The 57,543-nt window shown below is 59.8% G+C and carries 49 protein-coding genes and 1 riboswitch (1 of these 50 only partly in view); of the genes, 23 read left to right on the top strand and 26 right to left on the bottom strand.

Going from position 1 to position 57,543, the window contains the following annotated elements; translation table 11 throughout:
* Window positions 1-184 carry the 3' portion of an SDR family NAD(P)-dependent oxidoreductase gene (locus tag I2F59_RS05010; protein ID WP_195503454.1) on the top strand. Its footprint begins 497 nt before the window's first position, so only the last 184 of its 681 coding nucleotides appear in the window; its start codon lies beyond the left edge, outside the window; the stop codon is at window positions 182-184.
* A 50-nt stretch (window positions 185-234) separates the two neighbouring features.
* Here I2F59_RS05010 and I2F59_RS05005 read toward each other — a convergent pair whose 3' ends face one another.
* Both I2F59_RS05005 and I2F59_RS05000 read right to left on the bottom strand, forming a co-directional pair.
* The gene (locus tag I2F59_RS05005; protein WP_195503453.1) at window positions 235-960 is read right to left on the bottom strand and encodes a uracil-DNA glycosylase; all 726 of its coding nucleotides are present in this window, start codon (window positions 958-960) and stop codon (window positions 235-237) included.
* A gap of 88 nt (window positions 961-1,048) precedes the next feature.
* Entirely contained in the window at window positions 1,049-1,951 is a 903-nt protein-coding gene (locus I2F59_RS05000; RefSeq protein ID WP_195503452.1) for a DMT family transporter, read from the bottom strand.
* 158 nt (window positions 1,952-2,109) lie between these two features.
* On the opposite strand from I2F59_RS05000, the gene I2F59_RS04995 reads away from it, so the two are divergent.
* On the top strand, window positions 2,110-2,976 hold the full coding sequence (locus I2F59_RS04995) for a LysR family transcriptional regulator (RefSeq protein WP_195503451.1): 867 nt from the start codon (window positions 2,110-2,112) through the stop codon (window positions 2,974-2,976).
* A gap of 27 nt (window positions 2,977-3,003) precedes the next feature.
* Here I2F59_RS04995 and I2F59_RS04990 read toward each other — a convergent pair whose 3' ends face one another.
* Window positions 3,004-4,386: an MATE family efflux transporter gene (locus I2F59_RS04990; RefSeq protein WP_195363954.1), complete on the bottom strand. Its 1,383-nt coding sequence runs from the start codon at window positions 4,384-4,386 to the stop codon at window positions 3,004-3,006.
* A gap of 178 nt (window positions 4,387-4,564) precedes the next feature.
* Here I2F59_RS04990 and I2F59_RS04985 point away from each other — a divergent pair, with 178 nt between their 5' ends.
* Window positions 4,565-5,380 carry a putative RNA methyltransferase gene (locus tag I2F59_RS04985; protein ID WP_195503450.1) on the top strand — a complete coding sequence of 272 codons (816 nt, stop codon included), beginning with the start codon at window positions 4,565-4,567 and terminating at the stop codon, window positions 5,378-5,380.
* Window positions 5,381-5,505: 125 nt separating this feature from the next.
* On the opposite strand, the gene I2F59_RS04980 is transcribed toward I2F59_RS04985, so the two are convergent.
* The gene (locus tag I2F59_RS04980; RefSeq protein WP_117820863.1) at window positions 5,506-5,907 is read right to left on the bottom strand and encodes a hypothetical protein; all 402 of its coding nucleotides are present in this window, start codon (window positions 5,905-5,907) and stop codon (window positions 5,506-5,508) included.
* Window positions 5,908-6,343: 436 nt separating this feature from the next.
* Between I2F59_RS04980 and I2F59_RS04975 the strand changes: the two genes are divergently transcribed.
* Window positions 6,344-7,048, top strand: coding sequence for a class I SAM-dependent methyltransferase (locus I2F59_RS04975; protein ID WP_195503449.1), 705 nt, complete (start codon window positions 6,344-6,346; stop codon window positions 7,046-7,048).
* A gap of 48 nt (window positions 7,049-7,096) precedes the next feature.
* Here the strand turns inward: I2F59_RS04975 and I2F59_RS04970 are convergent, their stop codons facing one another.
* Window positions 7,097-7,393, bottom strand: a complete 297-nt coding sequence (locus tag I2F59_RS04970) for a hypothetical protein (protein WP_055310006.1) — start codon at window positions 7,391-7,393, stop codon at window positions 7,097-7,099.
* Between the two features lie 77 nt (window positions 7,394-7,470).
* Between I2F59_RS04970 and I2F59_RS04965 the strand changes: the two genes are divergently transcribed.
* The 4 genes from I2F59_RS04965 to I2F59_RS04950 all read left to right on the top strand — a co-directional run bounded on the left by I2F59_RS04965 (window position 7,471) and on the right by I2F59_RS04950 (window position 13,936).
* On the top strand, window positions 7,471-7,959 hold the full coding sequence (locus I2F59_RS04965) for a GNAT family N-acetyltransferase (protein WP_195503448.1): 489 nt from the start codon (window positions 7,471-7,473) through the stop codon (window positions 7,957-7,959).
* A 255-nt stretch (window positions 7,960-8,214) separates the two neighbouring features.
* Window positions 8,215-10,218 carry a GTP-binding protein gene (locus tag I2F59_RS04960; protein WP_195503447.1) on the top strand — a complete coding sequence of 668 codons (2,004 nt, stop codon included), beginning with the start codon at window positions 8,215-8,217 and terminating at the stop codon, window positions 10,216-10,218.
* Between the two features lie 93 nt (window positions 10,219-10,311).
* The gene (locus I2F59_RS04955) at window positions 10,312-11,430 is read left to right on the top strand and encodes an AAA family ATPase (RefSeq protein ID WP_195503446.1); all 1,119 of its coding nucleotides are present in this window, start codon (window positions 10,312-10,314) and stop codon (window positions 11,428-11,430) included.
* Window positions 11,423-13,936 (top strand): excinuclease ABC subunit UvrA, encoded by a 2,514-nt coding sequence (locus I2F59_RS04950; protein WP_195503445.1) that lies wholly within the window; start codon window positions 11,423-11,425, stop codon window positions 13,934-13,936. Before I2F59_RS04955 ends, I2F59_RS04950 begins: the two co-directional genes overlap by 8 nt.
* Window positions 13,937-13,976: 40 nt before the next feature.
* Here I2F59_RS04950 and I2F59_RS04945 read toward each other — a convergent pair whose 3' ends face one another.
* From I2F59_RS04945 to I2F59_RS04915, 7 genes are all read right to left on the bottom strand, one after another.
* Window positions 13,977-15,077: an ATP-binding protein gene (locus I2F59_RS04945; RefSeq protein ID WP_271755748.1), complete on the bottom strand. Its 1,101-nt coding sequence runs from the start codon at window positions 15,075-15,077 to the stop codon at window positions 13,977-13,979.
* Between the two features lie 142 nt (window positions 15,078-15,219).
* Window positions 15,220-15,819: a tRNA (cytidine(34)-2'-O)-methyltransferase gene (locus tag I2F59_RS04940; protein WP_195503444.1), complete on the bottom strand. Its 600-nt coding sequence runs from the start codon at window positions 15,817-15,819 to the stop codon at window positions 15,220-15,222.
* Between the two features lie 101 nt (window positions 15,820-15,920).
* Entirely contained in the window at window positions 15,921-17,051 is a 1,131-nt protein-coding gene (locus I2F59_RS04935) for a GTP-binding protein (protein WP_195503443.1), read from the bottom strand.
* Between the two features lie 86 nt (window positions 17,052-17,137).
* Entirely contained in the window at window positions 17,138-17,479 is a 342-nt protein-coding gene (locus I2F59_RS04930) for an arsenate reductase family protein (RefSeq protein WP_117769844.1), read from the bottom strand.
* Window positions 17,480-17,490: 11 nt separating this feature from the next.
* Window positions 17,491-18,114, bottom strand: a complete 624-nt coding sequence (locus I2F59_RS04925) for a flavodoxin family protein (RefSeq protein ID WP_195503442.1) — start codon at window positions 18,112-18,114, stop codon at window positions 17,491-17,493.
* A gap of 74 nt (window positions 18,115-18,188) precedes the next feature.
* Entirely contained in the window at window positions 18,189-19,718 is a 1,530-nt protein-coding gene (locus tag I2F59_RS04920; protein ID WP_195503441.1) for a diguanylate cyclase domain-containing protein, read from the bottom strand.
* A 127-nt stretch (window positions 19,719-19,845) separates the two neighbouring features.
* The gene (locus I2F59_RS04915; protein WP_195503440.1) at window positions 19,846-22,563 is read right to left on the bottom strand and encodes a bifunctional diguanylate cyclase/phosphodiesterase; all 2,718 of its coding nucleotides are present in this window, start codon (window positions 22,561-22,563) and stop codon (window positions 19,846-19,848) included.
* A 324-nt stretch (window positions 22,564-22,887) separates the two neighbouring features.
* On the opposite strand from I2F59_RS04915, the gene I2F59_RS04910 reads away from it, so the two are divergent.
* Entirely contained in the window at window positions 22,888-23,757 is an 870-nt protein-coding gene (locus I2F59_RS04910; protein ID WP_195503439.1) for a patatin-like phospholipase family protein, read from the top strand.
* A 100-nt stretch (window positions 23,758-23,857) separates the two neighbouring features.
* Here the strand turns inward: I2F59_RS04910 and I2F59_RS04905 are convergent, their stop codons facing one another.
* Genes I2F59_RS04905 through thiM form a run of 3 tightly spaced genes read right to left on the bottom strand, consistent with a single transcriptional unit; the run spans window position 23,858 to window position 25,734 of the window.
* Window positions 23,858-24,553 (bottom strand): thiamine phosphate synthase, encoded by a 696-nt coding sequence (locus I2F59_RS04905; RefSeq protein WP_006234517.1) that lies wholly within the window; start codon window positions 24,551-24,553, stop codon window positions 23,858-23,860.
* A complete protein-coding gene (locus I2F59_RS04900) occupies window positions 24,550-24,891 on the bottom strand; it encodes a thiamine-binding protein (RefSeq protein WP_225093307.1) in 342 nt (113 codons plus the stop codon). Before I2F59_RS04900 ends, I2F59_RS04905 begins: the two co-directional genes overlap by 4 nt.
* Window positions 24,892-24,894: 3 nt before the next feature.
* Window positions 24,895-25,734: a hydroxyethylthiazole kinase gene (thiM, locus tag I2F59_RS04895; RefSeq protein WP_195503438.1), complete on the bottom strand. Its 840-nt coding sequence runs from the start codon at window positions 25,732-25,734 to the stop codon at window positions 24,895-24,897.
* Between the two features lie 51 nt (window positions 25,735-25,785).
* A riboswitch (TPP riboswitch) is annotated at window positions 25,786-25,896 on the bottom strand.
* 161 nt (window positions 25,897-26,057) lie between these two features.
* Here thiM and I2F59_RS04890 point away from each other — a divergent pair.
* The 4 genes from I2F59_RS04890 (at window position 26,058) to I2F59_RS04875 (ending at window position 30,619) form a co-directional block, all read left to right on the top strand.
* A complete protein-coding gene (locus I2F59_RS04890; RefSeq protein WP_195503437.1) occupies window positions 26,058-26,966 on the top strand; it encodes an HAD-IIB family hydrolase in 909 nt (302 codons plus the stop codon).
* Window positions 26,967-26,976: 10 nt separating this feature from the next.
* Window positions 26,977-27,873 carry a LysR family transcriptional regulator gene (locus I2F59_RS04885; RefSeq protein WP_195503436.1) on the top strand — a complete coding sequence of 299 codons (897 nt, stop codon included), beginning with the start codon at window positions 26,977-26,979 and terminating at the stop codon, window positions 27,871-27,873.
* Between the two features lie 154 nt (window positions 27,874-28,027).
* Window positions 28,028-29,161: a 5-methyltetrahydropteroyltriglutamate--homocysteine S-methyltransferase gene (locus tag I2F59_RS04880; protein WP_229065345.1), complete on the top strand. Its 1,134-nt coding sequence runs from the start codon at window positions 28,028-28,030 to the stop codon at window positions 29,159-29,161.
* Between the two features lie 123 nt (window positions 29,162-29,284).
* Window positions 29,285-30,619, top strand: a complete 1,335-nt coding sequence (locus I2F59_RS04875) for a uracil-xanthine permease family protein (RefSeq protein WP_195503434.1) — start codon at window positions 29,285-29,287, stop codon at window positions 30,617-30,619.
* A gap of 61 nt (window positions 30,620-30,680) precedes the next feature.
* On the opposite strand, the gene I2F59_RS04870 is transcribed toward I2F59_RS04875, so the two are convergent.
* The 4 genes from I2F59_RS04870 to I2F59_RS04855 form a co-directional block, all read right to left on the bottom strand.
* The gene (locus I2F59_RS04870; protein ID WP_117716506.1) at window positions 30,681-31,346 is read right to left on the bottom strand and encodes an alpha/beta hydrolase; all 666 of its coding nucleotides are present in this window, start codon (window positions 31,344-31,346) and stop codon (window positions 30,681-30,683) included.
* 207 nt (window positions 31,347-31,553) lie between these two features.
* Complete coding sequence (locus I2F59_RS04865) at window positions 31,554-33,338, bottom strand: carbohydrate-binding domain-containing protein (protein ID WP_195503433.1); 1,785 nt, start codon at window positions 33,336-33,338, stop codon at window positions 31,554-31,556.
* Window positions 33,339-33,611: 273 nt separating this feature from the next.
* Window positions 33,612-35,384, bottom strand: coding sequence for a carbohydrate-binding domain-containing protein (locus tag I2F59_RS04860; RefSeq protein ID WP_195503432.1), 1,773 nt, complete (start codon window positions 35,382-35,384; stop codon window positions 33,612-33,614).
* Window positions 35,385-35,592: 208 nt separating this feature from the next.
* Window positions 35,593-36,903 (bottom strand): NCS2 family permease, encoded by a 1,311-nt coding sequence (locus tag I2F59_RS04855; protein WP_195503431.1) that lies wholly within the window; start codon window positions 36,901-36,903, stop codon window positions 35,593-35,595.
* Between the two features lie 193 nt (window positions 36,904-37,096).
* Here I2F59_RS04855 and I2F59_RS04850 point away from each other — a divergent pair, with 193 nt between their 5' ends.
* On the top strand, window positions 37,097-37,516 hold the full coding sequence (locus tag I2F59_RS04850; RefSeq protein ID WP_117746174.1) for a peptide deformylase: 420 nt from the start codon (window positions 37,097-37,099) through the stop codon (window positions 37,514-37,516).
* A 244-nt stretch (window positions 37,517-37,760) separates the two neighbouring features.
* A complete protein-coding gene (gene bsh / locus I2F59_RS04845) occupies window positions 37,761-38,726 on the top strand; it encodes a choloylglycine hydrolase (protein WP_195503430.1) in 966 nt (321 codons plus the stop codon).
* A gap of 79 nt (window positions 38,727-38,805) precedes the next feature.
* On the opposite strand, the gene I2F59_RS04840 is transcribed toward bsh, so the two are convergent.
* Both I2F59_RS04840 and I2F59_RS04835 read right to left on the bottom strand, forming a co-directional pair.
* Window positions 38,806-41,052, bottom strand: a complete 2,247-nt coding sequence (locus I2F59_RS04840; RefSeq protein ID WP_195503429.1) for a KUP/HAK/KT family potassium transporter — start codon at window positions 41,050-41,052, stop codon at window positions 38,806-38,808.
* A gap of 139 nt (window positions 41,053-41,191) precedes the next feature.
* Complete coding sequence (locus tag I2F59_RS04835) at window positions 41,192-42,103, bottom strand: DMT family transporter (protein ID WP_195503428.1); 912 nt, start codon at window positions 42,101-42,103, stop codon at window positions 41,192-41,194.
* Between the two features lie 118 nt (window positions 42,104-42,221).
* Between I2F59_RS04835 and I2F59_RS04830 the strand changes: the two genes are divergently transcribed.
* Window positions 42,222-43,079 (top strand): LysR family transcriptional regulator, encoded by an 858-nt coding sequence (locus I2F59_RS04830; RefSeq protein WP_271755747.1) that lies wholly within the window; start codon window positions 42,222-42,224, stop codon window positions 43,077-43,079.
* Window positions 43,080-43,280: 201 nt separating this feature from the next.
* On the top strand, window positions 43,281-44,762 hold the full coding sequence (locus I2F59_RS04825) for an aminotransferase class I/II-fold pyridoxal phosphate-dependent enzyme (protein WP_271755751.1): 1,482 nt from the start codon (window positions 43,281-43,283) through the stop codon (window positions 44,760-44,762).
* A gap of 74 nt (window positions 44,763-44,836) precedes the next feature.
* Here the strand turns inward: I2F59_RS04825 and I2F59_RS04820 are convergent, their stop codons facing one another.
* On the bottom strand, window positions 44,837-45,247 hold the full coding sequence (locus I2F59_RS04820) for a peptide deformylase (protein ID WP_195503426.1): 411 nt from the start codon (window positions 45,245-45,247) through the stop codon (window positions 44,837-44,839).
* A 205-nt stretch (window positions 45,248-45,452) separates the two neighbouring features.
* On the opposite strand from I2F59_RS04820, the gene I2F59_RS04815 reads away from it, so the two are divergent.
* Window positions 45,453-46,868: an MFS transporter gene (locus I2F59_RS04815; RefSeq protein ID WP_195503425.1), complete on the top strand. Its 1,416-nt coding sequence runs from the start codon at window positions 45,453-45,455 to the stop codon at window positions 46,866-46,868.
* A gap of 152 nt (window positions 46,869-47,020) precedes the next feature.
* Window positions 47,021-47,932: a hypothetical protein gene (locus I2F59_RS04810; RefSeq protein WP_035137032.1), complete on the top strand. Its 912-nt coding sequence runs from the start codon at window positions 47,021-47,023 to the stop codon at window positions 47,930-47,932.
* Between the two features lie 319 nt (window positions 47,933-48,251).
* Here I2F59_RS04810 and pdxT read toward each other — a convergent pair whose 3' ends face one another.
* Complete coding sequence (gene pdxT, locus I2F59_RS04805) at window positions 48,252-48,839, bottom strand: pyridoxal 5'-phosphate synthase glutaminase subunit PdxT (protein WP_195503424.1); 588 nt, start codon at window positions 48,837-48,839, stop codon at window positions 48,252-48,254.
* A 20-nt stretch (window positions 48,840-48,859) separates the two neighbouring features.
* Complete coding sequence (gene pdxS / locus I2F59_RS04800) at window positions 48,860-49,750, bottom strand: pyridoxal 5'-phosphate synthase lyase subunit PdxS (RefSeq protein ID WP_195503423.1); 891 nt, start codon at window positions 49,748-49,750, stop codon at window positions 48,860-48,862.
* A gap of 145 nt (window positions 49,751-49,895) precedes the next feature.
* Between pdxS and pdxR the strand changes: the two genes are divergently transcribed.
* On the top strand, window positions 49,896-51,335 hold the full coding sequence (pdxR, locus tag I2F59_RS04795) for a MocR-like pyridoxine biosynthesis transcription factor PdxR (protein ID WP_195503422.1): 1,440 nt from the start codon (window positions 49,896-49,898) through the stop codon (window positions 51,333-51,335).
* Window positions 51,336-51,872: 537 nt separating this feature from the next.
* Window positions 51,873-52,754 (top strand): hypothetical protein, encoded by an 882-nt coding sequence (locus I2F59_RS04790; RefSeq protein ID WP_195503421.1) that lies wholly within the window; start codon window positions 51,873-51,875, stop codon window positions 52,752-52,754.
* A 240-nt stretch (window positions 52,755-52,994) separates the two neighbouring features.
* On the opposite strand, the gene I2F59_RS04785 is transcribed toward I2F59_RS04790, so the two are convergent.
* Entirely contained in the window at window positions 52,995-53,555 is a 561-nt protein-coding gene (locus I2F59_RS04785; protein WP_022094328.1) for a ferritin family protein, read from the bottom strand.
* A gap of 256 nt (window positions 53,556-53,811) precedes the next feature.
* Between I2F59_RS04785 and I2F59_RS04780 the strand changes: the two genes are divergently transcribed.
* Together I2F59_RS04780 and I2F59_RS04775 are read left to right on the top strand one after the other, a co-directional pair.
* The gene (locus I2F59_RS04780; protein ID WP_195503420.1) at window positions 53,812-55,032 is read left to right on the top strand and encodes an iron-containing alcohol dehydrogenase; all 1,221 of its coding nucleotides are present in this window, start codon (window positions 53,812-53,814) and stop codon (window positions 55,030-55,032) included.
* Between the two features lie 8 nt (window positions 55,033-55,040).
* Window positions 55,041-56,420, top strand: coding sequence for an aldehyde dehydrogenase (locus I2F59_RS04775; protein ID WP_195503419.1), 1,380 nt, complete (start codon window positions 55,041-55,043; stop codon window positions 56,418-56,420).
* Between the two features lie 487 nt (window positions 56,421-56,907).
* Here the strand turns inward: I2F59_RS04775 and I2F59_RS04770 are convergent.
* A partial coding sequence (locus I2F59_RS04770) for a transposase (protein ID WP_195503418.1) occupies window positions 56,908-57,543 on the bottom strand: 636 nt, incomplete at its 5' end.

The raw sequence follows: 57,543 nt of genomic DNA, 5'->3' as shown, positions 1-57,543 counted from the left end.
GATGGAAGACGAACACCTGTGGAACCAGATTATGGAGCTCACGCCGCTTAAACGCTGGGCCACCGCCCAAGAGATCGCCGAGTGGATCTACTTTGTGGGCGTGACCAACCGGTTTATGACCGGGCAGAGCCTGCTGATCGATGGCGGCGAGGCCGGCCGCACACAATTTATTTGGCCCGAATAGGAAACGCGCCCGATGGAAAGTCGTCGGGCGCGTTTTTGATGTATCGATTTTTAGCTGAGGCAAGTCCAGTTGACGGGGGTCGAGCCGTGCTGTTCGAGTAGCCGATTGGCAGCGGAGAAGGGGCGCGACCCCATAAAAGCGGGGAGTTCTGCCGTGGCACGGTTGGCCGAAAGCGGCGAGGGGTGCGTAGAGGCCAGGCAGAACTTGCCGGTTGCCTTGCCCGCGCCGATTGCGGCGAGCTTGCCTTCGACCATCTGCTGGGCAAAGCGGCCCCATGCCAAAAAGACGACCGGCTGGGGCAGCTGGCAGCAGCGTTCGATAACGTAGTCGGTGAGCGTGCTCCAGCCCAGCTTGGCGTGCGAGTTCGCGGCATGCTCGCGCACGGTGAGCGTAGTGTTGAGGAGCAGGACGCCCTGTTGTGCCCATGGGGTTAGGTCTCCCGTGGCGGGAATGGGGCAGCCCAAATCGGCTTTGAGCTCCTTATAGATGTTGCGCAGGCTCGGCGGCAACTTGGTTTGCGTCGCGGGGACCGAGAACGACAGCCCCATTGCCTGGTTGGGTCCGTGATAGGGGTCTTGACCCAAGATGACAACCTTGACCTGGTCGGCCGGCGTGTAGGCGAGGGCATTGAGGATGTCGTCTTGTGCCGGGTAGATGGTTTGCTCGGCACGCAAAAGGGCGATGCGCTCGAGCAGCTGGTTCGTAGTGTCACGTACCGGCTGCGGCGCATCGCCCAACCAAGTTGCTATGTTGTGGTCGCGGGTTGCGGTGTCCATGGGGCTCCTTTATGGTAGATGCTCTGTTGGCATCTATTGTAAAGGCGCACTGGTTGCCTTTATGACACGGCTGTATGAAGAACGGGGTCTACGAGACGCGCTCGGGCGCTCCTGCCATACGGGCCTGTCCATGTGCACGGAGGCGCGGAAGCTCGACGGTTGCCACCATGACGCCGGTGAGGATGAGGGTGGCGCCAAAGAAGGCGATGGGGTTCAGGACCTCGCCGACCAGGAAGAACGAAAAGACGGCAGAGCAGACCGGCTCGAGCGAGAAAGCGAAGCCGGTGGTCTCGGCAGGCACGTGGGGCTGCACGAGCGTTTGGGTGATAAAGCCATAGGCAGAGCAGATGAGTGCGAGCGCGACGACAACGACAATCTCGCTCGGCGTGCCGGGAAGCGCGAAACCGCCAAAGGTGAATGCGGCGATACCCGAGAATAAGCCGCCGAAGCCCAGCTGCCAAACGCCCAGGGCCAGCGGGTCGACATCTTCGACAAAGCGCTTCGCCACAATGATATGGCCGGCATAGACAAAAGCGGAGAGCAGCATGATGAGCGCGCCCGGGTTCAGGCTGGTGAAGTCGGCGCCCGAGAGCAGCAACATACCGCAGGTGACGATGGCGGTGCCGACGAGCACTTTGCGCTCGGGGGCACGACGCAGCAGGGCGGCGTTGGCAAACGGCACGATCACGACCGTCAGGCTCTGCAAAAAGCCGGCGGTGGAGGCGGAGGTGAGGCTGGAGCCCAGGCACATGCAGGTGAGTTCGGTTGCCATAATGGCGCCGATGATGGCAGCGCGGACCATAAGGTCGCGGTTGATGCGGAAAGCGCGCTTGTGGAAGAGCAGCAGGCAAGCCACAAAGGCGATGATGCAGCGCAGCGCAACGATGCTCGTGGCGTTCATACTGTCCATGCCGATCTTCATGAGGGGGTACGAAAAGCCCCATGCGACGGGAACGGAAAATGAGAGCGCGATTGCTTTTTTGCGATCCATGGGACTCCTTTTGTTACAGAACGGTTTCGTAAAAAGGATTCTGCTCCCAGATGTGGATGTAGTAAAGCGAATGTATCTTCAGTATGATTAAGAAATGCTAATGTCATTAGGAAAAGCGCTGGCAAAACGTTTTACGGCTGCATTGATGTGGAGGCACGATGGCATCGCGGTATCAGATTGTTTGTATGGTGGTCGATTGCGGCAGTCTGAAACGTGCAGCGGACGAGCTGGGCTATACGCAAAGTGCGGTGAGCCAGGCCGTCAAGGCGCTCGAGCGCGAGCTGGGTACCACGCTTATCGAGCGCGGTAAGCAGGGCGTTTCGCTTACGCGCGACGGTAAACAATATCTGCCGTACCTGCGCCAGATTGTGACCGCCGAGGCCGAGCTTGAGGGCAAGCGCCAGGAGCTGCTGGGGCTCTCGTCGACTGACATTCGCATCGCGACGTTTACCAACGTGAGCCGAACCGTGCTGCCGCGTGTGATCCGCGACTTTGGTGCGCTGCACCCGGGCGTACGCTTTACCCTCAAGCAGGGCGATTACACGCGCAACGCTCAATGGGTGCACGACGGCGTGGTTGATTTTTGTTTTACGGCGCGCGGATTTACCGCTGGGCTCGAGAAGCGCGTGGTCTATCACGATGAGTTGGTGGCGCTGTTGCCGGCCGCGCATCCGCTGACGGCAAAGGAAAGGGTGACGCTCGCCGACCTGGCGTCCGAGCCGTTTGTACTGCTGGATGAGGGCGAACAGAGCCTGGTTCTCGATGCATTCGCAATGCATGGGCTGTCGCCGCACGTGACGAGTGAGGTGACTGACGACTACACCATCATGGCGATGGTGGAGGAGGGCCTAGGCGTGAGCATGCTGTATCGCCGTACCGTTGAGGGCATGCGGGCCGATATTCGCGTACGTCCCATCGTGCATGCCCCCTCGCGCGACGTGGTGGCCGCCTGGCGCAGCTGGGACACCATGCCTATCGCCACGAGGCGCTTTATCGACTATATGAGCTCGCATATTGTCAATTAATGACTGGCGTGGCGTTGAGTGCGGTGTTTAGCGGGCTGTCGCTTTGGCTTGGGTGGCGCGATAGGTGCGTGCCGGGTGGCAAAGTAGTACCGCCACGACCATAAAGAACGCCGTGGTGCCCAGGCTGATGGGGTAGACCATCATGATGTTCGCAAAGGTGCGGAAGTGTGGGAACACGCAGAACACCCAATAGAAGCGGATGCCGCAGACGCAGATCATGGTGATGAGGGCGGGCGTGAGCGAGATGCCAAAGCCGCGCAGGTAGCCGGACATGTTTTCGTAGAACATGCTAAAGGCGTACGCCGGGAAGATCGAACATACGCGGATATAGCCGATCGAGACGATGTTGGGATCGCTGTTAAAGAGCGACAAGATCTCGCGCCCCAGGCCGACAATAACGATGATTGTGGTGAGTGCAACGATACCGCCTTCGACCAGGCAGACCTTAAGCGTTTTGGTGCAGCGGTCGATCTGGCGGGCACCGTGGTTTTGTCCCACAAAGGTGGTGCAAGCCTGGCTAAAGCTGTTGAGCAGGTTGTAGCATACGTACTCCAAGCTCATAGCGGCGCTCGATGCCGCCATGACCTCGGTGCCCAGGCTGTTGATAGCAGACTGGATGATGATGTTGGCGACGGCAAAGACGGCGCTCTGGATGCCGGCGGGCAGGCCGATCTTGACGATGCGCTTGAGGGCGACGGGGTCGATAGCCAGGTCGCGCGGGGTGACGCGGACGACGGAGTCGGTCTTGAGCAGGCGGATAAAGAGCGTAGCGGCGCTGACGGTGTAGGCGATGGCGGTGGCGATGGCGACGCCCGCGACGCCCCAGTGGAGTACGGGGACAAAGATGAGGTCCAGGCCAATGTTGAGGACGGTGGACACGGCAAGCGCCTGCAGCGGCATGCGGGTGATGCCGACGGAGCGGAAGATCGCGGCCTCAAAGTTGTAAAGCAAGATCGAGGGCATGCTGAGCAAAAAGACGCGTAGGTAGAGCGAAGCGAGCGGCATGGTTTCGGCGGGAACGTTGAGCGCGGCGAGCATGGGCTCGGCAAAGATCTCGCCCAGTGCGATGACGACAAAGCCCACAAGTGCCATAAGAATCGAGGTGTGGACGGCGCGTTTGACCATGTTCTGATCGTTGCGGCCGATAGCGTTGGCGATGACCACGTTGGAGCCAAGCGACATGCCAATAAACAGGTTGAGCATAAGACTGGTAAGCGGAACATTGGAGCCGACCGCCGCCATGGCGAGGGTTCCCTGGTCGCCCGAGAAGTTACCGATGATGACCGTGGCGATGAGGTTCGACAGTTGCTCCAAGATGCTCGTGGCGGCCACAGGGAAGGCGAACAGGGGAACATTGCGCCACAGCGATCCGGTGGTCATGTCAATGTGCTTAGATACGGTGTCAGCCATACGCTCTCAATCTCTAACATGCTCTTTTGTGCTTATTTGCGCAGACGATGATACTCCTAATCGCCTAGTCATTGGGGACGTTCTAAAACGATTACTCATTCAAGAACGTCCCCAATGACTAGGCGGGGAAGGCGTGCGACAATGGTGGGCGTTGTGTTGTTCGCGCTAAGGAGTTGCCATGTTGTTGTGTCCCGTTTGCCATGAGCCGCTGGTGGATGACGAACGCGGTGCTGCATGCGCGGGTGGGCACCGGTTTGACCGTGCGCGCGAGGGCTATCTATATCTCCTGCGCTCGTCCAAGAGCGGCGACTCCATGGGCGATCCCAAGTCGCAGGCACGCAGCCGTCGCGACTTTCTGAACCGCGGTTACTATGCGCCGTTGCGCGATGCGATGGTCGAGCTGGTGCGCGAGCGGGCGGCAGAGCACGGGGCGTATACGGGCAAGCAGCTGACCTTGCTCGATATTTGCTGCGGCGAGGGCTACTACACCAGCACCATGGGCGCGGTGCCGGGCGTGGATGCTTACGGCTTTGACCTGGGCAAAGAGATGGTGCGCCTTGCCGCCAAGCGCGGCGATGCGACCTACTTCGTGGCCAACATGAAGGACATCCCCGTGGCCGATGGCGCCTTCGATATGGTGACCGAGCTCTTTGCTCCCTTTAACGAGCGCGAGTTTGCCCGCGTACTGTCGCCAGAGGGCTCACTCTATACCGTGGTGCCGGGTGCCCGTCATCTCTTTGGGCTCAAGGAGGTGCTCTACGACACACCGTACCTTAACGATGAGAAGCTGCCGCAGACCACCGAGCTCGAGTTGATCGGAACGCAGCGGGTGTCTGCGAATATAACGCTTCAGACCCAGGCCGACATCGAGGCGGTGTTCCAGATGACGCCGTACTACTACCGCACGCGCCCTGCCGACAAAGAGCGCCTGGCAAATTTGGACACGCTCCAGACCGATATCGACTTCATCATCGCCGAGTACCGGCACTGCTAACCTACCAAAAAGGGACAGGTTTATTTTGGCAGGTTTTATCTGGGCAAACGCAAAGCGCCGACCGCGGAGATGCGCGATCGGCCCTTTTTAGTTGCTTGGCTGCAGAGGTTATGAGAAGCGAGCGCTTACAGGCGGTCCTTGTTCTCGGCCTTAACGGCGTGTGCCTGCTGAACAAAGAACAGGTCGTACACCACGATGACAAAGGCGACGATATTGACGGCGCTGCCGCCGAGCGCGGGAAGCGTGAGCGCGGCCTGCGCAATCGTGGCGATTGCGGCAACGATGCCGAGCTTAAACGCAGCATCCACCTGCGAAGGCTTGTTGGCGCCCTTGATGCCCGCAACACCTGCGGCGAGATCGATGAGGCCCTTGGCGACCAGCACGACCGCGGCGAGCATGGCGTTCGACCCGTACGTGGAATCGAGGTTGCCGGTCGCGATGCCGGCGATTCCAATGACGAGACTGGCGATGCCCAGAACAAAATAAATCAGGGCAAGGATTTTGAGTGTCTTGCGAGCGGCGCTCATAGCTGGTCCTTTCGATGCGGGCGCGGAGAATCTGTCGCACCCAGGTTGCGGCACATATCGTGAAGCACATTGTAGTTCAACGGGGCGATGCATGCGTTTGAAAGCGTCTCTTGCCTGTACGGTCCAACCTTTCAAAAAGGAAAGCTGGACGTAAGCCAAATCGATGGCAGCCCATGTGCGGCGCTGCGATGATGAGGCCGTAACAAGGAGCTGGTCTCAAGGAGGAGTCATGATGTACGGAGCAGGGCAAGTGCGTGAGCCGCAGTCGTTGGGAAGGCGCATGGGTGATTCTGTGATCGCTGCCGTGTGCACGGGATTGATGGCGGTGCTTTGCATTGCGATGCTGTGGGCCATGTCGCATGTGGGACAATAGCGGACGGTTGGGTGCTGGCATAAACGGCACTCGCGTATTCGTTTTGCTTGCTAAGGAGTGCCCATGGGCGTCGTCGATCCCTTTTCTGTTGCTCGGGCCGCGGGGCTTGAGCTGATCGGGAAGTCCGAGGGCCTCACGCTCACCGACGGCACGATGGAGCTGCGTGCCGATTTTGCCCGCATGCTTCCACGACTCAAGCAGGGCCGTCTGCAGCAAGAGCTGTTGGTAAAGGCTGCGCGTACAAAAGGCATCGAGCGCCCATGGGCGATTGATGCCACGGCGGGCTTTGGCGAGGATTCGCTGCTGTTGGCGGCCGCGGGCTTTACCGTCGATCTGTATGAGCAGGATTGCGTGATTGCGGCGCTCCTCAAGGATGCCTTGGATCGCGCGGCAGATGATCCGGCGCTTGCGGCTGCCGTGTCGCGCATGCGCTTACATGCGGGCGAGGACAGCATTGCCGGCCTTCGCCATGTAGCTGAGCTGATCGGGCGGGGCGAGCTTGCCGCCCCCGACGTGGTGTATCTGGACCCCATGTTTCCCGAGCGCACCAAGAGCGCGGCGGTGAAAAAGAAGTTCCAACTCTTGCATCATCTGGAGCAGCCGTGCGCCGATGAGGAGACGCTGGTCGAAGCTGCGCTTGCCGTGCACCCGCGCAAGGTCGTTATCAAACGACCGGTGAAGGGGCCACTGCTTGCCGGCGTTAAGCCGAGCTATCAGCTTGCGGGCAAGGCCGTTCGTTACGATGTTTTGGTGCCGCCGCGCCCGTAGCTTGCGTACGATGGCTGACACTCCGTCAATGCCGTGCCGATGCGGCGCCTATTTCCAAGGGTGCGACGTCAGGTGCCATCCACCGCAGTATTCGCATTTGTAGCAGGCCAAACCGCGCCGTCCGCGGTTTTCGCAGTCGGCCATAACGGCCTCGGCCTCGGCGCGTGTGTCGTAACGGTTTTTGCGCTCGCACGACTTGTAGCGCCAGGCCTCATCGCGCTCGGCGTCCAGGGCGTCGCGGCGCTCGTCCTCGCGCGCAAACAGGTCGCTCATATCGCCGCCGGTGGCAGCGCCCAAAAACTCGCTTTTTGCCTTTGACCAGGCGGCTCGCTTTTTGCTTCCCATCTGCTTCGCGCCCCTCTCCAAACGTTGGTATCATTGCTCAATCAAAGTGATACCAATAAACGTGAGGTCGCCGCGTGATGATCAGAAAAACCCTCGATACCGACATCCCCGCTGTCATGGCTATCTATGACGAGGCCCGTGCCTTTATGCGCGCGCATGGCAACGCCACACAATGGCCGGCAGGAACGCCCTCGGCTGAGCAGCTCAAAAGCGATATCGCTGCGGGCGGTAGCTATGTGTGCGAGGAAGACGGACGCGTGGTGGCGACGTTTGCCTTTCTGCCGGGGCCGGACAGTTCCTACGATGTGATCGAGGGCGGCCAGTGGCGCAGCGACACTCCGTACGCCGTGCTGCACCGTGTGGCGTCCGATGGCACCGTGCACGGCATCGCGGCTGCGATGTTTGCCTTTGCCAAGGAGCGTGCCGATCACCTGCGCATCGACACGCATCAGGACAACCTGCCCATGCAGGGTGCGAGTATTAAGGCGGGATTTGAGCGTGCCGGCGTCGTGTATGTGTCGGACGGTACGCCGCGCGTTGCCTTCGATTGGCTGCGCGAGGTGTAAGAGTGACGCCTCATATCAACAATTCGCGCGAACGAAAATGGCTCCGTGTGGGGCCATTTTCGTTCGCTGCGCTGTTTTGAAAGCCGGCTTTCGCAAGGCGCGAACCTACGAAAATCGCCGCGCGGCAACGCAGGGCGATGAGCTCGGTCGGGGGATAGGGCCCGCTTCGCCCGCCGGCCCGTAAATTGTATCATCCAGTGTGGAATGAGGATGCCTGTTGTCGCGTGCGATGGGTTTGTATATAAGAGGAGAGCCATGTCGAAGCAAGCGGTCGTTGGAATCTTGGCGCATGTCGATGCCGGCAAGACCACGTTGGCCGAGGCCATGCTGTTCAACGCGGGTCGCATTCGCAAGCGCGGCCGCGTGGACGATGGCGATTCGCATCTGGACACTAACACGATCGAGCGCGAGCGCGGTATCACGATCTTCTCGTCACAGGCTGTGCTCGACCACGGTGAAACCCACGTCATGCTCGTGGATGCACCGGGGCATGTCGATTTTTCTGCCGAGGCGGAGCGCACGATGCGCGCGCTGGACTACGCGATTTTGGTCGTGGGTGCCAACGATGGCGTGCAGGGGCATACCGAAACCCTGTGGCGCCTGCTTGCGCGCTATGACATCCCGACGTTCATCTTCATCAACAAAATCGATTTGGAGAATCCCGGCCGCGATGTTTTGCTGGCACAACTTAGGCAACGTCTTTCCGAGGACTGCCTGGATGCCAACGAACTGCTGGCGGGCGGCGCCGTTCAGGAGGACGCTGCTGCGTTGGACGAGGCGGCGCTCGAGGAGTTTTTTGAAGCGGGCGAGCTTTCTGTCGCAACGCTGTCGCGCATGGTTGCCGAGCGCAAGCTCTTTCCCTGCTTTGCCGGCTCGGCGCTCAAGGACCAAGGCGTGGACGAGCTGCTGGATGGCATATGCGCGCTGATGCGCGAACAGGCGTGGCTCCCGGAGTTTGCCGCGCGCGTCTATCGTGTCAGCCGCGGGGATCACGGCGAGCGTTTGGCTTGGGTTAAAGTGACCGGCGGCACGTTGCATGCCAAGCAGATGATTGACGGACGTTCCGGTGCCGAGGCATGGGAACAGAAGGTCGATCAGGTACGCATCTATAACGGCGAGAAGTATGAGCTTGCCCAAGAAGTTGCTGCTGGCGGTATTTGTGCTGTGACGGGTCTTGCGCACGTTCGCCCAGGGGACGCCCTGGGCGCGGAGCCCGCGGGCGATGCGCCCGTCATTGCTCCGGTCCTCACCTATACGGTGCTTCCGGGCGAACACGATGTCCACGCGGTGTTCAAAGCGCTGACTGAGTTGGCGGACGAAGATCCCATGCTCGGCGTAAGCTGGAACACGCATCTTGAACAAATACATCTGCAGCTCATGGGGGCGGTGCAGCTCGAGGTCGTGCAGCGGGTGTTGGCCGATCGTTTTGGCCTTTCGGTTGCGTTTGAGTCTGGCGGCATTCTCTATAAGGAGACTATTTCGCAGCCGGTCGAGGGCGTGGGCCACTTTGAGCCACTGCGCCACTATGCCGAGGTGCATCTGTGCCTGGAACCGTTGCCGGCGGGTTCGGGCGTGCAGTTTGGCACCGTGACCTCGACCGACGAGCTCGATCTTAACTGGCAGCGTCTGGCACTCACCAACGCCATGGAGCGCGATCACCTGGGCGTGCTGACCGGCTCGCCCATCACCGATGTGCGCATTACGCTCACGGGCGGCCGTGCGCATGCCAAACACACCGAGGGCGGCGATTTTCGCCAGGCCACGTACCGCGCGATTCGTCAGGGGCTCATGCAGGCGCGTGAGGCCGGCGCGACGGTGCTGTTGGAGCCGTGGTACCACTTTGAGGTTGAGGTGCCGGGGGAGTGCGTGGGCCGGGCGCTCTCGGATGCCACGCGCATGGGTGCCGAGTACGAGCCACCGACGATGGCGGGCGATCGGGCGACGCTTGTGGGTCGCGTACCGGCATCCGAGGTGCAGGATTACGCGCTGGAGGTGGCTGCCTACACGAGTGGTCGTGGGCATCTGTACCTGGAGTTCGCCGGCTATGCGCCTTGCCATGATGCCGAGTGCGTAATCGAGACGGCCGCCTATGAGCCCGAGGCCGATCTGCCCAACACGCCCGACTCGGTCTTTTGCTCTCACGGCGCCGGCTACACGGTCAAATGGTACGACGTACCCGCCGCAGCTCATGTAAAGGTCGATCCCGCCACCTTCCGCCCCTGGCGAGCGGCGGACGCCGAGTTTTTCGGCCATAGGTGATAGAGGGCCAGTTCCTTTGTCGTATGCTATTGGTGTAACTCGGTACAAGTTGGTATAACTATTACCAGGGTTTGCCAATCCGAGGAGGCCGACATGAATCCAAATCCCTTTAAGCCCACGGCTGGTAAGCGGCCTCCGATACTCATCGGTCGCGAGTCTGTTATCGAAGATTTTGAAGAAGGACTCGACAACGGCGCCGGAGCGCCGGGCAGGCTCATGCTCATTACGGGAAACCGCGGCTGTGGCAAAACGGTTCTCCTGCGGGAGCTGCAGCGTTTAGCCAGCGAGCGCGGATGGGCGGTTGTCTCCGATTCCGCTTCGCTTGGCTTATGCGACCGATTGACCGACGCGCTTCGCTCGAATAAACCCGTTGTGACGTCAATGGAGTTCGGGCCGTCGTTTGGCCGGATGTCGGTCGAGGCGGCGCGAGCAAAGGGCGAGACGTTACGAGGGCTGGTCAACGAGCGCCTCAAGAAGCTCGGTCCAGGCAAGGGCATACTGTTTGCGATTGACGAGGCGCAGTCTGCGTCTATCGAGGAGCTGGCGGCTCTTGCCGTTCTCTATCAGCAGGTGCTCGGAGACCAGGATGCCACGGGCTTGTCCGATAGCGATCAGCGCGGTCTTGCGCTGGTGCTCGCCGGCTTACCCAGCATGGTTGACGATCTGCTCGAAGAGCCGAGCGTAACGTTTTTGCGGCGTGCCCAGCAGCGTACGCTGGGGGCGATATCTTTGCCCAAGGTGCGCGATTCATATATCCAGACGGTCAAAGACGCTGGTCTTTACGTTGACGCGGAGACGGCGGACCTTGCGGCACACAAGAGCATGGGGCATCCCTATATGGTTCAGCTGGTGGGCTATTACATGTGGCGCTCTGCCGTCCGGCGTGGCTCTCAGGTCATTGAAAGGTGCGATGTCGAGAATGGCCATGCGGATGCCGTCTCCGAGTTCTACGAAGCGGTCGACGCGCCCCTGTATTATGGATTGCGCAGTCCGCAACGCCTCTTTATCGAGGCCATGGCTGCTGACGAGGGTAAACCGACGCGTATGGCGGATATCATTGAGCGCTGCGACCGTACTCAGAGTTGGGCGAGCAAATATCGCGCAAGCCTGATTCGCGAACGCGTCATCGAGGCTGCCGGATACGGTCTCGTCCGGTTTACCGTGCCCATGCTGGGCGAGTACATTCGCGATCGAGTTTTATGGCATGAGTAGGGTGATAAAGGTGACGGAACAGAAGATGAGCCCGCAGGCTATCGAGGTGCGTGGCGCGCGTGTCCATAACCTTAAGGACATCGATATTGATATCCCGCTGGGAAAGCTCGTGGGTATTGCCGGCGTGTCGGGTTCGGGCAAGAGTTCGCTGGCACTGGGGGTTCTTTATGCCGAGGGCTCGCGTCGCTACTTGGAAGCACTCAGCACCTATACTCGACGTCGCCTGACGCAGGCCGAGCATGCCCAGGTGGACGAGGTATTGCACGTACCGGCGGCCCTCGCATTGCATCAGCGCCCCAGCGTGCCGGGCGTGCGCTCGACCTTTGGTACCATGACCGAGCTCAACAACAGCCTGCGTCTGCTCTTTAGCCGTTGCGCCCATCACGTGTGCCCGCACTGCGGGGCGCGCGTGGAGCCGAGCCTTAACGTGGCTGCGGGCCTGTCGCTCACGTGCCCTGCATGCGGTCGCGAGTTCTACGCGCCGAGTGCCGAGGACCTTGCCTTTAACAGCGGCGGTGCGTGTCCCACCTGTGGTGGCACCGGTGTCATGCGCGAGGTGGACGAGGCGAGCCTGGTGCCCGATGAGTCAAAGACCATCAACGAGGGTGCGGTCCTTCCCTGGGGCACGCTCATGTGGGATCTGATGAAGCAGGTGGCAGGCGAGATGGGCGTGCGTACCGACGTGCCGTTTAACCAGCTCACGCCTCAAGAGCGCGACATCGTGTTCCACGGCCCGGCGGTTAAAAAACACATTCTCTACGTGCCCAAAAACGGCGAGGGCGCCACGCCGCTCGACTTTACCTATTACAACGCCGTCTATACCGTTGAGAATGCGCTCGCCAAGGTCAAGGACGATAAGGGCTTAAAACGCGTTGCTCGCTTTTTGCGCGAGGGAGCATGCCGCGATTGCGGTGGCACGCGTCTCTCCGAGGCTGCGCGCCAGCCCCAGGTGCGCGGTATCAATCTGGCGCAGGCGGCGGCCATGACGCTGGGCGAGGCGATTGAGTGGGTGCGCGGGGTGCCCGCATCCTTGCCGCCCGAGATGCGGCCCATGGCGACGGATATCTGCGATTCGTTTTTGAGCGCGGCCCGTCGCCTGGTCGACTTGGGCCTCGATTACCTTTCGCTCGATCGTGCTGGCGCCACGCTCTCCACGGGTGAGCGCCAGCGCGTGCAACTTGCTCGCGTGGTGCGCAACCGATCGACAGGCGTGCTTTATGTGCTGGACGAGCCTTCGATCGGCTTGCATCCTGCCAATGTCGACGGCTTGGTAGGCGTGATGCGCGATCTGGTGGATGACGGCAACACCGTGGTTGTTGTCGACCACGACACGCGCGTGCTGGCGGAGGCTGATTATCTGGTCGAGATGGGCCCCGTTGCCGGAGCAGGCGGCGGCAACGTGATCGCTGCTGGTACGGTAGACGAGATCGAACAATCGCAGGGCAGTCGCATCGCGCCGTTTTTGCGCTCAGAGTCCAAGCGCTTGCGTCCGCAGGTAACTGACGACGAAATGTTCGACCAGGGCCATATCCGTATGGCGACCGATACCATCCATACCGTCAAGCCACTCGAAGTCGATATCCCGCGCGGCCGCCTTGTCGCGGTAACGGGCGTTTCGGGTTCGGGTAAGACGACGCTCGTGCTCGAGACGCTCATCCCGGCGCTTAAGGCACAGGCAGCTGGCGAGCGCTTGCCACGCCATGTGCGCTGGATCGATGCCGAGGGCATCGCCCGTGCCAACCTGATTGACGCCACGCCCATCGGCGCCAACGTGCGCTCGACGGTGGCGACTTATGCCGACATCCATGATGAGTTGCGCCGCGCCTTCGCCCGTACGCCCGAGGCCAAGGCGGCCGGCTACAAGGCGGGTGCCTTTAGCTACAACACCGGCGCCTTGCGCTGCCCTACGTGCGACGGCACGGGCTCGATATCGCTCGACGTGCAGTTTTTGCCCGACGTCGAGATCGTCTGCCCGGCATGCCGTGGTTCGCGCTACGCCGAGGCCGCCTCGCATATCCATCGCGAGGGCAAGGACGGGAGCCTGCTTACGTTGCCGCAGCTCATGGACATGAGCGTGGACGAGGCCATCGACGCCACACTGGGACTCAAGAAAGTTCAGACGCGCTTGCAGACCTTGCACGACCTGGGCTTGGGTTATCTCACACTTGGCGAGCCCACACCGGCGCTTTCGGGCGGCGAGGCGCAGCGCCTTAAGCTTGCGAGCGAGATGGGCCGCGTGCAGGACGACGCCGTATTCGTGTTCGACGAGCCCACAATCGGACTACATCCGCTCGATGTTCAGGTGTTGCTGAGTGTGTTCGACGGCCTCGTTGCCAAGGGCGCCACAGTTATCGTGATCGAGCATGACCTCGACCTTATCCGTAACGCCGATTACGTGATCGACATGGGCCCAGGCGGTGGCGACGCGGGCGGGCAAATCGTCTGCGCCGGCACGCCGGGCGACATCGCAGCCTGCTCCAAGAGCATTACCGGTCGCTACCTATAGACAATGAGGCAAAGGGACAGCCCCTTTGCCTCATTGATGCCTATTTCACGCATTGAGCCGCGAGATAGTCGCGGAAGAATGGCAATTCAAATGCGACGAGCCCTCGTCCTCGTTCCCCGATGATGCCGGCATCTATCATGCGGCGTCGGTAGCGGGAGACCTGCTGCGGCGAACGCTTAAGGCGCTCGACAAGGTCGGCGGTGGTGGACTCTTCCTCGTCATCGAGCATGGCGATGAGGAATCGTTTGTCCTCCGCCGTGAGTTCCCGATAGGTTGCCGCGAGGATTCGGTCGTCCATCTCGTCGCGCGCTATTTTGATTCCCAGGTCAAAGTCGCGTGACGAGATTTCCTTCGAATCGCTTGTGAGATCCCAGGCACGGTAGCCTACGAGTTGCAACAGGAAGGGAAAACCAGAGATCGAGCGAACGGCTCTATCGATTCCCTCAGCATCTGCCAGGCGATCGTTTTCCTGGATTGTGCGAATCAAGGCCTCGCGTACGTCATAGTCGGCAATGCGACCCAGATGATATTGTTGGGCGCGGCGAAGGAACGAGACCGTCTTGTGGTTCAGCAACGTCGAGACATTGTTGGGAAGTCCCGCCATGAGCAGGGCGACGCGTTTCCCATCGGTCACAAAGTGCTGATACGTCGCTGCGAGCTGAATCATTTCGTCGAGTGTCGGGTCCACCTCGTCAACCGTGACGAGCAGACCGGTGCCCGCCTCGTTGAGCTGGTCGATGATGTCGCTCATGCGATAACGCCAGGTTGAGGCATCATGAACGCGATTGACCTCGATGCTGCCGAGCGGTGCAATTCCAAGACCGGTGACTTCGAAGTTGTTGGACGGGTCGATGAGGTGGCCTGCAGCACGTTTCGCCCCGAACTCGATTTCCTCAAGCATTCCCGGGAGCGCGGTCGTCTTTACGGCTATCCAGCCGTGGGATTCCGCCCTTGTCGCGAGCGACGACATGAGAGCGGTTTTACCGGTTCCACGCGCGCCTGAGAAGATCGAGGTCAATTCTGGGCGCCTGCGTTGGCTCAAGAAGGCACGGTCCAAATCCCGAATAATCTGTTGTCTGCCAGCGAGATGGGCAGGAACCTCGCCAAAACTGGGGGTAAACGGGTTCTCGAGATATTTCACAAGGCTCTCCTTTCACACCGCCGTTTAATTTCATTTTACTTTAGTTAATTCTGATTAAAAGTGACGGCTCGTTATCTAGAGCATCAATTAGGTGTGTGCCGTCGGCGTGGCGCTTGAATGTGACAAAGGGACAGCCCCTTTGTCACATTCCCGGAAAGCCTGTTTGGCGCAGCGCCTCGTAGAGGACGATGGCGGCGCTGTTGGAGAGGTTGAGTGCGCTGATACGATAGTCGTCCGGATTGACGAAGTTGCCGCAGATATCTTGTTGAAGGATGGCCTCGTGGCTGTCCTCGGTATGCCCGAGCGATTCCTCGTGAGCTTCCCAAGCCTCGGCGTTATCGAGTGAGTCACAATCGCGCAGCATCGGGATGCGCTCGCAACGCTCGGGAGCCGCGGCAAGCAGTGGCTCGGGAATCCCTGAGCTCTCGCTGCCAAAGACCAAGTAGTCGCCATCGCGGTAGGTACTTTGCGCATAGGTGCGGCGTGCCTTTTTGGTCAGCAGATGCAGGCGGCCATCGGCGGGGGAGAGGCCGTTGCGCGCAAGGAAGTCCTCCCAGCCGGCATAGGTCGTCACGTCCAAGTTTTGCCAGTAGCCCAGGCCGGCGCGACGTACCGTCTTGTCGTCGAGCGAAAACCCCAGCGGCTCCACCAGATGCAGGCGGGTGCCGGTAACCACGCAGGTGCGGCCGATATTGCCCGTATTGGCCGGAATCTCGGGCGCATACAGCACAATGTTGAACATGAATCTCCTTGGCTCAGAACGAAAAACCACCACGAAGGGGACAGGCACCTTCGTGGTGGTTTGGCGGTTACGTAGGCGGACAAATACCCGCTTGGATAAACCTAGGCGCGGTGCCAGTCGGTCAGGCAGGCATCGAGGGAGACGATGAGCGCATCCTTGTCCATGTGACGGCCGATGATGCACAGGCTCGTCATGCGGTCGCCCGTCTCGTCGTCCCAAATCTGCATGATCTCGGGGTTCTCGTCGATGATCTTCTGCTTCTCGCCCTCGGGCGCCGAGTCGACAAACAGGCCGTTCTCCATCAGGCGCATCTGGTGGCCAGCCTGCTCAAACATGTAGCACATGTCCGGATCGCCGGTCTGCCACAACGGACCCTTGACGCGAATGACCTCGTCGGGCCACTCCTGCTCAACAAAATCGGTGAACTTCTGCAGGTCAAACGGCTTGCGGCGCGAGTACACAAAAGTCTCGATGTCGTACTCGAGCACCTCGGGGTCGTCGTGCTCCTCGGGATGCTCCATGGCCTCGATCCAGGCGGCGGAGTTGTAGGCGCGCATAAAGTCGAAGCGGTCGGTGTCGAGCAGCTCCTCCATGGGGACCTCGCCGTTTTGGGCCTCGACGATCACGGCGTCTTTCTGCAGGCTGCGCACGATGGCCTTAAGCTCGGCGATCTGCTCAGGGCTCACGGTATCGGTCTTGTTGAGGATCAGCGTGGAGCAGAACTCGATCTGCTGGATGAGCAGGCTCTCGATGTCGTCCTCGTCGATATCCTCGGCCAGCAGGTCGCGACCGCCGTTGAACTCGTCGTACATGCGGGCGCAGTCGACCACGGCCACGATGTTGTCGAGCGCGAGCTTGGGCTCGCCGCCCACCTTGGCCTCGTCGCAGAAGCTCGAGATGGTGTAGGCGATGGGGATAGGCTCGCAAATGCCCGAGGCCTCGATGATGATGTAGTCGAAGTTGCCCGAATCGGCGATGCCCTGCAGCTGGTTGGCAAGGTCGTCCGAAAGCGTGCAGCAGATGCAGCCGTTGGTGAGCGGGATGAGGTCGTCGGTTTCGGAAAGACCGCCGTCGGCGATAAGGCTGGCGTCGACATTGATCTCGCCGATGTCGTTGACGATCACGGCGGCGCGGATGCCGCCGTCGTTAGCGAGGATGTGGTTGAGCAGCGTGGTCTTGCCGGCACCGAGGTATCCGGTAAGCATGATGATCTTCACGGGCTTGTTGGGCATGTGCCCTCCTTTGTTAGACATGGCTTACAGTTGAATCTTATGCCAAACGCCTGCTCTTATACCCACGCGCCGGCAAATAACACAGGCTACTCCCAGGCTCCCCATACATCGGGGCAATAACCGACGGTGGCCTTTTTGCCGTTGCGCACGATGGGCTCGGCTAGAACCTGCTGGTTTTCGAGCAGTTTGTCGAAGCGCTGGCTAGGGGTGAGGTGCTGGATGAGCGCGAGCGTCTCCTCGTCCTTGGCCTTGGGGTTGAGCAGCTTGTCGATGCCGCCGACCGCCTGCATCACGCTCGTGAGCTCGCCCTTGCTCATCTCCTTTTCCCTAAGGTCGATAAACTGCACCTTAATGCGGCGCTCCTTAAAATAGCGCTGGGCCTTCTTGGTATCGAAGGACTTCTTGGTGCCAAAAATCTGGATATTCATGTTCCGCCGCTCTATCGAATGAAGTTGGTCCTGGCGCGATCGCCTTCGGGGGCTTTGATGCCGGCGGCCTGTCCTGCCTCGATGCAGTGAAGGAGCCAGGCCATGTTTTTGCTGATGTTTCGCATGGTGGCCAGGCCCTCGGCGTCCTGGGCGGCCTCGCCCGGCATGGCACCAAAGACGTTGTTCCAGTACGTGGAGGCCACCACGGGCATCTGGTTGATAGTGAAGTACTTGTTGAGTACATCGAAGGTGGTCGACGTGCCGCCACGGCGGGCGACGGCGACCGCGGCACCCGGCTTGTGCGCAAAGGCCTTGCTGCCAGCATAGAATGCGCGGTCGAGAGCCGAGAGGATGCGTCCGCTGGGATGCGCATAGTAGACGGGGGAGCCAAAGACAAAGCCATCTGCCTGCTCGGCGGCAGCGATCAGCTCGTTCACCACGTCGTCGTCAAAGGTACAGCGACCGCCGAGCTTGCCGCACTGGCCGCAACCGATGCAATCGCGAATGGGCTTGGCGCCCAGCTGAAACACCTCGGTATCAATGCCTTCTGCATTAAGTTGCTCGGCGACCTCGGCGAGTGCGCGGGCGGTGTTGCCGTTTGCCTTGGGACTGCCATTGACCAAAAGAACCTTCATCACAAACTCCCTCTGCTGTTGGTGACTTCTGCAGAGGATTATCGCACGATGGGGGAGGCGGTGCGGGCGCGGTGCTAATCCAGTTTGGTACCTGGCACCTGCACGGCTTTACCGAGCAACGCTTTGAGCTCGTTCAAAATGGAAACGGGCTGTCGATCGACAGCGTCCAGATGAAGCGTCGCCACACGAATGGGCGGCTGATATTCAAGCGAGCCGATGAGCACGGGAGAACCCAGGAACCGCTCGATTTCGTCTGCGATCGCGTCGGTCTCTTCGGGATCAAAGTCGTCGAAAAGCGCCACGAATGTCGGCCCCGTCGAGCGGAACAGGCGACCCTTGCCGCGCGAGCATTCCATAAGGCAAGCGGCGCTTTCGGCGAGCACGCGGTCGCCTGCATCAAATCCAAAGCGGGCATTGACCTCGGCGATATCGTCAACCTTAATGGCAATAAAGCCTGCCTCGCGCGCCACGCGGCGCATCTCTCCAATAGCGTTGACCAGGGCGTGAATATCGCCCAGGCCCGTCACCGAGTCGGTCGTATCCGCTAGGCTTCGGTTGATGATGATGCCCACATACATGCTGGGCTCGGTATCGGTGCCGTCCAAGCGGTAACCCGTGCAGTCGCAAAGCGCGTATGCTCCGGTGGCATCCATTACGCGATACTGCATGTAGTGGAAGTGCCACGTGCCGTTTATCACCATGTCGAGCTCGGCGCGTACGTTGTCGCGGTCCTCGGGATGAACGCGGGCGAGCCACATGTCGACCGAGTTAAAAGGGTGCTGGGAGGGCAGGTCAAAATCGCGCACGGCGTTAACCGACCATTGCGATTCGCCCGTATCGAGGTTGAGGATGAACGGATAGCGCGTCTCGGAGCTCATGGAGATTGCTTGGAACACCCGGTCGTTGCAGGGAAGCTGATCGACGATTGGGCGTTGTGGTGCGTCATTGTCTTTCGGTTGCTGTACACGATGCATAAGCTTATAGCGATACATCTTGCGATCGGCATCCATCGTCATCTGGCGACGCGTGTCGCCGGCAAGTGGATCGACGCGCGAGCAGCCAAAGCTAAAGCTGGCGATCATGGGCGCCTTGCCACCTGAGCTCGCCTCGATCAGCCCGGCACGCACCTGCTCCAAGCGCTGCTCGAGTTCAGTCTCGTTTGCGGAGAGCGAGATAAGCACAAACTCGTCTCCACCGATACGGAACAGCATCTCATTGTGCTCCATGGTTTCGGAGAGCGTGCGGCAGATGCTCAGAATATAGCGATTGCCTTCGGCGTGGCCAAACCTATCATTGCAATGCTTGAGATGGTCGATGTCAATATAGGCGCAGGTGAAGGGATCGCCTTTGCGCCAGAGCTGCTCGACGTGACGGTCGAGTCCGCTGCGGTTGCCCAAGTTGGTGAGCGGGTCGATATAGGCGTTGCGCTCAAGCAGCTGGCGCTCTTGTTGCAGGATGGCATGCGTCTTTTGCAGTTGCTCACCAACGGCGCGTAGATCTGCAGGCAGCGCGGCAACATCGAGTTCGGCGGTCGAGACGCCATTCGCAAGTCGCTGAAGATAGGCAATAATCGATTGCTCGCCCATGCGGTACGACTCGTTCATGATGGATAACCTCCTTGGGCGGAAAAACGGTTTGTATCATATCCCCAATTCGGTTTGGATTGGGGATATAAGTTAGCCAATGGGGACAAATGCCCCTTTCGACGGTGGCGTTTTGCGCGCGAACGTATCAGTTATTATTGCCGCCATCGAGCAATGCCTCAAAATCCTTCACCGGCATGGGGCGGTAGTAGAGGAAGCCCTGAGCGTAGCGGGCGCCCATTTGTCGTAGCATGTTCGCCTGCTCATTTGTCTCGACGCCTTCGATTACAATGGGCAGATGGAGCGACTGCGCCATCTCGAGCATCGATAACACGATCTGCGCGCTGCGGCCTTGATCGCGGTCGGTGGGCACAAAGGTGCGGTCGAGCTTGATGACGTCGACGTTGACGTTCTTGAGCATCGCGAGCGTGGACTGACCGGTGCCAAAATCGTCCATATAGGTCGAGAAGCCGCGGGTGTGCAAGTCGGCTGTCAGTTTGTCCACGGCTTCGGACTCTCCCGTATAAGCCGTCTCGGTGATCTCGATGCGCATGAGCTCGGGCGGCAGGTTGTATTGGGCGGCGAGCGATCCCATATGCTCGGCAACGTCGCAGGCAAGAATGTCCACGCGAGACACATTAAGCGAGACCGGAACCACGCGAAGATCGCGATCGAGACGCTCGCGAAGCCATATGGCGACACCCTGCCAAATGTACTTGTCGAGCGTCACCACAAAGCCGCTTTCCTCGAGTGCGGGGATAAACGTTGCGGGCGAAATGAGAGAGCCGTCCTTGTCAATCCAGCGCGTAAGTGCCTCGGCGCCAATGATCTCGCCGGTTTCCATATCGACCTGGGGCTGCAGGTAGCACGTGATGCGGCCATTTGAGAGCGCGTACTGGAACTCGGTCAGCGTGCGGTGGAACGCAATCTCGTGTTCATATTCTTCGGGGCGGAAAATAGCAATGCGCTCCTTGAAGTCGTTTTTGGCGCGTCGATTGGTAAACATGGCCTTTGCCTGCGCATCGATGGTGATCTCCTCATTGGAGTCGATGGGGTAAATGCCCATGGACGGCCAAAAACCTACGCCGTCATCATGCCTGGCTACTGCCTCGCGAACGCGGTTGTAGATTTGATGGACGGTGATGTGCTTAAAGGGGATGAGTACGCAAAAGTCATCTTGGCCCCAGTACCCTGCGACGCCCATATCGGCATTCTCGATGTCCTTGAGGACCGTGCCCACATCGGCGAGTACGCGGTCGCCCTCGGCCTGGCCGTGCCATTCATTAAACAGGCGCATGTGACCCATGTCGACGGTGGCGATGCACCAGGTGTCGTCGCGCCTTGCCTCGAGAAATGCGTTGGCGCGCCGCATAAACTCGCTGGGTCGATAGAGACCCGTGAGCGAGTCGATACGTTCGGCGATGGCGCTTTTGCGCTCCGCCTCGGGTATGGGGAGGCTGTCGTTGGGAACAAGCCCGCCGGCCGTGCGAAGGCGACGGTCGAGTTCGCCTAAAACGGCGGTCGCTTGATGGGCTAAGTGCTCGTAAAAGGCCGGGACGACAAGGCAGACGGGAGTAATGGTGTCGCCTGCGATTTGAACAGGAGCGAAAACGGCCTCTTTAAGGTGGCGGGTCAGTTGCTCGAATGCCTCGTGGTCCAAATCGTTGCTGAGCACGACGAACTGGACGCTTCGTGAACGGAAGACCCGGCTTCTGCCGCGGGTGATCGACAGCATGCGGCCTGCGTATTCGGCAAGCATGCTGTCGACAGCCTCGGCCCCGTAGAGCTCGTTGAGATTCGCCGTGCCACGAATGCGCACCGCTATAAGCCCCGTCTCGCAGCGGTCGCGACGGCAGGCATCGATAGCGTTGACCAGCATGCGCTGCGTTCCGAGGCCTGTGGCGGCGTCGACGGTTTCGACAAGCGAGTGGTTGACGAGCTCGCCGACATAGAGCGAGGGGACATTTCCGTCGCCGTCGATGCGAAACCCGCGAGCACGGCAGAGAACGTAGTCACCCGCGGCATTGCGCATGCGGTACTGCATGACGCGGCGGTGTTTGGAGCCGTTAAAGATCTGGTTGATGTCGTTGGCGTAGGCCTCGAGGTCATCGGGATGGACGCGCGTCTTCCAGAAATCGCGGCAGCTGTCTATGTGCTCCGAAGGAAGACCGAGATCGCGCAAGGCACCTTGCGACCAAAGGGTGCGGTCCTTGTCCAAGTTCTCGATAAAGAAATAACGGCCTTCGTTGAGCATCGAAAAGGCGTCGAAAATACGGTCGCTTATTTCGAAGTCGTCGGTGTGGACTTGCGCGATATTACGTCGATCAAGATGCATGGCATGACGTAGCTTGTAGTCGTACATGCGATGGTCGGCATCGAGTGTCATGCGATTGGAGGCTTCGCCCAGGGCGGGGTCGGCGTGTGCCACTCCGTAGCTAAACGAGTGGGGCATCTCGGAATCGTTGTTTTTGAGCAGGATCGTTCGGCAGTGTTCCAGACGTTCGGCGAGGTCGTCCTCGGTCGCAATCGTAGATAGGATGGCAAACTCGTCGCCTCCCAGACGAAATGCCGCCTCGTCTACCTTCATATACAGCTTGAGATAAAGGCTTACCTGCAAGATATAGCGGTTGCCCTCGTCGTGGCCAAAGACATCGTTGCAGTGCTTGAGATTGTCGATATCGATGAACGCCATGGTAACGGGGGCGTCCTGCTCCCAGAGCTCCTCGAGGGAACGGGCAAAGCCGCCGCGGTTGCCAAGTCCGGTAAGCTGGTCGGTAAAGGCGGTCCTAATCAGATCATCCTGACGCTCGAGAAGGTCGCGGACGGTCTTTTCGAGCGTTTCGGTGTAATTGCTGACAGTTTCCATGTTCTAAGCGGCTTTCTGAGGTCGGGGCGGATTGCGTCGGGCGAGCTCGTTGTGTACACGCGTCGTTGCTCGGCGTTTTGCGTGTATCCAGGCCCCCGTCTTGCTGCGTTGTTGGGTTAATTTGCCGACGAATGTTCGCTGTTGATAACTGCTGAGTAGCATAAACAGCAGTGCACAATTATAGATGGGTGCACATGCTGCGGGCGGCTATTATTCGACAAGCGGTAGCGCGACGATGCGATGCTTGATAAAAATGCGACTGAGACGATATATGTTGACGGGTATACTTGTCCCGGTTTAAAACGCGGGAACGGAGATGGTCGCATGGCACAGTCAAATATGACGCGCACGGTGGGGCTGGCGCTCGAGGGAGGCGGCTACCGCGGTATGTATACGGCGGGCGTGCTCGACGTTTGGATGGAGCACGGTTTGACCTGCGACCATATGGTGGGTGTCTCGGCAGGAGCGGCGTTTGGCTACAACTTTAAATCACGACAGATCGGCCGTGCCATTCGCTACAACAAGGCCTATTGCGCCGACAAGCGCTATGCGGGTGTAGCAAGCTGGCTGCGAACTGGCGATATGTTCAATGCCGATTTTGCCTATCACGAGGTGCCCATCGAGCGCGATCCCATCGACTTGGAGACGTATCGCGCCTGCCCCATGCGATTTACGTGCGTGTGTACCGATATCGAGACGGGCAAGGCCGTCTATCACGACCTGCCCTATGGCGACGAGCGTGATATCGAGTGGATCCGGGCGTCGTCGGCGATTCCCGTGGCGACGCGTCCCGTTGTTATTGACGGGCATAAGTATCTGGATGGCGGCGTGGCTGATTCTATTCCCAGTGCATGGCTGTTTGCGCAGGGATATGACCGAAACATCGTGGTACTCACGCAGCCGGCGGGCTTTGTGAAGCAGCCCAACAGCGTGATGCCCATGCTGCGGCGCGTGTTCCGTCACTACCCGGAGTTTGTTGCAGCGCTTGAGCATCGGCATGAGGTCTACAATGCCACGCTCGATGACCTGGCACGTCGCGAGGCTGCCGGCGAGGTCTTTGTGGTGCGGCCGAGCGAATCGGTGAAGGTGCCGTCGCTGTGCCGCGAGCCCGATGAGCTCGAGCGCATCTACCAGGTCGGTCGTCGTGATGCGGAGGCGACCTTGCCGGCGTTGGAAGCGTATCTGGCGGGGTAGGGGCTGTGGCGGAAAGCGCATCCCAAAATGGACGTCCAAACTGGGATGCGCTTTCCATTGCTGAAGATATGAGGCTGCGGATCAGCTGCTCGGCTTATGCCTATGCCTGCTGCCAGGTGTCGACGAGCTCCTTGGCCGCGGCGTAGGGGTCGTCGGCACTGCAGACGGCGCTCACCACAAAGAAGCCATCGACGCCGGTTGCCTTAAGCTGCGGCAGGTCGGCCGTCTTGACGCCGCCGCCCACCACGATGGGCACGGGGCTTGCCGCGTGGAGGGCAGCCAGGTCCTCAAAGCTCTTGGTGATGATGGAGCCATCGGCCGCGCGTCCGCAGTCGCGCTTGGTCTCGGTCTCGTGGAGTGGGCCGATGCCCAGGTAGTCGACTAGGCTCATGTCGGCGGTCTTGACGTACTCGAGCATCTCCTCGCAACGGGCCGAAAGGCCCACGATGGCGTCGGGGCCCAGCAGCTTGCGACAGACCTCGACGGGAATATCGCTCTGGCCCACGTGCACGCCGTCGACAGCGATGCCCTGCTCGCGCGCGGCAAGCACGCAGTCCAGGCGGTCGTCGATCAGCAGGGCGACCTGACCGGTCTTGCCGGCCTGTGCGATTGCCTGCGCGGCGTCGCCCGTCAGCGCAATAATCTCGCGGGCGCTTGCCACCTTGGAGCGCACCTGGATGCAGGTAAAGCCTGCGTCGAGCGCCTGGGCCACCACATCGCCCACGGGACGCCCGAGCGTGTTTTCGGGGCCGAGTACCAGATAGGCCGAGATATCAAGGTTGTCGCGGATGCTCATCGTGCTTCCTCCTGCTTTTTGATCTGTGCTTCCATGCGCTCGAGCTTGCCGGTCATGGTGTCGGTAAATCCGGGTCGAATATCGGCTTTGAGCACGACTTCGGTGCGGATGCCCTTGCTCGCCAACACAAAGGTTGCGTCGCGCACGACCTGCATGACCTCGTCCCAGTCGCCCTCGATCTCGGTGAACATCGAGGTGGTGCGGTTGGGAAGGCCGCTCTCGCGAATGACGCGCACGACCTCGGCGACCTCGGCGGACAGCTCGTCGCCGGTGCCGCACGGGGCGATGGCCACGGCGACGAGCGTGTTCATGCCGGCATTGGTTGCGGGCTCGGACATGGCTTATGCCTCCTCGAGCTCGAGTTGGTTATCGGCAATGTCCTGGGCGGTTGCGCGGTAGAGCTCGTCGATAAAGGCGACCTTAAAGCTTGCCGGGGCATCGGCGACAGCGGCGGCACGCGTGCCGGCAACGTTGTAGACGGCGGCGCCGCAGATGACTGCCGTAAACGGGTCGGCGGCACAGGCGTACACGGCCAGCACGCCGCCCTGCGAGCAGCCGCAGCCGGTGATCTTGGACATGAGCGGGCTGCCGCCGTGGGACTTGGCCACGGTCGTGCCGTCGGTGATCAGGTCGACTTCACCCGAGACCACTACGGCGCCGCCGGTGTAGCGGGCGAGCGCCACGGCGGCGTCGCGGGCGGCGTCGACCGTGTCGGTGGTATCGACACCGCGCACGCGGCTCAGATCAGCCGCCTCGCCCTCAAGGCCCCACAGGCCGGCGAGCGCGATAATCTCGGAGGCGTTGCCGCGCACGATGGCGGGCTTGTACTGCTTGAGCTCGTTTACCAGCTGGGTGCGCAGGCTACCGATGCCCAGGCCAACCGGATCGAGCACCCAGGGCTTGCCGGCATCGTGTGCTGCCTTGGCCGCGCGGGGAATCGTTTGCTCGTAGATGGGGAAGAGCGTGCCCATATTGAGATAGATGGCGCCGCCGCCGGCAACGAGTGCCTCGCCCTCGTCGGGCAGATAGACCATGGCGGCCGAACCGCCCACGGCGAGCTGCGCGTTGGCGACAAAGTCGATCGTCACCGTGTTGGTGATAGAGCCGGCCATCGGATTGGTGGCACGAATCTCCTCCACGGCCTTCACCACATTTTGCTTAAGCTGTTCCGAATCAATCACTGCACATGCCTCCTTGGCATAGAAAAGGGGCGCTGTGCATAGACAGCGCCCCTGTAAAGGCGGCATGCTCCCTACGCCAGCATTAACTGACAGGTTCAAAGGATTGGGCCCCATGCCCTCTCAGCCTTGTGGTTTGCACCGCCGGCACTCCCGCATCGAATCTGTTGTTCCCTATACTAGCGCACCTGCCAAAAAGGGACAGGTTTATTTTGGCAGGTGGCAACTGGGGCGCTGCATTTTCCCAGATAAAACCAGCCAAAATAAACCTGTCTCTTATTGGCAGGTCGTTACAATGGTTAGGGTGAAAACGACTGGGGGACTCTATGATCAAACTTGTGCTAACCGATATAGACGATACGCTGATTCCGGCTGGGCATGACGGCGCCAGCGACTACGCCATTGAGGGCATTCATGTCATGCAGGCGGCGGGTCTGCACTTTGGACCGGTTTCGGGCCGCCAGCCGTCCGCGATGGGCTGGATGTTCAAAAATCGTTCCGAGTGTTTTTCGACCGGTGCGTTCTGTAACGGCCAGGTCATGTTTGTGGACGGCGAGGCGGTAGCCTCGCATGCGACCGACAACGCCGCCCTTATGCGCTTGGCTGACTACTTGGAGCAAGAGACCGATGATACGTATCTGAAGGTCTACAGCCTGGGTGATGACTTTTGGAATAACGATGCCTACTGCGTGACGAGCGATCTCGAGCGCGTGCGCCGCGCCATGGAGTCGGGCGGCAACGCGTGGCTCAAAGGCGAAGAGGCCCCGTGCCGTCCTGTTGTCGATGATGCCCCGGTATACAAGGCGAATATCTGGAGCGCCCGCTCGCGCGAAGAGCTCGCTGAGCTGCGCGAGCGCATTGCCGCCGAGGTGCCGGAGCTCTCGCTTGTGTTTCCCAACAACCGGGTGCGCCTGCTCGACATTCTTCCAGCAGGTTGGGACAAGGGTTGCGCTGCGCTGGAGCTGGCGCGCGCTTTGGGCCTGACGCCCGACGAGGTGGCCGTATTTGGCGATTCCGATAACGACCTGCCCATGATCGATGCTGTTCCCAACTCCGTTGCAGTCGCCAATGCCAACGAGGCCGTCACGGCTGCCGCACGCTGGCATATCGGCGCCGCGGCAGACGATGCGGTTGCCGGGGCTCTGCATCAGATTGCCGCCTGCGCCGCGACGGGGGAGATGCCGCCGTTTATGCGTCAGATGGATGCGACGGGTTTCGACGTCACGAACGTCTAGGGAGGCCATCATGAAGCTCCAGCAGCTCAGATATGTCGTCAAAGTTGCCGAATGCGGCAGCATCACCGAGGCCTCGCGCCGGCTCTTTGTGTCGCAGCCTTCGATTACCGCATCGATTCGCGATCTCGAAAACGAGATGGGCGTGCACATCTTTGAGCGCACTAACAAGGGCGTCGTTGTGTCCGAGGAAGGCGAGACCTTCTTGGGCTATGCGCGCCAGGTACTCGACCAGGCCGACCTGCTCGAGGGCAAGTACAAGGGCGCTTCCGAGCAGGTGCCGCACTTTAGTGTGAGCTGCCAGCATTATTCCTTTGCCGTTAACGCGTTTGTTGACGTGATTCGCGAGTTCGATGCCGCGCGTTACGACTTTACCCTGCGCGAGGAGCAAACCCACGAGATTATCGAGGACGTCGCGCACATGAAAAGCGAGCTCGGCATCCTGTATCTGTCGGAGCACAATCGCGAGGTCATCGAGCGCATGCTGGCGGCCAACGAGCTCGTGTTCGAAGGACTCTTCTGCGCCACGCCACACGTCTTTGTGTGTGCCGACCATCCGCTGGCGGACCACGCCAGCGTGACGCTCGAAGACCTCGAGGACTACCCATTTTTGTCCTATGAGCAGGGTAGCTACAATTCGTTTTACTATTCCGAGGAGCTGACCTCGACCTTTGAGCGCCGCAAGAATATCCGCGTGCGTGACCGTGCGACGTTGTTCAACCTGGTCATGGGCCTCAACGGCTACACGGTGTGCTCGGGCGTGATCAGCCATGAACTTAACGGCCCCGGTATTATCTCCATTCCGCTCGATGTAGACGAGTACATGGAGATCGGCATTATCACACGCAAAAATACGACGCTCACGCGCTATGGACAGGCCTATATCGACGCGATTCGTCAACATATTTAGCCGCTGCGTTCTGCACGGGTCAAATCTCTTTATGGCAGTCCCAACTGATATAGGAAGCATCTATATCAAACTGTTATAAACATATATTTTACGATGGCCATATGAGCGCTCATACTCTGTCCCAGTAAAGCAACCAATGCAAAGGGAGATATCTATGAGCACTTCGATTCAACCGAACGCGCCGTTTCGCGCCGATATCGTCGGCAGTTTTCTTCGTCCGCAGGCCGTGAAGGACGCCCGTGCCGCCTACGCCGCGGGTACGCTCGATGACGACGGCCTTAAGGCCGTCGAGGACGATGCCATTCGCGATTTGGTGGCAAAGCAGAAGGCGGCCGGCCTGCAGGTCATCACCGATGGCGAGTTTCGCCGCAGTTACTGGCACCTCGACTTTATGTGGGGGCTCAACGGCATTGAACGCCGTACCTCGCGTACGGGCTATATGTTCCACGACGAGGAGACCACGGCCGATACCGCCGTGGTGACCGGCCCCATCAGCGGCGAGAACCACCCCTTCGTCGAGCACTTTAAGTTTGTCAAGGCACTTGAGGGCGAGGGTCACGTTGCACGCCAGACCATCCCGGCGCCGATTCAGACGTTCTCCGAAGTCACGCTCGACCGCTGCGATGGCCAGCAGGAAAGCCTGCGCGCTGTCTACAAGACCGACGAAGAGCTCGCCGATGCCATCGCCGCAGCATACCGCACCGTGATTGCCGACCTGTATGCCGCAGGCTGCCGCAACATTCAATTTGATGACTGCACCTGGGGCATCTATTGCGATACCGACTTTGTGTCCAAGACTGGCATGAGCCCGGTTGACCTGCAAAAGGTGAGCGAGCTGGGCGTGGCGCTCAACAACGCCGCCATCGCGGACAAGCCCGACGATTTGGTTATCAACACGCATGTATGCCGCGGCAACTACCACTCCACCTACGCTTTTGAGGGCGGCTACGACCCCATCGCGCCGTACCTGTTTGCGCATGAGGATGTCGATGCGTTCTATCTGGAGTTCGATACGCCGCGCGCCGGTGGTTTTGAGCCGCTCAAGCACGTCGCTCCCGGCAAGAAGGTCGTGCTGGGCTTGGTGACCACCAAGGCGGCAGAGCTCGAGAACGAGGATGTTATTGTAGAGCGCATCCACGAGGCTGCAAAGTATGTTCCGCTCGAGAACCTGTATCTGTCTCCGCAGTGTGGCTTTGCCAGCTGCGAGATTGGCAACAAGTTGACCGAGGACGAGCAGTGGGCGAAGATCGCGCTGGTCAAGCGCATTGCCGAGCGCGTTTGGAAATAGCGCTAGCGTTTGCAGGTGGCGGCGCGTGCGAGGCATGGCGTATCGCGTACAATGGTTCGGATCGTATCGTTCGGGGCAGGTTATCCGATATGCCCGATCGCCCTTCCATTCGAAAGGACATCCATGTCCCAGTCCTCGACGCCCGCCGTCGCCGATGCCATCTACGATGCGTCGTCGCTCGGCCGCCCGCGCATGTTTTTGCTCGGCCTGCAGCATCTGTTTGCCATGTTTGGCGCCACCGTGCTGGTACCCGTGCTCACCGGTCTCTCGGTTTCGGCAACGCTTTTGTTTGCCGGCCTGGGCACGCTCCTGTTCCACTTCCTGTCGCGCGGTAAGGTGCCGGCATTTTTGGGCTCATCGTTTGCCTTTATTGCCGGTTATGCCGCAATCGCGCCCAACGGCGAGACCGAGCTTTTGCCCTACGCCTGCCTGGGCGTAGCCTGCGCCGGTCTGCTCTATCCGGTGCTGGCGGCGCTCTTCCGCGCGTTTGGCGCCAAGCGCGTTATGCGCTTCTTCCCGCCGGTGGTGACTGGCCCTATCGTCATTTCCATCGGCTTGATTCTGGCGAGCTCCGCTATTGCCAACTGCCAGACCAACTGGTTTGTGGCTGTTATTGCCGTTGCCGTTATCGTGATCTGCAACATCTGGGGCCGCGGCATGGTCAAGATTGTGCCGATTTTGCTGGGCGTTGTGGTGAGCTATGCCGTTGCGACTGCGCTGGGCGAGGTCGATTTTTCGGGCGTCGCGGCCGCTCCCTGGGTTGGCTTGCCCGTCGTGTGGGACAACACCGTGTTTGCACTCTTTGGCCCGCAGTTCGATAGCGGTCTTGCCACGACGGCCATCATCACCATCATGCCGCTGGCTTTCGCGACCATGATCGAGCATATCGGCGATATCTCTGCTATCGGTTCGACTTGCGAGCGCAACTACATTGCCGATCCCGGTCTGCATCGCACGCTGCTCGGCGACGGCCTTGCCACGATTCTGGCTTCGCTCTTTGGCGCTCCGGCCAACACTACGTATGGTGAGAACACCGGCGTGCTCGCCCTGACGCGCGTGTTCGACCCGCGCGTAATTCGAATTGCCGCGTGTTGCGCCATCGTGCTTTCGTTCTGCCCCAAGTTCGCGGCTGTCATTGCGGCCATGCCGGCGTGTGTGATCGGCGGTGTGTCGCTCGTGCTCTACGGCATGATCAGCGCTGTGGGCGTCCGCAACCTCATCGAGAACCAGGTCGATTTCCAGAACAACCGCAACGTGCTGGTTGCCGCGCTGGTGCTCGTGCTTTCGCTCGGCATCGCGTACAGCACCGCCGGCGCCATCGTGTTGGAGCTGGGCGGCGTGACCATTTCGCTGTCCGGCATTGCCGTGGGCTCACTGGTGGGCATTGTGCTCAACGCCATCCTGCCGGGTAACGACTTTGAGTTTGATGTCTCCGAGCTCGAGGAGGCTGCTGAGTAGCAGCTGCGTTCAGCTAAAACAAGATATGGTGCCCATGCGTATATGCGTGTGGGCACCATTTTTAATGTGTCAGTATCCAGTGGATGCCGCGGGCCATGCGTAAGTCGGTTTGGGCAAAGTGATTGCCGGGGTTGAGCTCCAGCGTTGTTGGAATGCCGCGCTCGACGAGCAACGCTTCCATCGCGCGTGTGTCGTCGAGTACATGCCGCATCATGCGGTTGGGCGTCTTGGTTTCCTTTTTGCCGAGTGACAGGTAGACGGCTTGCGGGCTGCCGGCAAAAGGGGCCGTGCTGGCACGGTCGACAAAGTCGGGAAACCATAGCGACCCCGATGCGCTCGCGGCGCGGTCAAAGGCGTCGGTTTGCCAGAGGGACCAGAGTGCGAAGAGGCCCGCGAGCGAGTAACCGGCAATGCCGCGCCAGGTGGGCGGCTGAGGAAGCGACGACTCGACCTGGGGGATTATCTGATTCAGCAGCTCATCAAGAAAATCGGCAGCTTGGCCTCCGAAAGGCTCGGCATCGCGTACGGTCCCGTCGCATGCCCAGGGGCTCAGCTCGCGATTCCAATCGAGCCCGCCAATGGTGACGAGGGCGAATGGCGGACAGTCGAGCTCTCGGCAACACTTATAAACCTCGCTGCCGTCGCCCACGACCACAGGAAGGTAGATGACAGGCGCGCTTTCCGTATGATTCGAATAAACGGTTATCTGCTTTTGATGCGCTTCCATGACGGGCTTCTCTCAGTGTTGTGATATCGGCAGCCCCAATTGTCGCACGCCAGCGTATGCCGGTTGGGCTAGACCAAAGACAATCTCGTGCATCCCCTGCGGACGCATATGGAAAACGCCACCGCTGGAGGGGAGCTCGGCGGTGGCGTTGTTAAACGGTGCTGGGGCTCGGGGCCTTCGCGGGAGCTGCCATGTGCGCAGAGGCGTCTAAGAACGCTTACGGCTCGCCATGGTGCCTGCGGCGATAGCGGCTGTTCCCGCAAGGACGGTTGCCACGATGGCCGCACCCGAGGTGTCGCCGGTTGCCGCGAGCACGCCGGTAGTCTTGGCTTTCGTGGTTGAAGCCGCAACGGCCTTGGTCGGCTTTGAGCCCTCAGGCTTGGGGTTCTGCTTGGACTCCGCGGGCTTGCTTTCTGCGGGCTTGGTCTCGTCGGGCCTGGGGTCTTCCGGCTTGGCTACCTCGGGAGGTGCGATGGTCGTACTTTTGGCGACTGCTTTGATATAGAGGGAGTCGACCGTGGCGTCGCCCGTGCCGATGGCTTGGCCTGCCTCGTAGATGCCGTCACGGAGCTTGCGATAGTCAATGACCTTGCCGCCTTCGGGCGTCTGGATGGCGGCGTTCTCAATCTTGATGGTGCCGATTGTCTTGCCGTCAGCGCTCATGGCACGGGCAAAGATTGCCGCTGTATCTCCTTCGGCCGTTACCTTGCTGCGGATGATCGAGATGACTGCGGGTGTGACGCCCTCGCTGGTCTGGGCGATGATGCCGATGTTCTCGCCTTGGGGTTCGCGCCTCGTCTCGCCATCTTGGTTTTCGCTGTAGGGGATGGGGCCGTCGCCGTTCTCGACATAGCGGGCTATGGCCTTGACAACGGAGTCGCTGATGTAGATGTGGCCGCCCTTCTCGTTGGGTCGATCGTTTCTGGTGGAGAATGCAGCCGAAACCTCGCCTTCCGCAAACGCGTCCACGGTGGAGCCGTTCTTGACGACGATGTCGTCCTGGTAGGTGAAGAGGGCGTTGGCGCCACCGTATCTGCCTTTACTTGCACGGACCGTCACGTTTGCATGATCGAGGGTGATGCCCTTGTGGGCATAGACGCCATATTCAACACCGTTTACGTTGGGGGAGGCGTTTGTGGCTGCGAGGCTGCCCTTGGCCTCGACGGCAGCGTCTTTCTCGGAGCTTGCCTTGACCTGGCTGCCGTCCGAGATGTTGATATTGCCGCCGCTCCAAAGGGCCTCACCATCGGCTGAGCTTGCCTCGACCGTCCCGCCACCCTTGATGGTGAGGTTCTTGTCGGCTCCAATACCCTTGTCCTTGGTAGCCCTGGCGGTGACGGCTCCGCTGTCGTCAATCGTGATATTGCCGTTTGCCCTGATGCCATCCGATGCACCCGTGGCGTTGACGTTGCCCGAACCTTTGATAGCGAGATCACCTCCGGCATTGATGGCATCAAACCCAGTGCTCGTGGCGTTGACGGATCCGGCTCCGTCGATGTTGATATTACCCGTGGAGAGGATAGCGTCCTCAGTAGATGTCACGCTGAGCGTGCCGCCCTCGTCGCCTTGGATATTGAGCTCGGCATTCTCGTTAGTGCCATGAGAAACGTTGATGCTTTCGATCCATTCGGCAGTGACGATGTTGGTTCCCGAGTAATTCACGTTGAGCTTGCCTGCGGCCTGGATCTCGCCGCCGTTATAGTTGTTGAGCTTCAAGTCGTCGGCGCCGTCCCACGACCAGGTACCGGCCTCGTCGCTCGCCGCGGTGTTGTACTTGTTGCCGCCGACCTTGACCCATTCCGCTGCGAGCGAGACGCTCGGCATGAGCAGCGAGCTCACCGTGAGCGCGCACACGGCGCCCGCGACGATGCGGCGCGTCACGCGGCGCCAGCTGCCGTGCGCGAGTCCTATGCGACGGCGAACGTCGGGTTCGGCAACATGGGTTCCGGCGGTAGTGTCATTGCGTTTGGGGGTCGTGAACAAGGCTGCCATGGTTGCTCCCGTTCTCATAGGGCCTATACGACTAGATTCAGCGTATCTGCTGGATGTTGCCGGCGGTAGTGCCGTTTGGAGGGCAAAATGGCCAAAAGGGGGGGGAGAAATAGGCCGCACGCCGGCGCAGGGACCGGCGCTAAAAGAAAAGCGCGGGGCCGCATGGCGACTCCGCGCTTTATTGTTCAGCTTTTGCAGCCTTGCCCTTACGCTACGAAGAAGTAGACGAGGAAGGCAAGGGCCGCGATCCACCCGTCCCGTGCGAAAAAGTGTTTACGAGCGCTTGCGGCTCACCACGGCGCCCGCGGCGATGGCGGCTGTTCCCGCAAGGGCGGCTGCCACGATGGCTGCGCTCGAGGCGTCGCCGGTTGCTGCGAGTTTGCCGGCGATCTTGGCTCCCGTGGCTGCAACTGCAACGGTCTTGGTCGTCTTCGTGCCCTTGGACTTGGAACCATCGGGCTTGGTCTCGCCTGGCTTCTCCTCGGGTTTGATCTCCTCGGGAGGCGCGATGACCGTGCTCTTGGCGACAGCTTCGTTATAGGGGGAGTCGATCACAGCGTCGCCCGTGCCGATGGTTTGACCCACCACGTAGAAGATGCCGTCATCGAGTTCTTCCTTGTTGCGATAGCCAATGATCTTGCCGCCTGTGGGCGTCTGGATGGGAGCGCCTTCGATCTCGATGGTGCCGATTGTCTCGCCGTCCGCGCTCACGGCAAGGGCGAAGATTGCCGCCGTGTCTCCCTCAGCTGTGACCTTACTGCGGACAATCGAGATGGTCGCGGGCGTGATGCCCTCCTTGGTCCGGGCAAAGATGCCGATGTTCACGCCCCTATGCTCGGGAATGACCGCGCCGCTTTGGTCGTTGCTGTAGTGATCGGGGCCGTCGCTACCGGACTCGACATAGCGGGCTATAGCCTTGACAACGGAGTCACTAATGTAGATGTGACCACCCGCTTCGTTGGGGTAGTAGTTTCTGGTGGAGATTGCGGTCGAGAGCTGGCCTTCTGCGAACGCATCCACGATCGAGCCGTTCTTGATGACGATGTCGTCCTCGTCGGTGAAGAGGGCGCTGGCTTCATCGTTCCCTGCACTTGCACGGACCGTTACGGTTGCGCCATCGAACGTGATGCCCTTGTAGACATAGATGCCATACCCAACGCCACTTGCGTTGAGGGAAGCGTTCGTGACCGTGAGGCTGTTTTTACCGTCGATGGCGGCGTCTTCCTCGGAGCTTGCCTTGACCTGGCTGCCACCCGAGATCTCGATGTTGCCGTCGGCCCAAATCGCATTGTCTTTGATAGAGCTTGCCTCTACCTTGCCGCCGCCCTTTATGATGAGGTTTTCGTTAGCATCGATACCCTGATCCTCGGTGGCCTTGGCGGTGACGGTTCCGCTGTTGTCGATCGTGATGTTGCCGTCGGCCCTGATGCCATCCGAATCGCCCGTGGCGTTAACGTTTCCCGAGCCCTTGATGGTGACATCGCCCCCGGCATCGATGGCATCGTGCTCGGTGCTCGTGGCGTTGACGGTGCCAGTGCCGTCGATGTTGATGCTGCCGACGGAAGTGATGGCGTCACGAGAAGATGTCACGTTGAGCGTGCTGGACGCGTCGCCCTGAATATTAAGCTCGGCGTTCTCGTTCGCGCCATCCTTAACCTTGATGCCGCGGCCGTCGCCGTTAGTGACGATGTTGTTGCCCTCGTAGCTCACGTTGAGCTTGCCCGCTGCCTCGATCGCGCCGCCGTCATAGCCGTTGAGCTTCATATCGTCGGCACCGTCCCAGCTCCAGGTGCCGGCCTCGTCGCCTGCCGCGGTGCCGGCGTTGTACTGGGTGCCGCCGACGTCCACCCACTCGGCCGCGAGCGAGACGCTCGGCATGAGCAACGAGCTCACCGTGAGCGCGCAGGCCAGGCCGCAGGCGATGCGGCGCGTCACGCGACGCCAGCTTCCGTGTGCGAGCAGCGTGCGACGGCGCACGTCGGGCTCGACAAAATGGGCTCCAGAGGTTTTGTCATTGCGCTTGGGGGTCGTGAACAAGGCGGCCATGGTTACTCCCATCCTCATAGGGCCTATGCGATTAAGCCCAGCATATCTGCAGGATGTAGCCGGCGGTAGTGCCGTTTGGAGGGCAAAATGTCCAAAACTTGGGAAGCAAAACATCGCGCGTCTGTGCGTTGCCTGGCTTTAAAAGAAAAGCGCGGAGCCGCTCGATGCGACTCCGCGCTTTGGTGTTCTGTTTTAGCAGACTATGCCGCTACGCTACAAAGAAGTAGACGAGGAAGGCAAGGGCTGCAATCCACATGAGCGGCTTGATCTTGGAGGCCTCGCCCTTAAAGAGCGCGACGATCACGTAGGCGATAAAGCCCAGGCCAATGCCGGCAGAGATGGAGTAGGTGAAGGGCACGCCGGCGACAATCATGAACGCCGGGAAACCCTGCGACACGTCGGACCAGTCGATCTCGGAGGCCTCGCTCATCATGAGGTAGCCGACGTAGACCAGAGCACCGCAGGTGGCGGCGCTGGAAACGATGGTGACGATGGGGGAGAAGAACGCGGCGAGAATGAACAGCACGCCGGTGGTGACGGAGGTGAGGCCCGTGCGGCCACCGTCGGCGGCGCCAGAAGTGGACTCGACGAAGGTGGTGATGGAGGAGACACCCATGAAACCGCCCACAGCGGCGGCGGCGGAGTCGACGATTAGGATCTCCTTGATATTCTCGACGTTGCCGTCGTCGGTGAGGAACTCGCCCTGCTTGGCTACGGCCATCGCGGTGCCCATGGTGTCGAAGAAGTCACTCATGAGCAGCGAGAACGAGATGACGAGGAGCGCGGGGTCGGTAAGGACCTTGACGATGGCGGGCACGCCGCCGGCGTCGGCGATGGGGCCACCGATGCTCGAGAAGTCGAGCGGGGCGATGATACCGGTCGGAGCCTGGGTCACACCTAGGGGGATACCGGCGATGACGGCGACGACGATGCCGATGAGCAGCGAGCCGGGGACGTTGCGGCAGGCGAGGGCGACCGTCACCAGGATGGAGATGATGCCGACGATGAAGGTGGGGGAGGTGATGTCGCCCAGACCGACGAGTGTACCGGCGCCAGCGGTGATAATGCCGGCATCGCACAGGCCAATCATGGCGATGAACAGGCCCAGACCCACCGAGATGGCGTGACGCAGGACAACCGGGATGGCGTCCATGATGGCCTCGCGCAGGCCACAAAGCACGAGCAGCAAGATGACGACGCCCTCAAGGAAGATGACGCTCATGGCCACGTGCCAGTCACCGCCGCAGACGGTGGTGGTGATTCCAGCGATCATCGCGTTGACGCCTAAGCCCGACGCGCAGGCGAGCGGGCGGTTGGCGAAGATGCCCATGCAGATGGTCATGATGCCGGCGCCCAGGCAGGTGGCGCAGGCGAGCGCTCCCGCATCGATGCTGGCGCCCGAGAGCACCGCGGGGTTGACGGCGATGATGTAGGCCATCGCCAGGAATGTTGTCAGTCCAGCGCGAAGTTCGGTCCCGATTGTGGACTTGCGCTCACTGACGTGAAAAAGTTCGTCCATGCATACCCTTTCCTTGTTCGGCCCCGAGTTTAGGCCGATTGACACGAACTCACCCACTATAGCCCCTTTACGACGCTGTTGTTCCTCGCATGTTGATGTTCGGCGCTTTGTAGCAGACGGACGGTATTTTTCGCATGAAAATGTGTGGGTACCGTATACTTAAGCGGTTACAACGACCCCTATGGAGGAACGTATGATTAAAGAGCTCTGCCACGACGAGGCTATTCTGTCCCAGCGTTGCGAGGTTGCGACCGTCGAGGACGAGTCGGTTGCTCAGGACCTGATCGATACCATTAAGTCGCTCGACGATGCCGGCTGCCTTGCCGCTAACCAGATTGGCGTTACCAAGAAGGTCTGCGTCTACCTGGACGACGCCGGCGAGCCCCACGTGCTCTACAACCCCCGTCTGGTGTTTGGCTTGGGCGCCAGCAAGATGGAGGAGAGCTGCCTGACGCACGAGGAGGTCACCAAGTCCACGCGCTATATCAAGTGCAAGGTCGCTTATGACGTGATCGTCGACGGCAAGATGCGCGAGCGCAAGCAGGACTTCGTCGGCTTCGAGGCGCAGATGATTCAACACATGATTGATCACTGTCTAGGAAAGTTGGTCTAAGGGGACCAAAGCACCGCACCTTGCCGCTCAATCGTCGCTCGCGTACCTTAAGTACGCTTCGCTCCTCTTTCGTGGCAATCTGCGGCACTTTGACCCCTTAGACGACCTGCGGGGTTAACTTGGTTGAGTTTATCCTGCTTGAATAGTCCGGGCGTGACATTGTTGTCATGTCCGGGCTTTTGTGTTTAGCGCCTCTTTGTTTGGTGACAATAACCTTAGCAAGAACGTAAAGCTGGGAGGCGCTATGTGTACGAGCATTCGATTTACCGATAATTCCGGCCACATGTATCTAGGCCGCAACCTCGACTGGAGCTTTGACTACGGCCAACAGGTTCGTGTGATGCCGCGCGGGTTTCACATTCCGTATTCGTTTATCGACGACACGACAGCGGCACACGCGGTGATCGGTATGTGCATCGATTACAAGAACTACCCTATGTTCTTCGATTGCGGTAACGATGCTGGCCTCGCCGTGGCGGGCCTCAATTTCCCGGGTTATGCCGAGTATGCCGAGGACCCTGTCGACGGCAAGACCAATATCGCGGCCTATGAGTTTCCCCTGTGGGTGGCAGCGACGTTCTCGACGGTCGATGAGGTCGAGGCTGCGCTGCACGACACGGTGATTGTCGCCAAATCTGCCGGAGAGGGGCTGGGCGTGTCGCTGCTCCATTGGATTATCGGCGACAGCCAGCGTAGCATCGTGGTCGAGATGATGGCTGACGGCCTGCATGTATACGACGATCCGGTCGACACCCTTGCCAATCAGCCCACTTTCCCGTGGCACATGGAAAACCTGCGCACCTATATCACGGCTACAAGCGATTTTCCGCAGACGGCGACATGGCGTGGCGCCGAGCTCAAGCCCTATGGCGCGGGTGCCGGCATGCGCGGTATTCCGGGTGACTGCTATTCGCCGAGCCGTTTTGTAAAGGCGGCGTACCTCAATGCCAATTACCCGCAAAAGGAGAGCGAGACCGAAAACGTCGTCCGCATGTTCCGTTCACTCGAGGGCGTGGTGATGATTGAGGGGGCGTCCAGGATGGGCGATGGCAAGTTCGAGAAGACTATCTATACCGGATGCTTTAGCGCGCGCACGGGCAATTATTACTATGCGATGTATGGGGATCCGTCGATTCGCTACGTGAGCCTGATGGATGCCGAGGGCGCGAGCCCCGATAGGCTCGTGGTTCCCGAGCCGCGTCGTTCGTAGCCGTTAGCTTTACTGCAATGCAAAGCGGCCCTGCATCTCCCGTGAGATGCAGGGCCGCTGTCGTTGATTTGTGACGTCGCTAGAAGTTGGCGTCGTTGAGCTGGTCGCTCTCGAGGCCGTCGAGCTGTTGTTCGGGCGTATCTGCGACGCTCTCGAGCAGCTCGGTGGGATCGACGTTCATGTCCTTACCGGCCTCGTTGCCGTTGACCAAGTCGTCCGAGAAGATGTCGACTTCCATTTCCTCGGCCTCTTCAATCTGGATCTCGAGCGGCACCTGGGTGCGTACGAGCTTGACTGCTGGACGCATGCGGGCAAAGAGCGGTACGTACTCGATGATGATGGCCGAGTTCTCAAGACCGTACCAGCGTGCCGGGCTTCCGCAGGCGCGGCGGACGGCGTACTTGATGGCCATGACGCGGTGATCGTTGCGGTTGATGTCCGTTTCGGGGGCAAGCATCTTGCGCAGCATGCAAAAACGGAAGTCGCCCACGTTGCCGCGCGTCTCGTAGATGGAGTAGGTGTGATGCTGCGGCGGCAGCTCGCCCGATGCCATCAAGTCGCCAACGATCTGACGCAGGTAGGCATTGATGCGCTGGTTGACCTTAAAGCCCAGGTCCAAGCGCACGCGGAACAAAAAGTCCGTGCCAAAGGTCTCGACGGAATACTCGTGCGTATAGGGCTCATCGGTGACATGCACGTTGATGAACCAGTATGCCTTGGCGCGCTTGGGATGCTTATCCAAGATGGAGTAGAGCACGTCGCGGTCGAGTGTGAGCGGGTCGGGACTGTTGGTAAGGAACACCAGATTGTCGGCGAGCACGGGGTAGGTCTCGTCGTTGCGCAGGCGGCCGAGCTGGTCGATGTACTTGGAGACGGGCAGCAGGATCGTCTGCGTGCGCTCGATGGCGGTGCCGCGGCGCCACACGTACATAAGGCCAAACAGCAGTGCGGCCAGGAAGATCATGACGTAGCCGCCGTCAAAGAACATGGTGAGGCACGAAGCGAAGAAGCACAGCTCAATGGCACCAAAGAGCAGGGCGAAGACGCAGGCGCCCAGCTTGTGCTTGAGAATGCCGGCGATGTAGCTCGTCAAAAGCGTCGTGGTCATGAGCATGGTCACGGTAATGGCGAGGCCATAGGCGCTCTCCATGCGCTCGGAGTTCTGGAACAGCAGCACGATGAAGATGCAGCCGACCCACATGATGTTGTTGACGAGCGGAATATAGAGCTGGCCCTTGGTGTCGCTGGGGTAGTGGATGCGCAGGTGCGGCATAAGGTTGAGGCGCGTTGCCTCGGATACCAACGAGAACGATCCGGTGATGAGCGCCTGCGAGGCGATGATGGCCGCCACGGCCGAAAGCACGATGGCAAAGGGACGCAGGGGCTCGGGGAGCATCATATAGAACGGATTAACGATATCCATCGCGAGCATCTGGGGGTTGGAGTTATTGGCGAGCAGCCAAGCTCCCTGACCCAGGTAGTTAAGGATAAGGGCCGCCTTAACAAACGGCCAGGACGCATAGATGTTTGCCTTGCCCACGTGGCCCATGTCTGAATAGAGCGCCTCGGCACCGGTTGTCGACAGGAAGACAAAGCCGAGCACCATGATGCCCGAGTGATTGATGGGCGAGAACAGGAACATAATGCCGCGAATGGGGTTGAGCGCGCGCAAGATGGACAGGTTGCCGAGCATGTTGAACAGGCCGGCGCCAGCCAAGAACAGGAACCACAGCGTCATGAGCGGGCCGAACAGCTTGCCGATCGACGAAGTGCCGGCGCGCTGCATGGCAAACAGGCCGCAGATAATGATGATGGTGATGATGATGACGTTGGTCTGGCCGTCACCCAAAAGCGCATGGCCCCATTCGATGGTGCGCAGACCCTCGATGGCTGTGGTGACCGTGACGGCGGGGGTGAGGATGCCGTCGGCAAGCAGCGCTGCGCCGCCGATCATGGCGGGCAGAATCAGCCACGGCGCCACCTTGCGTACGAGGCTGAACAGGGCGAAGATGCCGCCTTCGTTATGGTTATCGGCCTTCATGGCGATAAGCACGTACTTGACCGTGGTCACGAGCGTCATGGTCCAGATGACGAGCGAGAGCGCGCCCAAGATCATGTCCTCGCTGACGGTGCCGATGCCGCCGTTGTTGGCGACGATTGATTTCATGGTGTACATGGGGCTCGTGCCGATGTCGCCATAGACGACGCCGAGCGTAACGAGCAGCATGCCAGCGGAGAGGGGAATGGCTCCATGCCCGCCTTGACCACGCTGGTCTTGGGGGCTTGCCTCCAGTTTGTTGTGTGCCACGTGGACTCCCTTAGACATCCAGCCCCTGCAAAGGGCAGCAGACCTTTATGCCATCTTTATACATATAAGAGCAGTTTGGCACATCGGGGTGTTTTAGACAATAATCCCCATCTGGGGATTATTCATGTACGCAGGTGGCATTTCAAAGCAGGGGCTGTTAGGCGCGTGCTGCCTGAGCGATGCCGGTCTTGGCACCTGCGCGTTTGCCGGCGAGTTCGCAAAAGATCGCGCCGCCGATGATAAGTGCGGCACCCATCAGACGGACCGGCGTTATGGCTTCGCCTAAAAGGACGGCCGAGAACACGACGGCCGAAAGCGGCTCGAGGTAGCCGACGACCGCGACAGTCTGGACGGGCAGCTTGGCGACAGCGCTAAAGTAGAGCAGGCAACCGATGCCGGTGTTGACGACGCCGAGCATAGCGACGGCGAGCCAATCGATGCCTGCGGCGATGCCGGGGGAGAAGAACGAGGGGACGCCTTGGGTGGCGAGCTTAAGGACCAGCGCGGTCACAAAGGCGGCGCTCACCTGGAGCGCGGAGTTCTCGAGGCCCTCGATGTGCGGCGCGCCCTTGCTGGCGATGACCATCAGCGCATAGCAAAATGCCGAGGCGATGCCGCAAGCGATACCCGCAATGGGCATATTGCCGCCTAGACCTTGTGCCGCAATGAGAAAAGCACCGCAGGCGACGGCGATAAACCCGGCGATTTTGCCGCCGGTCAGCTTTTCGCCAAAGATGAGTGGGGAGAGCGCCATGACGATGATGGGGCCGCAGTAGTACAGCAGCGAGGATACGCCGACGCCGATCGTCTGGTAGGCGCGGAACAGAAAAATCCAGCTGGCGCCCAGCGCGGCTCCCGAGAGGAGGAGGGCTGCGGCTTCGCGGGGGCGAGACGGTGCCTGCAGCTTATGGCGTTGGGTGACGGCGAGGATGGTGACAAGCGAGAGTGCGCCCAAAAACGTGCGTAGCAACACGATATCGGAGCTCGGCAGCGCGATGGCGGCGGCGATGATGCCGTTGGAGCCAAACAATAGCAATGCTGCTAAGTACGTAAACAGTCCGTTGTTCATGCGCTGACATCCCCTCTATATCCGAGCATGTTCACTATGGGTGAACTGGCTTTAGAAGAAAAGCGAATATAATGCATGGCAAACATGACAAAAACTCATGCAAAGGTGGAGGCGTGCCGTGGAGACCAATATCCAAAAGATGCAAGTGCTGCTCGAGACGGTGCGTGCCGGCAGCTTTACGCGTGCTGCAGAGCGGCTGAGCTATTCGCAGTCGGGCGTGAGCCGCATGGTGGGCGACCTTGAGGCAGACTGGGGTTTTAAAGTGCTCGATAGAAGCCGCGAGGGCGTAGTGCTTTCTGCCGACGGGCGGCAGGTCATGCCGGCAGTCGAGGCGCTCTGCGAGGAATTCACTCGCTTGCAGCGAAGGGTGGATGAGATGCGTGGGCTCATGCGCGGCAAGATCTGTATCGGTACGTTTTCGAGTGTGGCGACCCATGTACTGCCACCGGTGATCGCGCGGTTTCGCGCCGATCACCCGGATGTCGATTACGAGCTGCTGATGGGTGATTACTCCGAGATTGAGCAATGGGTGGCGGAAGGCCGCTGCGACCTGGGCTTTATTCCGCGCGAGCCACGCGGCGCCGGCATGGCGTCGCGGCCGTTGGTGCGCGACGAGTTGATGGCGGTAGTGCCGGCAGACTCTTTACTTGCCACGGCGGAGGTCGTCTCTCTTGCCGATTTGGCTAACGAGCAGTTTATTCTGCTGGAACGAGGTACCGATGATGAGATTACGCCGCTGTTTCGTCGGGCGGGGCTGGCAGTGCGCTCAAAACTGTCGACTTGGGATGACTATGCGATTATGGCTATGGTCGAGGACGGCTTGGGTGTGAGCATTCTTCCTGCGCTCATCTTGCGCCGCTGTCAGTTCGATGTTGCCGTGCGTCCGCTCGAGGGGCATCCCCATCGGCAGATTAATGCGATATATCGCACGGCTGACGTATCGCTTGCCGCTGCTCGATTCCTTGAATACCTCTAAACGTGTGCACGTCATTGTCCGCTTTGGGCAAATCTCGAAGTTCGGTACCTTTTCTTATGAAATTGAACTTTCGAATGAGGCGCGGCGCTATACTGCTTGCTAAATTGAACCTTGGTTCAATTCGTGTTCTATAAATTGAACTTTGCCAGCAAGGAGGTTCCTGTGGCCCAAGAGACGTTTAGCGATCGCCTGCGACAGACTATGTCCGATCGCGACGTTCGCCAGTCGGACGTAATCCGCGCATCGGAGATGCTCGGCAAAAAACTCGGCAAGAGTCAGATGAGCCAATATGTGAGCGGCAAGACGATTCCGCGGCGCGATGTGGCAGAGCTGCTCGCCCGCATTTTGGAGGTCGATGTTACCTGGCTGCTCGCCGGTGATGCTGACCAAGGTGAGACCCCTCCGTCCCGTAAAGTTGCCAAGCCAGAACCCAGTCCCACGGCTCATATCACAAGGAGCACCACCATGCGTACTTTTTCTAAATCCACCAAGCTCGAGAACGTTCTGTATGACGTGCGTGGCCCCGTCGTCGACGAGGCCGCCCGCATGGAGGACGAGGGCGAGCGCATCCTCAAGCTCAACATCGGTAATCCGGCACCCTTTGGTTTCCGCACGCCCGATGAGGTCATTAAGGACATGCGCCAGCAGTTGCCCGACTGCGAAGGCTATTCCAACTCGCGCGGTCTGTTCTCCGCGCGCAAGGCAATCATGCAGTACTCGCAGATCAAGGGCCTGCCCAATGTTCAGATGGAGCACATCTACACGGGCAACGGCGTGTCCGAGCTCATTCAGCTTTCGATGAACGCGCTGCTCGATAACGGTGACGAGATCCTGATTCCCAGTCCCGATTATCCGCTGTGGACGGCGTGCGCAACCCTTGCCGGTGGACATCCCGTGCACTATCTGTGTGATGAGCAGGCCGATTGGTATCCCGACCTGCAGGATATGGAGTCCAAGATCACGAGCGCGACCAAGGCCCTCGTCATCATCAACCCCAACAACCCCACGGGCTCTGTCTATCCGCGCGAGGTACTCGAGGGCATCGTCGAGATTGCGCGCAGGCACCAGCTCATGATTTTTGCCGACGAGATCTACGACCGCCTGTGCATGGACGGCTACGAGCATGTCTCCATTGCATCGCTCGCCCCCGACCTGCCCTGCATTACGTTTAGCGGCCTGTCCAAGTCGCATATGATCGCGGGCTATCGCATTGGCTGGATGGTTCTCTCGGGCAACCAGCGCTGCATGAGCGACTTCATCATGGGCGTCAACATGCTCTCCAACATGCGCCTGTGCTCCAACGTGCCGGCTCAGTCGATTGTTCAGACGGCACTCGGTGGCCATCAGTCCGTTAACGACTACATCCGTCCCGGCGGCCGTGTCTACGAGCAGCGCAACTTTGTGTATGAGGCGCTCAACAAGATTGACGGCATCTCGGTGGTTAAGCCGCGCGCGGCGTTCTACATCTTCCCCAAGATGGATGTGAAGAAGTTCAACATCACCGATGACGAGCAGTTTGCCCTCGACCTGCTGCACGAGAAGAAGATCCTGATTACGCGTGGCGGCGGCTTCAACTGGGCTGAGCCCGACCACTTCCGTATCGTGTACCTGCCGCGCATGGAAGTGCTCAAAGAGTCCCTCGAAGACCTCGCCGACTTCTTCGATCATTACCGTCAAAGCTAAGGGATAGAGGCTCTATACAATCGAAAGCTCCCTGCAGTTGCTTGGCTGCAGGGAGCTTTCTTGAATCGGTGGAACTAAATAACGATTCCGTTGCAGTGGTCGATTTCGTGCTGGATGATCTCGGCGGTGTAGCCCGAGAAGTTTTTGATGCGGCGGACAAAGTTCTCGTCCAAATACTCAACCTTAATGCGGCGATATCGGGTACAGGGACGCTCGCCGGCCAGCGAGAGGCATCCTTCGCTCGTCTGATAGGCATTGACCTGCTCAAGAATTTGAGGGTTGTACATCAGGAGCGCCCTGGTGCCGTCCTTTACGCAGATGATGCGTTTGCGCACGCCGATCATGTTGGCGGCGAGGCCCACGCACTCGTGCTCATGTTCGTTGAGCGTATCCAGGAGGTCCTGCCCGGTCGCGGCGTCGTCGGGTCCCGCGTCTTCGGAAGGAAGGCGCAAAAAGAACTCGGATTTCATGATGGGCTTGATCATGGCGGCCTCCTCATGTCTTATGCTTTCGTGGACTTTTAATAATAGCGCGGAAGGAAAGCTGTGCGTCCGCGTTACAATCTTTCGATGTTGGACCATGTTGCCAGATTCGTCGTGTACGGCGTCTGGCGTAAGTCTAGGGCTCATTTTTCGCCCTGGACTGTTCCTCTGGGGCGATGCGACTGTCGTTCCAAGAGGAAGGAAATGCATGGGGAGCAAATCTCAGCAACAAGTTCAAGTAACGCCATCGGCCACCGCGGCGATTCTCGTCGTTATGTATATTGCAGCCTTTGTTGCCGCGTTTAACGAGAACATCATTAACGTGGCGTTGCACGACATTATGACAGCCTTTTCGGTGAGTGCCACCACGGCGCAGTGGCTCGTCTCGGGCTACATGATCGTGACGTCGATCTTTACGGCCATCATGGCCTTCCTGTCCGGCCGTTTCTCGACGCGCAAGCTGTTATTTTTCGCATGCGGATGTATGGTCGCCGGCGAAGTCCTGTGCCTGGTCGCTCCGTCGTTTAGCGTTTTGCTGCCAAGTCGTATTTTGCAGGCTGCGGGATCGGGCATCTTGTTCCCGCTCATGATGAACGTGGTGCTGTCTTGCGCCCCGCGCGAGAAGCTCGGTCTGTATCTTAGCCTGGGCGGTGCCTGCATTACGCTAGGGCCGGCGTTTGGACCCGTAATCAGCGGTCTTATGTGCACGTTGTTCGGCTGGAGGGCGGTGTTCGTAGTGCCGCTGGTGGGCGGTATTGTGGTCGCTGCGGCGGGCGTTAAGCTTGTTCAGAATGTCGGAGAGCGCTCGAATACCACGCTTGATATTCTGTCGGTTGTTTTGCTTGCCGCCGGCATTACGGCATTTGTGTATTCCGTAGGCGAGTTCTCGACCAATCTGATTGCCGGCATCGTGGCTCTTTTCGCCGCCATTGTGCTGCTCGGCCTGTTTGCGGCCCGTCAGCTCAAGCTCGAGCATCCGGTGCTTAACGTGCGTCCCATGGCGAGCGTTCGTTTTTGGCCCGCGTGCCTGCTTGTGGTGGTGTCGATGATGACGACGTTCTCGATGAGCGTTTTGTTGCCGCTCTATTTTGAGGGCGCATACGGCATGACCGCACTTATTGCGGGCTTGCTCATTTTGCCGGCGATTGCCTGCAACGCCGTGACCTCGATTGTGGGCGGACGCGTGATGGACGCCCGTGGCGCATGGCCGCTGCTGCCGGTCGGCTTTGCCCTGATTGCCGTGGGGCAGACTGCCATCTCGATGACGGCGGCAAGTATGAACATCGGCGTCGTCGTGGCGCTGACCGTTGTGGTGTATGCCGGAGTCGGTTTGGTGCTGAGCCCCTCGCAAACGGCCGGCTTGGAGACGCTGCCTGCCGCTGAGCATCCCCACGGAACGGCATTGCTTAACACGTGGAACATGATTGCCGCATCGTTTGGCCCATCGCTGTTTATCGGTCTGCTCTCGAGTTCTGCTGCGACCGCCGGCGCAGCTGGCGCTGCGACCGACGTTGCCCAGGCGATTGGATTTGCAGCTGCCGTGCGTGTGGCGGCTGTGATTGCCGTGGTCGGGTTCGCGACGTCGCTGGTGTACGCTCATCGCGAGTCGCACATGTCGCATTAATGTGTGCACATAGATTCTGCAGCTAGATTGGATGGCGACACCATAAACTAATGGACGTTTTGCCGAGAGGCATGAATGTTTAAAGCGCAAAGAGTGCGCGACGGGCCCCGCGAATGGGGCGATGATGCCCGAGAGGGCCAAGAAGGAGTCTCATGTCCGAGAACGAAGAGATCATGAACGAGACCGAGAACGAGACCATGGCTGCCGAGGTCGAGGCAGTCGAGACAGTGGAGACCGAAGCTGCCGAGGTTGAGGCTGCTGACGAGGTTTCCGCCGAGGAGGAGGCCGAGGTTGTCGAGGCCGCCGTTGATTACGATGACGAAGAGCTGATGGACAAGATGCAGAAGGCCGCCCGCCTGCTGCGTAGCCGTCGCTTTGCTATTTCTAAGGAGGAGGAGGCCAAGGCCGAGCGCATGGCGAACATCGAGCGCGCCATCAAGCTTCTTGACCTCAAGCCCAAGATGGAGCAGAAGGAAATGTCCGACCTGCTGGGCATGCGCCTCCGTGAGCTCGATGGCCTGATGGCCGAGGCCGAGGCTGCCGATCTGGTCGGCCGCATCGACGACGCCGAGGGCGATATGCGCAAGATTGTCGTCTTCGCTGCCGAGGATGCCGCTGAGGGCCTGGTCGAGCTTGCCAACAAGAAGGAGAAGCTCCTGCCCGAGCTTTCTTACGAGGAGGCCACCGAGCTGATGGCCGCTCTCGATAAGGTCATCGCTCCGCTTGTCGCCATGGGCCTGGACGAGGACCGTGGTCCTCGCGGCGGTCGTGACGACCGCGGTGGCCGTGGCGGCGACCGTGGCGGTCGCGGCGGCTTTGGCGATCGCGGTGGCCGTGGTGGCGACCGTGGCGGTCGCGGTGGCGATCGCGGTGGCCGTGGCGGCTTTGGTGACCGCGGCGGCGACCGTGGCGGTCGCGGCGGCTTTGGCGGCAACCGTGGTGGCTATGGCGACCGCGGTGGCAACCGTGGCGGCTTTGGCGGCAACCGTGGTAACGACCGCGGTGGCCGTGGCGGCGACCGTGGTGGCCGCAACGGTGGCGGCTTCCGCGGCAATCGTTTCTAGGGGTTACGCGGTTCTACGAACCGCGTAACCAGTTGACGCTGCAAACCCGCCAGAACGGCAATCTGCCTTTCAGCTTCGGCGGCATGATCAAAAGATCAATGCCGCCTCGCTTCAAGGCACCTTGCTCGCTCTGGCGGGTTTTCGCTGTCGGTACCAAAACATCGGTGTTGTCGAAGTAGTCATTGGGGACGTTCTTAAACGACTACATAGCATGAGAGTGGATAATCTCCCGGTTTGAGTCTGCATTCGAGCTCAAAGTGGGAGATTATCCACTCTCATTTGCTATGCGTTCGAAAATCCACGCTCGTTTGTTTTCTGCCTACATTTGGAGGAAGAGCTCGTGGAGGCGGGTGTCGTCGTCGAGCTCGGGGTGGAAGGTGACACCAAGCTGATTGTCTTGACGGGCGGCGACGATACGGCCATCGACTTCGGCTAGGGCCTTGGTATTGCCGTGCACCTCGACGATGCGGGGCGCACGGATAAATGTTAATGGCACTTCACCGTCGATGCCGTCTACCTGCCCCTTGGTGTGAAAGCTGCCGAGCTGTCTGCCATAGGCATTACGCTCAACGAGTACATCCATGGTTGCCAGGCGCGGCGTCCCCTTATCGTCGTGGGCGGCAAGGTCGCGCGCCAGCAGAATCAAGCCGGCGCAAGTTCCCAATACAGGCATGCCTTCAACAACGCGGGTGCGAAGCCCCTCGAGCATACCGAGTTCGGCAAGTAGCTTGCCCTGAACGGTGGACTCGCCGCCGGGGAGGACCAGGCGGTCAAAGTTCTGCTGCAAATCGGCCGCCTGCCTCAGCTCAATACAGTGTACGCCCAGCTCGGATAGTCTTGCCTCGTGCTCGGCAAAAGCGCCTTGGACCGCCAGCACGGCGACCGTCTGGTCTACATAATCGCTCATATGCGACCCTTTCTGCCGGACTAGCGCCCGCGCTCCTCCATGATAATCTCGATCTCGTTGGCGTTGATGCCCACCATGGCCTCGCCCAGGTCCTCAGAAAGCTCGGCAATGAGCTTGGCGTCGGTGAAGTTTGCCACAGCCTTAACGATGGCGGCGGCGCGCTTGGCGGGGTCGCCACTCTTAAAGATGCCCGAGCCGACAAAGACACCCTCGGCGCCCAGCTGCATCATCAGCGCGGCGTCGGCGGGGGTCGCTACGCCGCCGGCGGCAAAGTTCACCACGGGAAGCTTGCCCGTGGCATGAACCTCGCGTACCAGCTCGACCGGAACCTGCAGTTGCTTGGCTGCCTCAAAGAGCTCATCATTGCGCAGGGCGACAACATCGCGGATCTGCTTTTGGATCTTGCGCATGTGGCGCACAGCCTGGACGACGTCGCCCGTGCCCGGCTCGCCCTTGGTACGAATCATCGTGGCGCCCTCGGCAACGCGGCGCAGCGCCTCGCCCAGATCGCGGGCGCCGCAGACAAACGGCACGTCAAACTGGGTCTTATCGATGTGATAGACGTCATCGGCGGGGGAGAGAACCTCGGACTCGTCGATGTAATCGATCTCGATGGCCTGCAGGACCTGCGCCTCGACAATGTGGCCGATGCGGCACTTGGCCATAACGGGGATGGAGACTGCCTCTTGGATGCCCTTGATCATCTTGGGGTCGCTCATGCGCGAGACGCCGCCTGCGGCACGGATGTCGGCCGGGATGCGCTCGAGTGCCATGACGGCGCAGGCGCCTGCCTCCTCGGCGATGCGTGCCTGCTCGGGCGTGGTGACGTCCATGATGACGCCGCCCTTGAGCATCTGCGCGAGCTCGCGATTGAGTTTGACGCGATCGGCCTTGCTGGTCTGTTCTGCCATGGTTGCTCCCTTGATTGGCATGTGCATTGCTTGACAGAACATCCTATCGGGGAGCTGGGTATGGCAAAATACTCAGTTTTCGAGATAATAACAAGGTCAGACTAATACCAGATTGAACGGTTCGATATGGTCAGGTGATAAACTCATGCTTGACTACAATTTGGAAAAACGCGGCGAAGCATCGCTCTATGAATATGTTTACCAGCAAATTCGAGATGATATTGTAGCTGGACGCATTGCGGCGGGGGAGCATCTTCCGTCTAAGCGCGCCTTTGCCAGTCATCTGGGAATCAGTGTCATTACCATCGAGAATGCATATAGCCAGTTACTTGCCGAGGGTTATATTTGCTCAAAGCCGCGGCGTGGCTACTACGCTTGCGAGCTTCCGGATGCACCGGTTTTGCCTTTGGTTACGGGGAACATCGACCGAGATGCCGTCTCTGTGGGCCCTAGCGCGCATGATGCCAACGGACGGGTCGAGCGATTCGATGCGCTCTCTCCTTCCGCTTTGGAGGCGGCGCGGCTTTGGCAAAGCGCACTGCGGGCGACGCTGGCATCCGAAGACGAGTGCGAAATCTTCTCGCCCGCGCCAGCGCAGGGCACCGCTCGGCTACGACGCGCAATTGCTCACCATCTGCGCGGGACAAGGGGTATGAATGTCGACCCCGACAACATCGTTATCGGTGCGGGCGCCCAGCTGCTCGATACCATGTTGGTTCAGCTGCTTGGCGCGGACAAGGTGTATGCCGTTGAGGACCCGGGCTATTTGCGCCTGACGCGCATCTATCAGGCTATGGGCTGCAAAGTTCGACATATCCCGTTGGATGATGAGGGCGTGGACTTGAGCACTCTGCAGAAAAGCGGGACCGATGTCCTTCACCTGATGCCGTCCCATCAGTATCCGACCGGCCTGGTGACGAGCATCGCGCGCCGGTATGCGCTGCTGAGCTGGGCTGCCGAACGGCCGGGTCGATATCTCATCGAAGATGACTTTGATTGTGAGTTTCGCCTTGCCGGCAAGCCGATTCCCGCGCTCGCGTCAATCGATGCCGCCCAGTCGGTTATCTACACCAACACGTTTTCGAAGAGCCTTTCATCGGCATTGCGTCTAGCGTACATGGTGTTGCCCGATGAGCTGATGGAACGGTTTAGGCGCAACCTTGGTTTTTACGCCTCGTCGGTGAGTTCTGTTGACCAGGTCGCTTTGGCTCGTTTGCTGGAATCGGGTGATTACGAGCGGCATGTGAACCGCGTGCGCGTTCGTGCTCGCGAGGCGCGTGATGGCCTGATGGCGCTTGTGCGGAAGGCGTTTCCGGCAGGGGAGGTCTCGATCGAGCATGCAGACGCGGGCCTTTACTGCACCGTGGTTGCGGAGCGCGGAGCGGGCGGAAGCTCTTTTGCGCGGACCCTCACGCGCTCGGGTATTCCGTTTGTCGATATCAGTGACTGTTATTGGTGCGCCGATGGCGCATCTGTCCCTGAAAACTCAAGTCAAGTTCTTGTTCAGTATGACGATCTGAGTCCAAAAGTGCTAACAACCTTGGAATTGCAGCTAATGGGAGCACTCTGCAACTTAAGTGAGTAGACTTTTGGAACTTTGGCGACCAGGCAGTTTTGTAACAAGATATCTACCTGCGGTTTTGAAAAGCAGGATGACCGGTCTGCTCGGGATGTTCAAAAAAGTCTACTCACTTGCCGCGCAAAGTTTCCGCATAAGAAAAAATGGGGTTTTCAACAGGGCTTCGTCCAGCTCTCGGCAAGCTTTTGGCCAGTTGGGGAGGGCTGTTGAAAACTTAACAGTCCGTTCGGCGCCATTTTTGGTGCGTTCGCGCCAATGCGTGACTGACTGGGTTGAAATTCGTGTTTTCCTGTGCCTATGAAAGATCTACTTTGTGACATATCGGCTTTTAGGTACTGGCGTTTGCCCCCTCAGGTCCGCGCTTTGTGTCCGCCGCTTCCACGGCCGGAAGAAGACCGGCAGCGATATGACCTTGCCCGTAACCCGACGGCTGCGGTTGTGCTTGGCTTTCCGTTGTATACATTGGTTCGGACGAGAAATAAGCGGACTTGCCCTGCCAGCATTAGGCAGCGGCTGTTCCTTGGTGAGCTCCCCAGGGAATCCGTGCTGGAAACGGAGCATGGATTTTTGATTACGTCTCCTCTACTGACGGCATTCATCATGTCGCGGCATCTGACGGATCTTCAGCTTCTTTTGGTATTGGCGGAGATGTGTGGCTTGTTTGCGGTGTGCGCTCTGCCGGTGGCACTTGAGGCGGAGCTTACGCGTGCAATTGATTCGGGCGCGATTTCGACAACGTTCGGTTGGGTGCGCTGCCCGTCCGAGGACGGCACCGCTTCAGATTTATGGCGTCGAGACGCTTTGGTTTTGGGTAGAGACCTTGACCGTTTTTGTTCAGATGTTTGCGGGATGCGTTACGGCAATAGATTAATGGCGGTATCGCAACTTGTTCCATTGGGCGCCGCGTCGCCTTTTGAAGTCGAGGCGTATTTGTTGCTTGCACTGCCGCGATCCCTGGGAGGCGAAGGTTTTTGCGGCATAGAGCTCAATGTCGAAGTGACGCTAAGCACAAGTGCTCGAGCGATTATGGGAAAGTCCCGTGTATATATCGACCTACTACTTTCTTCGCCGGACGGCAGGCGACAGGTGGCCATTGAATGTCAGGGAAAGGCCTCGCACGGACGCGCAGGGGATGGCTTGCGTGACGCCGACCGCATGACAGCCCTTCAGGCCATGGGCTACGATGTACTTCTCCTGACACACAGACAGATATCCGATGAGGATAGATTCCGCGCCGTCGTTAAGGCCGTATGCAGGATGCTCGATGCTGAATATCGTGATAAAAGCTCAGATGAGCAAAGGGCTGAGACATTACTCCGGTCTGAACTATTCGTTGACTGGACAAAATTGGGAGTAATCGACGGAAAGATGACCGTTAGACGCAAAACAGCTCGATCGTGGACGGCTGCGGTTCTAAGTGAGTAGACTTTTGGCACTTTGGCGACCAGGCAGTTTTGCAACAAGTCATTTACCTGCGGCTTTATAAAGCAATATGGATGGTGTGCTCGGCAAGTTCCAAAAAGTCTACTCACTTAGTTTTTGACGAGAAACCGATGCCGAAGGCAGTCCTATTTCAGGGCGTTAACGAGTCCTCGAGACACAAAAAGGCCCGAACCATGCGGTCCGGGCCTCGTCGAGCTAGAGGTTATCTCTCAGGCGGCTGGCTTAGCCAAAGTAGCGCTTGAGCAGGCCGGCGAAAGCCTTGCCGTGGCGGGCCTCGTCGCGAGCCATCTCGTGCACGGTGTCGTGGATGGCATCGAGGCCAGCGGCCTTGGCGCGCTTGGCAAGATCGGTCTTGCCGGCGGTGGCGCCGTTCTCGGCCTCAACGCGCATCTCGAGGTTCTTCTTGGTGGAGTCAGTCACGACCTCGCCCAGGAGCTCGGCGAACTTAGCGGCGTGCTCGGCCTCCTCGTGGGCAGCCTTCTCCCAGTACAGGCCGATCTCGGGGTAACCCTCGCGATGAGCGACGCGAGCCATGGCCAGGTACATACCGACCTCGGAGCACTCGCCCTCAAAGTTGGCGCGCAGGTCGGCAACGATGTCCTCGGAGACGCCTTCCATCTTGGCGACGCCCACGACGTGCTCGGCGGCCCACTCGAGCTGGCCCTCCTCCTGCTTCAGGAAACGAGAACCGGGAACGCCGCACTGGGGGCACTTAAAATCCTCGGGCAGCTGGTCGCCGTCGAACTCTTCCACATAACCGCAAACGGGGCAAACAAACTTCATGATTCGATCCTTTCGATCGATGGCGATTGTGCGCTCGTCCGGTCCCGTAAGGGCCCTCTCCGGACGTGCGTCTTGACGAGTTCTATTATCCATAAATGCAACCAAATGTGAAGCCTATTAGGAATGATTTTTAATAAAACAATTTTGAGATATGAAGATGTTGATTGATTAACGATTGGTAGGCCGTCTTTGACCGCCGCTGAGTACAATCGGTCGAGCAAATGTTGACCCATCAACAAATAAAGGAGTTTCCTTTATGCATCTAGCCCGTCGTGCCTGGTGCCGAACATATCAGACGGTTTTTCGCATTGCATTGCCGATCCTGCCCTATACCGAGCCGCGCATTTTGGAGCATGCCGAGGATGTGCCCGTGGTGCTTCAAAAGCGCTCGATTCAGAAGGTCCTTATCGTGACAGACCCTGGTATTGCACGTTTGGGGCTCACGGCATCGCTCGAGCGTGCGCTTAAGGCTCAGGGGATTGGCGTTACGGTCTATGCCGAGACGCGTGCGAACCCCACGGTCTCGAATGTGGAGGAAGCGGCGGCGCTGTATCGCGAGAACGACTGCCGGGCCATTATCGGCTTTGGTGGCGGTTCGGCCATGGACTGCGCCAAGGGCGTGGGGGCGCGCATTGCGCAGCCAAACAAGCCCATCAACAAGATGCGCGGCCTGCTGCGGATTCATCGTCGCCTGCCGCTGCTCATCGCCGTTCCCACCACGGCAGGTACGGGAAGCGAAGTCACGCTCGCGGCGGTAATTACCGATGACGAGACGCACTATAAATACCCCATTAACGACTTTGTGCTCATCCCGCGTTTTGCGGTCCACGACCCCGAGTTTACGCGCGGGTTGCCGGCGTCCATTACGGGGCAGACGGGTATGGATGCCCTGACGCATGCTGTCGAGGCCTTTATCGGCCGTAGCACCACGCCCTACACGCGCAAGATGGCGCGTCAGGCGGTCCAGCTCATCCGCGACAATTTGCTCGAGGCCTATGAGCATGGCGACGACATGCGTGCGCGCCGCAATATGCTTTCGGCGGCGTATAAGGCGGGTGTTGCCTTTACGCGCTCCTATGTTGGATACGTTCATGCCATCGCACACAGCTTGGGCGGGCGTTACGGGATTCCGCATGGCTTGGCCAACGCCATCATCCTGCCGCATATGCTTCGCGCCTATGGCGAAACTGCCGCTCCTAAGCTCGCCGATCTCGCCCGCATGGCGGGCATTGCGCCGGCTACCGCGCAGGACAGTCTTGCGGCCGAAGCCTTTATCGATTGGGTCGACCGCATGAACGAGGCCCTGGGAATCCCCAAATATGTCTTGGGTATTCGCCGTTCCGATATTCCGCAAATGGCGGCCCATGCCGATGCCGAGGCCAATCCCCTGTACCCCGTTCCTCTTTTAATGGACCGCCTGGAGCTCGAGCATATGTACGAAGTTGTTGCAGGTGGTATGTTTGAGGACGAGAACTAGGAGGGTCCATGAACACCGAGGAAATTGCGCGCATCGTCGGCGATCAGCGCACTTACTTTAAGACGCATGCCACGTTTGATGTCGATACTCGCCGCCGTGCACTAGTGGGCCTGCGCGATGCGGTTCGTGCGCACGAGGGCGATATCGCCCATGCGCTCAAGACCGATCTGGGTAAGTCACATGACGAGGCGTATATGTGCGAGATCGGCACGTCGCTTTCCGAGATTCGTCATCAGATCGCCCATGTGGCTCGATGGAGTCGTCCGCGCCTGCGTCCGTGCGACCTCGCTAACGCCGTGAGCGTGTGCAAAACGCAAGCCGTGCCCTATGGTGTCACGCTCATCATGGCGCCCTGGAACTATCCGTTTTTGCTGACGCTCGAGCCGCTCGCTGGCGCCCTTGCCGCGGGCAATACCGTGGTCATCAAGCCGAGCGCCTATGCTCCGGCATCGAGTGCGGTGCTCAAGCAAATCTGTGAAGAAGCATTTGATCCGCGTCTGGTGACGGTTGTCGAGGGCGGGCGCGCCGAAAACGAAGCGCTGCTCGATGAGTGCTGGGACAAGATCTTCTTTACCGGTAGCGTTCCGGTCGGCAAGCTCGTCATGGAGCGCGCAAGTAAAAACCTTACGCCCGTGACGCTTGAGCTGGGCGGAAAGAGTCCCTGCATCGTGGATGCGACGGCAAACTTAAAGGTCGCGGCGCGGCGTATCGCCTTTGGTAAATGGCTCAACGTGGGCCAGACCTGCGTGGCGCCCGACTACCTGCTGGTCGATACGCGCGTGCACGATGAGCTGCTGGGCCTCATCAAGGAGGAGATTCGTCGCATGTTTGGCGAGCATCCGCTCGATAACGAGGATTACGGGCATATCGTCAACGCCAAGCATTTCGCACGCGTACGCGGGCTGATCGATCCCGATAAGGTTGTGCTGGGAGGCGCCGCGCGCGAGACTTCGCTCAAGATCGAGCCGACGATTTTGGATGGCGTGGTCCCCGATGACGCCGTGATGCAGGAGGAGATTTTCGGCCCCATCTTGCCGGTGCTGACGTTTGAGAATCTGGATGAGGCCGAGGCGTTTATTACTGATCGTCCGACGCCGCTGGCCCTGTATATCTTTAGCCAGGATCGCGCAGTTCAACAGCGCTTTGTGCGTAACGTGCCCTTTGGCGGTGGCTGTGTTAATGACACCATTATGCATTTGGCCACGAGTCATATGGGCTTTGGCGGCATGGGAGCGAGCGGTATGGGGCAGTACCATGGCCGCGAGAGCTTCGATACGTTTAGCCACAAGAAGAGCATCGTGAACAAGGCAACCTGGCTGGACGTGCCATTCCGCTATGCGCCCTACGCAAGCTGGAAGCACAAGTTCGTGCGCATGTTTGTGCATTAGAATCAGATGGTGTAGCGACAAACGGTCGAAAAGACACGAGGTGGGGCGAATTTGTGTCCGCGCGAGTTCGTAGACTTCTCTATAAGGTTAAACGCCGGTTTATCCGGCCGTTAGGGGAGTTGCCATGTACGAGCCTTCACGTGTTCTTTAATATGAGAAAGCCATTGTCAATAGGCGTGTTTGTTCGAGCCCGGTTTTAAACCGGGCTTTTTCGTTTCCCGTCGGGAGGGCCCGCGCACGCTGCACGTTTAGTCGACGCTTGCCTGGCAAGCTAATATCCGCGGGCTCTTGCGGGCGCGCTGCCGGCGGTCAGCCCGGTATGTCCGCGCACCCCACCGCATTTCGATTCTCCGTCCGGCGCGCTCGTCCGAAACCAGTCTTGTTCACGGGCGCGGCCCTTGGGCTGCCCAAAAAGGGCTCGTGAACGCGCGCCGGCGATGCGTCGAGGCGCGGGCCCTCCCGGCGGGAGGCTTGTTGTCCGACGGGGTCAGCCGAGGGTCCCCTCCGCCCGGCGCCCGATCTCCCAGACCCAGCAGGCGAGCTCGCGCGCGACGGCGGCGTTTGCCTTGCACGAGCTCTTGCCCGCCGCCGCCAGCGCCTCGCGGCGGCGGCAGAGCCTGGCGGTGCAGTCGTCGGCGCGCGCCCGGATCGCCGCGGGGACGTCCGCGCCGGGCGCCGGGGCCTTCGGGCGGGGCGTGCACGTCAGGTAGTGCCACGCCGACTCCACCAGTGCCGTCCTGGCGAGCCGGTTGCCCGTCTTGGTTATCCCGCCGCGCCGCTCGGTCTCGCCGCTCGAGCGCTCCGACGGGACCAGCCCGCACCAGCTCGCGAAGGCCGGGGCCGTCCGGAACCTCGTGAAGGAGCCCGCCTCGGCTGCGAGCCTGAAGGCCGTCAGGGTGTCGATTCCCTTGATGCAGGAGAGCGCCTCGACGGCCGGGCGCCACCGGTCGGTCCGGGCGAGGGCGAGCACCTTCTTCTCGAGCTGCCGGCGGTCCGACTCCGCGCACCTCGCGGCCGTGACGTAGTACTCGAGCACGTCGCGCTGGGGCCCCTCGAGCCTGATCTCCGAGACCCACCTCCAGTGGGCCCTCGTCCAGGCCTTCTTCCTCGCCCCGTCGGCATT

The organism is Collinsella aerofaciens (assembly GCF_015556945.1).
In the GTDB taxonomy this organism is placed as follows: Bacteria; Actinomycetota; Coriobacteriia; order Coriobacteriales; family Coriobacteriaceae; genus Collinsella; species Collinsella aerofaciens_AO.
This window is presented reverse-complemented; position numbering and strand designations above follow the sequence as displayed.

Excerpts from the sequence above, each read along its gene's own strand:
- I2F59_RS05005 (WP_195503453.1), bottom strand. The coding sequence starts at position 960 with ATGGACACCGCAACCCGCGACCACAACATAGCAACTTGGTTGGGCGAT.
- I2F59_RS05000 (WP_195503452.1), bottom strand. The coding sequence starts at position 1,951 with ATGGATCGCAAAAAAGCAATCGCGCTCTCATTTTCCGTTCCCGTCGCA.
- I2F59_RS04995 (WP_195503451.1), top strand. The coding sequence starts at position 2,110 with ATGGCATCGCGGTATCAGATTGTTTGTATGGTGGTCGATTGCGGCAGT.
- I2F59_RS04990 (WP_195363954.1), bottom strand. The coding sequence starts at position 4,386 with ATGGCTGACACCGTATCTAAGCACATTGACATGACCACCGGATCGCTG.
- I2F59_RS04985 (WP_195503450.1), top strand. The coding sequence starts at position 4,565 with ATGTTGTTGTGTCCCGTTTGCCATGAGCCGCTGGTGGATGACGAACGC.
- I2F59_RS04980 (WP_117820863.1), bottom strand. The coding sequence starts at position 5,907 with ATGAGCGCCGCTCGCAAGACACTCAAAATCCTTGCCCTGATTTATTTT.
- I2F59_RS04975 (WP_195503449.1), top strand. The coding sequence starts at position 6,344 with ATGGGCGTCGTCGATCCCTTTTCTGTTGCTCGGGCCGCGGGGCTTGAG.
- I2F59_RS04970 (WP_055310006.1), bottom strand. The coding sequence starts at position 7,393 with ATGGGAAGCAAAAAGCGAGCCGCCTGGTCAAAGGCAAAAAGCGAGTTT.
- I2F59_RS04965 (WP_195503448.1), top strand. The coding sequence starts at position 7,471 with ATGATCAGAAAAACCCTCGATACCGACATCCCCGCTGTCATGGCTATC.
- I2F59_RS04960 (WP_195503447.1), top strand. The coding sequence starts at position 8,215 with ATGTCGAAGCAAGCGGTCGTTGGAATCTTGGCGCATGTCGATGCCGGC.
- I2F59_RS04955 (WP_195503446.1), top strand. The coding sequence starts at position 10,312 with ATGAATCCAAATCCCTTTAAGCCCACGGCTGGTAAGCGGCCTCCGATA.
- I2F59_RS04950 (WP_195503445.1), top strand. The coding sequence starts at position 11,423 with ATGAGTAGGGTGATAAAGGTGACGGAACAGAAGATGAGCCCGCAGGCT.
- I2F59_RS04940 (WP_195503444.1), bottom strand. The coding sequence starts at position 15,819 with ATGTTCAACATTGTGCTGTATGCGCCCGAGATTCCGGCCAATACGGGC.
- I2F59_RS04935 (WP_195503443.1), bottom strand. The coding sequence starts at position 17,051 with ATGCCCAACAAGCCCGTGAAGATCATCATGCTTACCGGATACCTCGGT.
- I2F59_RS04930 (WP_117769844.1), bottom strand. The coding sequence starts at position 17,479 with ATGAATATCCAGATTTTTGGCACCAAGAAGTCCTTCGATACCAAGAAG.
- I2F59_RS04925 (WP_195503442.1), bottom strand. The coding sequence starts at position 18,114 with ATGAAGGTTCTTTTGGTCAATGGCAGTCCCAAGGCAAACGGCAACACC.
- I2F59_RS04920 (WP_195503441.1), bottom strand. The coding sequence starts at position 19,718 with ATGAACGAGTCGTACCGCATGGGCGAGCAATCGATTATTGCCTATCTT.
- I2F59_RS04915 (WP_195503440.1), bottom strand. The coding sequence starts at position 22,563 with ATGGAAACTGTCAGCAATTACACCGAAACGCTCGAAAAGACCGTCCGC.
- I2F59_RS04910 (WP_195503439.1), top strand. The coding sequence starts at position 22,888 with ATGGCACAGTCAAATATGACGCGCACGGTGGGGCTGGCGCTCGAGGGA.
- I2F59_RS04905 (WP_006234517.1), bottom strand. The coding sequence starts at position 24,553 with ATGAGCATCCGCGACAACCTTGATATCTCGGCCTATCTGGTACTCGGC.
- I2F59_RS04900 (WP_225093307.1), bottom strand. The coding sequence starts at position 24,891 with ATGTCCGAGCCCGCAACCAATGCCGGCATGAACACGCTCGTCGCCGTG.
- I2F59_RS04890 (WP_195503437.1), top strand. The coding sequence starts at position 26,058 with ATGATCAAACTTGTGCTAACCGATATAGACGATACGCTGATTCCGGCT.
- I2F59_RS04885 (WP_195503436.1), top strand. The coding sequence starts at position 26,977 with ATGAAGCTCCAGCAGCTCAGATATGTCGTCAAAGTTGCCGAATGCGGC.
- I2F59_RS04880 (WP_229065345.1), top strand. The coding sequence starts at position 28,028 with ATGAGCACTTCGATTCAACCGAACGCGCCGTTTCGCGCCGATATCGTC.
- I2F59_RS04875 (WP_195503434.1), top strand. The coding sequence starts at position 29,285 with ATGTCCCAGTCCTCGACGCCCGCCGTCGCCGATGCCATCTACGATGCG.
- I2F59_RS04870 (WP_117716506.1), bottom strand. The coding sequence starts at position 31,346 with ATGGAAGCGCATCAAAAGCAGATAACCGTTTATTCGAATCATACGGAA.
- I2F59_RS04865 (WP_195503433.1), bottom strand. The coding sequence starts at position 33,338 with ATGGCAGCCTTGTTCACGACCCCCAAACGCAATGACACTACCGCCGGA.
- I2F59_RS04860 (WP_195503432.1), bottom strand. The coding sequence starts at position 35,384 with ATGGCCGCCTTGTTCACGACCCCCAAGCGCAATGACAAAACCTCTGGA.
- I2F59_RS04855 (WP_195503431.1), bottom strand. The coding sequence starts at position 36,903 with ATGGACGAACTTTTTCACGTCAGTGAGCGCAAGTCCACAATCGGGACC.
- I2F59_RS04850 (WP_117746174.1), top strand. The coding sequence starts at position 37,097 with ATGATTAAAGAGCTCTGCCACGACGAGGCTATTCTGTCCCAGCGTTGC.
- bsh (WP_195503430.1), top strand. The coding sequence starts at position 37,761 with ATGTGTACGAGCATTCGATTTACCGATAATTCCGGCCACATGTATCTA.
- I2F59_RS04840 (WP_195503429.1), bottom strand. The coding sequence starts at position 41,052 with ATGTCTAAGGGAGTCCACGTGGCACACAACAAACTGGAGGCAAGCCCC.
- I2F59_RS04835 (WP_195503428.1), bottom strand. The coding sequence starts at position 42,103 with ATGAACAACGGACTGTTTACGTACTTAGCAGCATTGCTATTGTTTGGC.
- I2F59_RS04825 (WP_271755751.1), top strand. The coding sequence starts at position 43,281 with ATGTCCGATCGCGACGTTCGCCAGTCGGACGTAATCCGCGCATCGGAG.
- I2F59_RS04820 (WP_195503426.1), bottom strand. The coding sequence starts at position 45,247 with ATGATCAAGCCCATCATGAAATCCGAGTTCTTTTTGCGCCTTCCTTCC.
- I2F59_RS04815 (WP_195503425.1), top strand. The coding sequence starts at position 45,453 with ATGGGGAGCAAATCTCAGCAACAAGTTCAAGTAACGCCATCGGCCACC.
- I2F59_RS04810 (WP_035137032.1), top strand. The coding sequence starts at position 47,021 with ATGTCCGAGAACGAAGAGATCATGAACGAGACCGAGAACGAGACCATG.
- pdxT (WP_195503424.1), bottom strand. The coding sequence starts at position 48,839 with ATGAGCGATTATGTAGACCAGACGGTCGCCGTGCTGGCGGTCCAAGGC.
- pdxS (WP_195503423.1), bottom strand. The coding sequence starts at position 49,750 with ATGGCAGAACAGACCAGCAAGGCCGATCGCGTCAAACTCAATCGCGAG.
- pdxR (WP_195503422.1), top strand. The coding sequence starts at position 49,896 with ATGCTTGACTACAATTTGGAAAAACGCGGCGAAGCATCGCTCTATGAA.
- I2F59_RS04785 (WP_022094328.1), bottom strand. The coding sequence starts at position 53,555 with ATGAAGTTTGTTTGCCCCGTTTGCGGTTATGTGGAAGAGTTCGACGGC.
- I2F59_RS04780 (WP_195503420.1), top strand. The coding sequence starts at position 53,812 with ATGCATCTAGCCCGTCGTGCCTGGTGCCGAACATATCAGACGGTTTTT.
- I2F59_RS04775 (WP_195503419.1), top strand. The coding sequence starts at position 55,041 with ATGAACACCGAGGAAATTGCGCGCATCGTCGGCGATCAGCGCACTTAC.